This window comes from Rhodovibrio sodomensis (assembly GCF_016583645.1).
Taxonomy (GTDB): Bacteria; Pseudomonadota; Alphaproteobacteria; order Kiloniellales; family Rhodovibrionaceae; genus Rhodovibrio; species Rhodovibrio sodomensis.
This window is the reverse complement of record NZ_NRRL01000020.1, coordinates 1-56398: the sequence shown is the minus strand read 5'-3', so window position 1 is coordinate 56398 and position 56398 is coordinate 1. Positions and strand designations below refer to the sequence as shown.

Sequence of the window (56398 nt, the reverse complement as noted above, 5' to 3'; positions counted from 1 at the left end):
TCCCGACCCCGCCCGTCCCGACCCCGCCTGTCCTGACCCCGCACGACGGCGAGTTTGCCCGGCTGTTCCCGGACCTGCACGGCGACAAGCTGACCCGCGCGCGCACGGCTGCGCAGCGGACCGGTGCGGTGGTGCTGCTGAAGGGCGCGGACACGGTGATCGCCGCGCCCGACGGCCGCGCGGCGATCAACGCCAACGCGCCGCCGGACCTCGCCACCGCCGGGGCGGGCGATGTCCTGGCCGGGCTGGTCGCCGGTGCCCTGGCCCAAGGCCTGCCCGGGTTCGAGGCCGCCTGCGCCGCCGCCTGGCTGCACGGGGCCGCCGCCCGGCAGTTCGGCCCCGGCCTGATCGCCGACGACCTGCCCGACCGCGTGCCCGCCGCGCTTGCGGAATTGAGGCGTAACAGCAGTGGGTTAAGCGGCTGAGCCCGGGTCGCTACACGGACTTTGGATCAGCGCCGAGCGGCTCGACCGGTCCGCTCACCGCTCCTGACCGAAGCGCGCGCGGACCTCGTCCCAGGTGAGCGGCGCGAGGTCGGTGTGTTCGACCGAGACGCAGACGTGGGCGCCGCCCGGGACCGCGCGGCTGTGGGTGTGGCCGTGCACGTTGCGCGCGTATTTGGGGCCTAGCTGTGCGGGTACGTGGCTCAGCAGCGTGCCGGCGCCGAAGTTGACCGCGCCGTGGACCTCGGCGACCGCGTCGAACGCGAGGCCGTCGCCGCCGAGCCAGCGGCGGTCGTGATCGCCCATGACCAGGTGTATCCGCCCCTTAAGCGCGCCCAGCGCGGCGCGTGCCGCCGCCGGCGACCAGGCGAAGTCGCCCAGCACCCAGATTCTGTCGTGCGGGCCGACGCGGGCGTTCCACCGGGCGACCAGGGCGGCGTCGTGCGCCGCAATGTCGGAATACGGGCGATTGGCGGCCTCGTAGCGCAGGATGTTCGCGTGCCCGAAGTGGGGGTCCGCGATCAGGAAGGTTTCAGGCATTGCTGGATCGACCTGGTTAACGGCTTGGGCCCCGGCGATGTCCCAAGATGCCCGGATAAGCCATTCGACGTAGGGCACTTTCTTCGGCTTGCACGAGGGATGCGTGTTAACGGGCTCTTAAACCGTGCCGTGCACGCTGGCGTTTCGGGCAACCCGCTCAAATGCGGTGCAATTGCCCGTGGTTCCACGCCGACATGAAGGAAGAACGCCATGCTGGCAGATCGTCTCGACATCTTCTCTCGGCGGCAGCGGACCCGCATCGAGGCCGGCTCGACCTACCTGCGCCGCGCGCCCGATCAGACGGTGGAAACCGCCGAGGTGCGCTCGGTGGCCAAGGACGAGATGGGCATCGACCACGTCCGCTTCCACATCAAGATCGCGCGCGGACACACCAAGTTCGTGGACGAGGAGCGGATCCTGTCGCTCACCAGCTTCGTCGAGCGGTTCCGCGAGCGCGCCGAGGCTTAGACCCGCCGGCGCCGGCCGATCGGCGGAGCTGTGCTCAGCGCCGGACGGCCGGGACTTCAACCGCGGTCCATGGTGGTTGGGAACCGCGGCTCGTTGTCGGCCGAGTGGTCGACATTCTATCGAAATTTCAGACAAATAAGCCCCCGCTGTCGATCGGCCGCCTGGGCCCCGGACGGGCGGAGGCGGCCCGTCTCGCGTGTCTTGCCTCGGCGCGGCTGTGCGGCAAGACTGGCCGCCAGCAAACGCCGGACCGGGCGATCGCAGCAGCGGGGAGGACGATCATGGCTGAAGGCGGCAAGGCGCTGAGCGCGGACGGCGATCGCGAGCACACCACGGCGGCGCGCCGCCGGGTGCTCGGCCAGCTGGAGCGCAAGGTGCTCTGGCTGTCGGCCTGGACGATCCACAACGCCAACCTGCTGCGCGACAACCCGGACGGCCTAAAGGTCGGCGGGCACCAGGCGTCCTGCGCCTCCCTGACCACGCTGATGACCGCGCTCTACTTCGACGTGCTGCGGCCGGAGGACCGGGTCGCGGTCAAGCCGCACGCGAGCCCGGTGTTCCACGCCATCCAGTACCTGCTGGGCCAGCAGGACGTGCAGGCGCTGAAGGACTTCCGCGGGTTCGGCGGGGCGCAGTCCTATCCCTCCCGGACCAAGGACAAGGACGACGTCGACATCTCCACCGGGTCGGTCGGCCTGGGGGTCGCGATGACCGCGTTCGCCGGGCTGGTGCAGGACTATGTTTCGCTCAAGGGCATGATGGGCGAGCGTCCGCGCGGGCGCATGGTGGCGCTGGTCGGTGACGCCGAACTGGACGAAGGCAACATCTACGAGTGCCTGCTGGAGGGCTGGAAGCACGACGTCCGCAACGTCTGGTGGATCATCGACTACAACCGCCAGAGCCTGGACAGCGTCGTCGCCGACCGCCTGTTCGGTCAGATCGACCAGCTGTTCCGCACGATGGGCTGGGACGTCATCACCTTGAAGTACGGCCGCAAGCTGCAGGCCGCGTTCGAGCAGCCGGGCGGCGCGGCTCTGCGGCAATGGATCGACGACTGCCCGAACTCGCTCTATTCCGCGCTCGTGTTCAAGGGCGGGGCCGCCTGGCGCGCGCAGCTCAAGGGCGACATCGGCCAGGTTGCCGGCGTGCCCGAGCTGCTGGCGCAGTACGACGATGCCCAACTGCACGCGCTGATGACCAACCTGGCTGGCCACGATCTCGACGTGGTGCTGGAGACGCTGCACGGCCTGGACGGCGACGACCGGCCGAAATGCATCGTCGCCTACACGATCAAGGGCCAGGGGCTCCCGTTCGCCGGGCACAAGGACAACCACGCCGGGATCATGAACGCCCAGCAGATGGCGGACTTCCAGTATGCCAACGCGGTGCCGGCGGGCCATGAGTGGGACCGCTTCGCCGGCCTGGACTCCGGCGACGACGAGCTACGGGCGTTGCTCGACGATGTGCCGTTCGCCCGCACCGGCCGGCGCCGCTACCAGGCGCCAAAGGTGCCGATCCCGGACCGCCTGCCGCTGCCGGAGGGCGCGCGGATGTCGACCCAGGAAGGCTTCGGCAAGATCCTGGGCGAGATGGCCCGCGCCGAGACGGGCGAAACCGGCGGCGAGCTCGCCGAGCGGCTGGTGACGACCTCTCCGGACGTCACCGTGTCGACCAACCTCGCCGGCTGGGTGAACCGGCGGGGCATCTGGTCGCGCCATCGGCGCGCCGACACCTTCAAGGAGCAGAAGGTCGTCTCCGCCCACCAGTGGGGCATGAGCCCGGAGGGCCAGCACCTCGAACTGGGCATCGCGGAAAACAACCTGTTCACCCTGCTCGCCGCGCTCGGCCTGTCGCACAGCCTGTTCGGCGCGCGCCTGCTGCCGGTCGCGACGCTCTACGACCCGTTCATCCTGCGCGGGCTCGATGCGCTCAACTATGCCTGCTACCAGGACGCGCGCTTCATGCTGGTGGCGACGCCGTCCGGCATCTCGCTGGCGCCGGAGGGCGGGGCGCACCAGTCGCTCGGCACGCCCCTGATCGGGATGAGCCAGGACGGCCTGGCCGCCTTCGAGCCGTCGTTCGTCGACGAGCTGGAAGCGATCATGCGCTGGGGCTTCGACTACCTGCAGCGCGACGGCACCGGCGAGGCTGACAGCGACTGGCTGCGCGACGTCGAGGGCGGCAGCGTCTACCTGCGCCTGACCACCCGGTCGATCGCGCAGCCCGAGCGCACGCTGACGGCCGAGCAGGAAAACCAGGTCATCCAAGGCGGCTATTGGCGCCACCCGCCGGCCGACGGCGGCGAGCTCGCGATCGTCTACACCGGCGCGACCGCCCCGCAGGCGGAAGCCGCGTTCGAGGCGATCCGCGAAGAGGTGCCGGGCGCCGGCCTGCTGGCGGTGACCAGCGCCGACCGATTGAACGCCGGCTGGACGGCCGCGGAGAAGGCGCGCCAGACCGGCGGCGCGCACGCGCCCAGCTGGGTCGAGCGGCTGCTCAGCCCGCTCGCCCGCGACGCCGCGCTGGTGACCGTGCTCGACGGCCACCCGGCCACGCTCGCCTGGCTGGGCGCGGTGCGCGGCCACCGGGTGCAGGCGCTGGGCGTCGAGCACTTCGGCCAGTCGGGCACGCTCTCCGACCTTTACGCCAGCTACCGGATCGACGCGGACGCCATCCTGGACGCCTGCGCCACCGCGCTCGTGGAGCGCCGGCAGGGCACCCCACGGTAGGCCGGCGCCGCTAAACTGATTCCCCTCCTCTAGTGGGAGGAGGGGCTAGGGGAGGAGGGTGCCGCGCCGCCGGAACGCCGCGGGTAACCTCCTCTCCCCGGCCCTCTCCTCCCAGTGGAGGAGAGGGCGTGAGCCTGCGTGGAGGTCGAGCGGGATAGCCCCAAACCGGCCTTTAACGCGGTCGCCCGCGTGGCTAGGTTAGGGGGCGGTTGCGTCCCCTGCGGCGATGGTCTAAACGATCCGGCCTGCACGGGCGCGCCTTTTGCCGCGGGCGTGGCGGAACTGGTAGACGCGCTAGGTTTAGGTCCTAGTGGGTGGAAACCCGTGGGGGTTCAAGTCCCTCCGCCCGCACCACGGCGGCGAATGCTGCATCGCCCGGCGCAGGTCCCGGCAGGTCGGGACGTGCGTTCCAGAGACATCCCCCGCGCCGCCACGCCGCGCGTCGCCGCGCGCGCGGGCCGGCGCGACAGCCATCACCGAGCCCAACCGATAGGAAGGGACCGAGCGGTCCATGCAGGTCACCGAAGAACAGAACGAAGGCCTCCAGCGCGAGTTCGTCATTACCCTGGAAGCCAGCGAGATCGACGAGAAGGTTCAGAGCCGGCTGCGCGAGATCGGCAAGAACCAGAAGATCCCGGGCTTCCGGCCGGGCAAGGCGCCGATGAGCATCCTCAAGCAGCGCTTCGGCCAGGCGGTGATGGGCGAGGTGCTGGAACGCGCCGTGGGCGACTCCTCGCAGCAGGTAATCCAGGAACGCGGCCTGCGCCCCGCCGGCCAGCCGGACATCTCGGTCGAGTCCTTCGACCAGGGCCAGGACTTGGTGTACCGGATGAAGCTGGAGCTGCTGCCGGACATCGAGCCGATGGACTTCAGCCAGATCCAGGTGACCACGCACAAGATCGAGGTCCCGGACCACGAAGTCGACGAGGCGCTGGACCGGCTGGCCTCGCAGCAAAAGGAGAGCAAGCCGGTCGAGGAACCGCGCCCGGCGCGCAACGGCGACATCCTGGTGGTCGACTTCTCCGGCGAGGTCGACGGCGAGAAGTTCCCGGGCATGGAAGCCGAGGACCATCACCTCGAGCTCGGCTCGAACCGGTTCGTCGAGGGCTTCGAGGAGCAGCTGGTCGGCGCCCAGCCGGGCGAGGAAAAGACCGTCGAGGTCACCTTCCCGGACTCCTACATGAACAGCCAGCTGTCCGGTAAGACCGCGCAGTTCCACGTCAAGGTGAAGGAGCTGCGCGAGGCCGAGCCGGTCGAGATCAACGACGAGCTGGCGCAGAAGTTCGGCGAGGAAGACCTGAACTCGCTGAAGGAGCGGGTGCGCGACCAGATCCGTCAGGACTACGAGCGCCTGACCCGCCAGCGCACCAAGCGCGAACTGCTCGACCAGCTGGCCGACGGCCACAGCTTCGACGTGCCGGCCTCCATGGTCGACAGCGAGTTCAACGCGATCTGGCAGCAGATCGAGCAGGACCGCCAGAACGGCCAGCTCGACGCCGAGGACGCGGACAAGTCCGAGGAGCAGCTGCAGGAGGAGTACAAGTCAATCGCCGAGCGCCGCGTGCGCCTGGGCCTGCTGCTCTCCGAGGTCGGCCGCAACCAGCAGATCGACGTCACCCAGGAAGAGCTCAACAAGGCGCTGATCGAAGAGGTCCAGCGCTACCCTGGCCGCGAGCGCGAGGTGTTCGAGCACTACCAGAACAACCAGGACGCCCTGCAGAACCTGCGCGCGCCGATCTACGAGGATAAGGTCATCGACTACATCCTCGAGCTCGCCAACACCCAGGACCGGAAGGTCACGACCGACCAGCTGCGCGCGGAGCTGGAGGCCGAGCAAGCCGGCCAGAGCGCCGAGAGCGCGGACGAGAGCAAGTCCAGGTCCGGCGGCAAGAGCAAGTCCGGCGGCGCCAAGAGCGCCGGCGCGAAGAGCTCGGGCGGCGAGAGCGCGAGCAAGAGTGCCGACGAGGGATCGAAATCCGAGTCCAACAGCGCCAGTTCGACCAAGAGTGGCGCCAAGACGTCCGGGAGCAAGTCCGGCGGTTCCAAGTCCGGCGGTGGCAAGGCCGATACCAGCAAGTCCGAGACCAGCAGCAAGTCCGCCGGCTCGCAGGCGGCGTCGGGCGGCTCCAGCACCGCCTAGAGCAAAATCGATGAAGGTCGAGCCGACCTTCATCGTGAGTTTTGCTCTAACTGCTTGAAGAGAGAGCAAGATTCAGCTGAAAGGTGGCTTCGCCTTTCAGCATCTTGCTCTAGCGGCTTGAGACAGCGGGTCTAGACGGGCCCGCCGGAAGGCACAGCAACCGATCCGCACGCCGGGGCCAACGATCCGGCGTGCCCGAAACACCAGGGTTAAGACACCGATGAGCGCGAACGACGCGGAGATGAACACCCTCGTTCCCATGGTGGTCGAGCAGACCAACCGGGGCGAGCGTTCCTACGACATCTTCTCCCGCCTTCTGAAAGAGCGGATCATCTTCCTGACCGGGCCGATCAACGACAGCGTTGCGAGCCTGGTCTGCGCCCAGCTGCTGTTCCTGGAAAGCGAGAACCCGAACAAGGACATCAGCTTCTACATCAACTCGCCGGGCGGCGTGGTGTCCTCGGGCCTGGCGATCTACGACACCATGCAGTACATCCGCCCGGACGTCTCCACGGTCTGCATCGGGCAGGCCGCCTCCGCGGGCTCGCTGCTCCTGATGGCGGGCGCCAAGGAGAAGCGGTTCGCCCTGCCCAACGCCAAGATCATGGTCCACCAGCCTTCCGGCGGCTTCCAGGGCCAGGCGACGGACATCGAGATCCACGCCCGCGAGATCCTGGAGACCCGCCGGCGGCTGAACGAGATCTACGCCCACCACACCGGGCAGCCGCTGAAGACGATCGAGGAGGCGATGGAGCGCGACAAGTTCATGAGCGCCGAGGACTCCAAGGAGTTCGGCCTGATCGACGTCGTCGTCTCCGAGCGTCCGGCCGCGACGGGCGGCGACAAGAAGTCGTAACCCCGCCGCCGCTTCGACCGGGACGGTCCGAAAGCCCCTCTTCCGCCGGTCGGGAGCGGGGCTTTCTTGCATCCCTCCCATCGCTCGCGGGCCGGTTGAACAGGCGCCCCGGCGGCCCCAGTGTCCGGCCAACAAGCCGGGACGCCGGAACAGCCCGCAAGCGGGCCGTGACGAGCTTCGCGCGTTCAGGTTTCTTTGACACAAATCGCCCAGACTGACCTGGAATTCGGGGCGCTGTGGCCGACGCGCGGGCGGTCCTGGCCAGAGGCGGTCCGGCTTTTTGCGTTGTACGGCCGCCCGCGGCTTCGCTAACATACCGAGGTTAGACTCGGTTAACGTGGCGTGGGTATGAGCAAATCTAGCGGCGGCGACTCCAAGAACACCCTGTACTGCTCCTTTTGCGGCAAGAGCCAGCACGAGGTCCGCAAGCTGATCGCGGGCCCGACGGTGTTCATCTGCGACGAATGTGTCGAGCTGTGCATGGACATCATCCGCGAGGAGAACAAGACCACCCTGGTCAAGTCGCGCGATGGGGTCCCCACGCCGCGGGACATCAACAACGTCCTCGAGGATTACGTGATCGGCCAGCGCCACGCCAAGCGCGTGCTGTCGGTCGCGGTGCACAACCATTACAAGCGCCTCGCTCACGCGGCGAAGTCGAACGACGTCGAACTGTCCAAGTCGAACATCCTGCTGCTCGGGCCGACCGGCTGCGGCAAGACGCTGCTGGCGCAGACGCTGGCGCGGATCCTCGATGTGCCGTTCACGATGGCCGACGCGACCACCCTGACCGAGGCCGGCTACGTCGGCGAAGACGTCGAGAACATCATCCTCAAACTGTTGCAGGCCGCCGATTACAACGTCGAGCGGGCGCAGCGCGGGATCGTCTACATCGACGAGGTCGACAAGGTTTCCCGCAAGTCGGACAACCCGTCGATCACCCGCGACGTATCCGGCGAGGGCGTGCAGCAGGCGCTGTTGAAGATCATGGAGGGCACGGTTGCGTCCGTGCCGCCGCAGGGCGGGCGCAAGCATCCCCAGCAGGAGTTCCTGCAGGTCGACACGACCAACATCCTGTTCATCTGCGGCGGCGCCTTCGCCGGGCTGGAGAAGATCATCGCCGGCCGGCATCAGGGGTCCTCGGTCGGCTTCGGCGCCGACGTGCGCGCGCCGGAGGAGCGGCAGACCGGGGAGATCCTGCGCTCCGTGGAGCCGGAAGACCTGCTCAAGTTCGGTCTGATCCCCGAGTTCGTCGGCCGCGTGCCGGTCCTGGCCACGCTCGACGACCTCGACGAGGACGCGCTGATCGACATCCTGACCAAGCCGAAGAACGCGCTGGTCAAGCAGTACCAGCGGCTATTCGAGATGGAGGACGTCCGCCTTGAGTTCACCGACGACGCGCTGAAGGCGATCGCGGAGAAGGCGATCGCCCGCAAGACCGGCGCGCGCGGCCTGCGCTCGATCATGGAGGGCATCCTGCTGGAGCCGATGTACGAGCTGCCGGGCCTGGAGTCGGTCGAGGAGATGGTGATCAACCGGGAGGTCGTGGAAGGCCGGGCCAAGCCGCTCTATATCTATACCGATCGCCGCGAGGATCTGGGCAGCAGCGCCTAGAGCAAGATCGATGAAGGTCGGGTCGACCTTCATCGTGAATCTTGCTCTAACTGCTTGAAGAGAGAGCAAGAGTCAGCTGAAAGGCGGCTTCACCTTTCAGCCTCTTGCCCTAACAGGCGCGCCGGGACCGCCCGCGGCGGTCGGCCTCTTGCGCCGGCCGGGCGCTGAACACAGCGTCTCCCGTCGGGCCTCAAGTCAGGGCAGGGGGCGAGCGATCGCCCGGGCTGCGGCCCCGCCCGACACTGCCGCCGGTTGGCCACGCTCGCCGCCGGCACGACCGCACGCCCGGGCCAACGCGGCTGCCCGGCGTCCCGGCCCGATCTTGGTGCCGTGACCGGACCAAGAGGGTCGAATGTCTCAGTCTTCCGTCTCCCCGTCTCATCAAGCCCATCCCGTCCTGCCGTTGCGGGACATCGTCGTCTTTCCGCACATGATCGTGCCGCTGTTCGTCGGCCGGCCGAAGTCGGTTGCCGCCCTGCGCGAGGCGATGCGCGCCGACAAGCAGGTCCTGCTGCTGACCCAGCGCGACAGCGCGCTCGACGATCCGGGCCCCGACGACATCCACGCCGTGGGCTGCATCGCGACCGTGCTGCAGCTGCTCGACCTGCCGGACGGCACGGTCAAGGTGCTGGTCGAGGGCGCGACCCGCGTGCGGGTCACCGGCTACAGCGAGACCGTGCGCTGGCTGGCCGCCGAGACGGAGACGTTCGCCGACGCGCCGAGCGATCCCAAGGAGCTCGCGACCCTATCCCGCGCCGCGCTCGGCCGGTTCGAGCAGTACATCAAGCTGAACAAGAAGATCCCGCCGGAGGTCATGGTCTCCCTCAACCAGGTCGACGGCGCGGCCCGGCTGGCGGACAGCCTGGCCGCGCACCTGGACCTGGCGTTGAGCGACAAGCAGGCGCTGCTGGAGACGCCGTCGGTCGCCCAGCGGCTGGAGACGATCTATGGCCACATGGAAGGCGAGATCGGCGTGCTGGAGGTCGAAAAGCGTATCCGCGGCCGGGTGAAGCGGCAGATGGAGCGCACCCAGCGCGAGTACTTCCTGAACGAGCAGATGAAGGCGATCCAGCGCGAACTGGGCGAGGACGGCGCCGGCGGCGACGAGGCGAGCCAGTTCGCCGAGCGGCTGCACAAGGCCAAGATGCCGCGCGAGGCGCGCCAGAAGGCCGAGGCGGAACTGAAGAAGTTCCGCAACATGTCGCCGACCTCGGCCGAAGCGGGGATCTTGCGCAGCTACCTCGGCTGGTTGCTCGACCTGCCGTGGGCGCAGCGCAGCCCGCTCAAGACCGACCTCGCGGGCGCGCAGGCGGCGCTCGACGCCGACCATTACGGCCTGGACAAGGTGAAGGACCGGATCGTCGAGTACCTCGCCGTGCAGCAGCGCGTCGGTAAGATCAAGGGACCGATCCTGTGCCTGGTCGGCCCGCCCGGGGTCGGCAAGACCTCGCTCGGCCAGTCGATCGCGCGGGCGACCAACCGCAAGTTCGTGCGCATCAGCCTGGGCGGGGTGCGCGACGAGGCGGAGATGCGCGGCCACCGGCGCACCTACGTGGGCGCGATGCCGGGCAAGATCATCCAGGGCATGAAGCGCGCCGGCACGGTCAACCCGCTGATCATGCTGGACGAGATCGATAAGCTGGGCGCCGACCACCGGGGCGACCCGGCCGCCGCCCTGCTGGAGGTCCTGGACCCGGCGCAGAACGGCGCCTTCAGCGACCACTACCTGGACCTGACCTACGATCTGTCGGAGGTGATGTTCATCGCCACGGCGAACACGCTCGCCATGCCGCGGCCGCTGCTGGACCGCATGGAGGTGATCCGTCTGCCGGGCTACACCGAGGAGGACAAGGCGGCGATCGCCAAGCGCTACCTGATCCCCAAGCAGGCGCGCGAAAACGGCCTGAACGACGCGCAGTGGCGGGTTTCCGACGGCGCGCTGACCGACCTGATCCGCGGCTACACGCGCGAGGCCGGCGTGCGCAACCTGCAGCGCGAGCTCGGCGGGCTGGCGCGCAAGGCGGTGCGCGAGCTCGAGGAAGGTACGGCGGACGGCCTGACCGTCACCCGCCGCAACCTGGCGAAATACGCCGGCGTGCCGCGCTTCCGGCGCGCGGAGCTGGACTCCGAAGACCGCATCGGCACGGTGACCGGGCTGGCCTGGACCCAGGTCGGCGGCGAACTGCTGACGGTCGAGGCCGTGGCCGTGCCCGGTAGCGGCAAGGTCACCGCGACCGGCAAGCTGGGGTCGGTGATGAAGGAATCGATCACCGCCGCCGACAGCTACGTAAAGGCCCGCGCCGAGGCGCTGGGGCTTGACACCGCCCTGATCGCCCGGCGGAACGTCCACGTCCATCTGCCCGAAGGCGCGGTGCCGAAGGACGGGCCGTCCGCCGGCCTGGCGATGATCACGGCGATCGTCTCCTGCCTGAGCGGCGTGCCGGTGCGTCGGGACGTGGCGATGACCGGCGAGATGACGCTGCGCGGGCGCGTGCTGCCGATCGGCGGCTTGAAGGAAAAGCTGTTGGCCGCGCAGCGCGCCGGCATCCGCATGGTCCTGATCCCGCAGGACAATGCCGCCGAGCTCGCGGAGATGCCGGAGGCGCTGAAACGCGGTCTGACGATCCGGCCGGTGGCCCGCGTCGAGGAGGTGCTGGAGCACGCGCTCGCCGGGCCGCTGCGTCCGGCGGCGACGGCGGATTCCGAGTCGCTCGACCCGCTGCCCGCGCCGGCGGAACCCGGCGCGGCGCCCGGAACCATCCGCCATTAACGCAAGCGAACCAGAAAATCGGGGTGATTAGGCCGTGACACCGGCCGAATCCCTCGGAATCCTGCCCTTTCCCACATTGACCGGTCGCTCAGGGCCGCTATACACTCCGGCGTACTCGTAAGCGTGCTTCTTCAACAGATGCCGGTACTTTACCCAATAGACTGGGGGGTTTGACGTGAACAAAAACGAGTTGATCGACGCTGTCGCCAAGAGGTCGGGGCTGTCGAAGGCCGATACGTCAAAGGCCGTTGACGGTGTATTCGAAGAGATCACCAACTCGCTCAAACAGGGGGATGAGGTTCGGCTGGTCGGCTTCGGCACCTTCTCCGTGGCGACCCGCGCCGCGTCGGAAGGCCGCAATCCGCGCACCGGCGAGCGCATCCAGATCCCGCAGACCAATCAGCCGAAATTCAAGGCTGGCAAGGGTCTCAAGGACGCGCTGAACTGACCCGCGCGGCGCCCTTGCCCGAGTGAGATCCGGCCGCCGCGGGTTCGCCCTTCGGCGGCCGGTTCGCGTTAGGTCGGTTCGCGGTAGGTCTGTTCGCGGTAGATCGGGGCGATCCGGCCGATCGCGGTGGGCGGTTAGCTCAGCGGAAGAGCGTCTGGTTTACACCCAGAAGGTCGCTGGTTCGACCCCAGCACCGCCCACCAATACTCACCGTATCCGAGCTAAAGTCGACGGTATTGGGCCGGGCCTTCGGCCGCGGCGGCACGGGGCGTTCTCACCGGCCGGCAACGTCCGACTGCGTCGCAGACTCTTTCGCACGGCCGCTCCGATACCCCTTAGCGATCCCTCGAGACGCTTACTTGGTCAAGCTCCGCAGGGTGAAGTTATCGGTTTCTCAATAAGATAACCAGCTTCATGCCGAACGGCGCCCGGTTGAGGGGCATCTCGAGGCATCCTTCACGGATGGCGCCGCGTTGCGTGCAAAGTCTCTGGGTGGGACCGAGAATCGCCCGTGCAGCGCGCGCGTGCCAGCGCGTCCGCGTTACGCCGACGACCGCAGCGGCCGCTGGCCCCGTCCCCTGGAAGCCCGATGTCCATCCTGCTCGATATCATTATCCCGGTGTTCGGCCTGGTCGGCGTGGGCTACGCCGCCGTCCGGATGGCGGTGTTCGATCCCGGCTACGTGCGCGGGCTGAGCACCTTCGCCTTCACCTTCGCGATCCCGGCCCTGCTGTTCCGGTCGATGGCGCAGATGGACATGGCGGGCGCGGTGGCCTGGCCGTTCCTGCTGTCGTACTACATCGCCGCGGTGGCGATGTTCGGGGTCGGGACGCTCGTCAGCCGCCTCGTGTTTCAGCGGACCCTGGCCGAGTCCGGCATCGGCGGGCTGTGCAGCAGCTACTCCAACGCCGTGCTGCTGGGCATCCCGCTGCTGCTGACCGCGTTCGGCGAGCGCGCCAGCCTGCCGGCCTTCCTGATGGTCGCGTTCCACTCCGCCCTGATGTTTCCGCTGGTCACGCTGGTCGTTGAAGTCGGCCGCGGGCAGGGCGAACGGCTGCGGGCGATTCCGATCGCCACGGCGCGCGGGCTGGTCCGGAACCCGATTCTCTGGGGACTCGGTCTCGGGCTGCTGTGGAACGCGAGCGGCTGGCCGCTGCCGCAGACGCTGGAGTCGCTGCTGAACACGCTGGGCCAGGCGGCGGTGCCGGTCGCGCTGTTCGCCATGGGCGCTTCGCTGGTCGGCTACCGCACCGGGCGGCTGCCGCTGGAGCCGCTGGCGCTGAGCGCGCTCAAGCTGCTCGCCATGCCAGGCCTGGTGTTCGTGCTGGGGAGCTACGTCTTCGCCCTCGACCCGCTGTGGCTGGAGGTTGCGGTGGTGATGGCCGCCCTGCCGGCCGGGGTGAATGTCTACGTGCTGGGCCAGCAATACAACGCGAACGGGGAGGGCGCGGCTGCGACCGTGCTGCTCTCGACCACGCTGTCGCTGATCAGCGTCTCGACGCTGCTGTTCCTGTTCGAAGTCCGCTGACCCCGGGGGCCGGCGAAGCCGCATTTCGAAGCTGGACAGGTGGCCGGCATCCGACGAGCTTCAAGCCTGCCGAGCGGATGGCTAACTGCCTCGGACGGCGGCAAGAATCGGTGTTCACGATCGGGCGGGACCGGGCCGGCTGGAAGGCCATTGCGACGCCTTTTCATTCGCTTGACACATCGGGAACCGTCCAGTACACGACGGCTACCCCAGCGATGGGCTCGCGGGGGTGTAGCTCAGTAGGTTAGAGCGCTGGCCTGTCACGCCAGAGGTCGCGGGTTCGAGTCCCGTCACTCCCGCCATTTCCCTTTATCGTACCTCCATGGAAACGCCGGTAGCTTTGCGCAGTGAGCCGGTGCGTCCCCGTCCCGCGCGGTGGGCGCCTGCGGCGATCCACCGCGCGGGACGGGCCCCGTCGGCGTCCCCACTTTCCGGGCCCGAACCATGGCGCTATGTCAGTGGATCAGGCGGGATCGGGTCGGCGCGCGGCGTCGCGCCGGCTCCGGCGACAGGCCGCGGCGAAAAAATCGCCGTGGTGCCGGGGTCGCGATGCCTGACGCGGCGGGCCGTTCGTGATAAGACGCGCGGCATTGCGCACATGAGGCCGGGCTGGCAAACCTCGCCCGGTGATGACGCGGGCGGACCCGCGCGCGGACGATAACGAAGACGATAACGCACAAGCGCCGGCAATCAGCCACGGGCCAACGGGCTAACGGGCCGGCGTACGGCAAAACGGCGAGGATCGTTGGCATGGAAAGCCTGCTGATCGAGTATCTCCCGATCTTGATCTTTTTCGGCATCGCCATCGGTCTGGCGCTCGCCATGGTGGGCGCGAGCTACGTCGTCGCCCGCCAGAGCCCGGACCCGGAAAAGGACTCCGCGTACGAGTGCGGCTTCGAGGCGTTCGACGACGCCCGCAGCCGGTTCGACGTGCGCTTCTATCTGGTCTCGATCCTGTTCATCATTTTCGACCTAGAGGTTGCCTTCCTGTTCCCCTGGGCGGTGTCGCTCAGCGAGATCGGGGTGTTCGGCTTCTGGTCGATGGTGGTGTTCCTCGGCATCCTGACCATCGGCTTCATCTACGAGTGGAAGAAAGGGGCGCTGGAATGGGAGTGAACCCGTCTCTCGCACGCGAGGGCGGCCCGCAGGCCCTCCAGCCGGGCGGCCGCGACGTCGCGGACCTCGACAAGAGCAAGCTGCTCGACAACCTCGGGCACGAGCTGCAGGACAAGGGCTTCCTGGTGGCGCAGCTGGACAAGCTGTCCGCCTGGGCGCGCTCCGGCTCGATGTGGCCGATGACCTTCGGGCTGGCCTGCTGCGCCATCGAAATGATGCACGCCGGCGCGAGCCGCTATGACCTGGACCGGTTCGGCTCGGTGTTCATGGCGAGCCCGCGGCAGGCGGACGTGATGATCGTCGCCGGCACGGTCTGCAACAAGATGGCGCCGGCCCTGCGCAAGGTGTACGACCAGATGGCGGAGCCGCGCTACGTGATCTCCATGGGCTCCTGCGCCAACGGCGGCGGCTACTACCACTACTCCTACTCGGTGGTGCGGGGCTGCGACCGGATCATCCCGGTGGACATCTACGTGCCCGGCTGCCCGCCGACGGCGGAGGCGCTGCTCTACGGCGTGCTGCAGCTGCAGAAGAAAATCCGGCGCGAGGGGCAGCTCGACCGGACCATGGCGTAACCCGCCGGTTCCCGCGCCCGCTTCCCGTCAGCCCGCGCGTCGCTGTCCGCGCCGGGGGGCCGGTTTCCGGTCCTGGCGCGGGCACGGCTGCGGCGCGCCCAACGAGGACGACATGGCCGATACGCAAGCGCTCACAGACCTGGGCGAATACATCGCCAGCGCCTTGATGGACGAGGTGACCGAGACCTCGGTGGCGAACCAGCAGCTCACCGTCTGGGTCACCCGGCCGTCGATCGTGAAGGTGCTGTCCTTCCTGCGCGACGACCAGAACTGCCACTTCCGGCTGCTGATGGACATCACCGCGATCGACCATCCCGAGCGGCAGGAACGCTTCGAGGTGGTGTATTCGCTGCTCTCGCTGAAGCACAACCAGCGCGTCCGGGTGAAGCTGCCCGCGGGCGAGGAGACGCCGGTCGACAGCGTCACCGAGGTGTATTCCAACGCCGGTTGGTGCGAGCGCGAGGTCTGGGATCTGTACGGCGTGTTTTTCGCCAACCACCCGGACCTGCGCCGGATCCTGACCGACTACGGCTTCGAGGGGCATCCGCTGCGCAAGGACTTCCCGCTGACCGGGTTTGTCGAGGTGCGCTACGACGAGGACGAGAAGCGCGTGGTCTACGAGCCGGTCAAGTTGACCCAGGAATTCCGCAACTTCGACTTCATGAGCCCGTGGGAAGGCATGCTGCACCTGCCGGGCGACGAGAAGGCCGAAGGCCACGGTGAGGAGAACGAGGGCTGATGGCCGAGTCCCAGATCAAGCCGCTGACGCTCAACTTCGGGCCCCAGCACCCGGCCGCGCACGGCGTGCTGCGCATGGTGCTGGAGATGGACGGCGAGGTGATCGAGCGGGTCGATCCGCACATCGGCCTGCTGCACCGCGGCACCGAGAAGCTGATCGAGTATAAGACCTACCTGCAGGCGGTGCACTACTTCGACCGCCTGGACTACGTCTCGCCGATGGCCCAGGAGCACGCCTACGCGCTCGCGGTCGAGGACCTGCTGGGCCTGGAAATCCCGCGCCGGGGCAAGTTCGTGCGCGTGCTCTACGCCGAGATCACGCGGATCCTGAACCATCTGCTGAACATCTCGACCTATGCCCTCGACGTTGGGGCGATCACGCCGTTCCTATGGTTCTTCGAGGAACGCGAGAAGCTGCTCGAGTTCTACGAGCGCGCGTCGGGCGCGCGCATGCACGCCGGCTACTTCCGCCCCGGCGGTGTCGCGCGCGACATCCCGCCCGGGCTGGTCGACGACATCTACGAGTTCTGCAAGTACTTCGAGAAGGTGCTGGACGACGTTGAGGATCTGCTGACGGAAAACCGGATCTTCCGCCAGCGCTCCGTCGACATCGGCATCATGAGCCAGGAGGAGGCGCTCGACTGGGGCTTCTCCGGCCCGGCGCTGCGGTCCACCGGCATCCCGTGGGACCTGCGCAAGTCGCAGCCGTACGAGGTGTACGACGAGCTCGACTTCGACGTGCCGGTCGGCAAGAACGGCGACTGCTTCGACCGCTACCTGATCCGGATGGAGGAGATGCGCCAGTCGGTCAGCCTGATGCGCCAGTGCCTGGACAAGATGCCCGAGGGCCCGGTCCGGGCCGACGACCAGAAGGTGGTGCCGCCCAAGCGCGCCGAGATGAAACGGTCGATGGAGGCGCTGATCCACCACTTCAAGCTGTACACCGAAGGCTATCACGTGCCGCCGGGGGAGACCTACCGCGCGGTCGAAGCGCCCAAGGGCGAGTTCGGCGTGTTCCTGGTCGCCGACGGCAGCAACCGCCCGTACAAGTGCCACATCCGCGCGCCCGGCTTCCACTTCCTGCAGGCGATGGACTACATGTGCAACGGCCACATGCTGGCCGACAGCGTCGCCATCCTGGGCTCGCTCGACATCGTGTTCGGAGAGATCGACCGATGAGCCGTGTGACGACGCACCCCAAGGTCACCAGCTTCCGCCCGCCGGAGACCGGCGATTTCGCGTTCACCGAGGCGAGCTGGAAAGAGGCCGAGTTCGCGCTTGCCAAGTACCCCGAGGATCACAAGGCGAGCGCGGTGATGCCGCTGTTGTGGATCGCGCAGCGGCAGAACCAGGGCCACCTGACCCGGGCCGCGATCGAGTACGTGGCGCAGATCCTGGAGATGGCCCCGATCCGCGTGCACGAGATCGCGACCTTCTACACGATGTACAACCTGGAAAAGCCGGGGAAGGTCCAGCTGCAGATCTGCCGCACCACGCCCTGCATGCTGCGCGGCGCCGACGACATCCTGGCCGCGGTCAAGACCAAGCTCGGGATCGACGACGGCGAGGTCACGGAAGACGGCCTGTTCTCGCTGATGGAGGTCGAGTGCCTGGGGGCCTGCTGCAACGCGCCGATGATGCAGGTCAATAACGAGGCGTACTACGAGGATCTCACCCCGGAGATCGTCGAGCGGCTGATCGACGACTGGCGCGCCGGCAAGACGCCGACCCCGGGCTCGCAGCAGGGCCGCGCCGGCTCCGAGCCGGAAGGCGGGCCGACCGTGCTGACGGACGTCCAGGACTACGGCGCGGCGGACGGGCCGTACGCCAACGGCACGTTCGTCCCGGCCGAGGTGCGGCGCGCGCGCGCCGCGGCCGCGCAGGCGGACAACGAGGCGGGCACCTCGTCGGACAAGGGGAGCAGCTAACGCCATGCTGCAGGACAAGGACCGCATCTTCACCAACCTGTACGGCCAGCACGACTGGAAGCTGGCCGGCGCCAAGCGGCGCGGCGTCTGGATGGGTGCCGGCGACATGCTCGCCATGGGCCGGGACACGCTGCTGCAGAAGATCAAGGATTCCGAATTGCGCGGGCGCGGCGGCGCCGGCTTCCCGGCCGGCATGAAGTGGTCGTTCATGCCCAAGAACGATCCGCGGCCGAGCTACCTCGTGGTCAACGCCGACGAATCCGAGCCCGGGACCTGCAAGGACCGGGAGATCATGCGCTACGACCCGCACCGTCTGCTCGAGGGGTGCGTGGTCGCCGGCTTCGCGATGGGGGCCCGGGCGGCCTACATCTACGTCCGCGGCGAGTTCTGGCAGGAAGGCAACCACCTGGAGGAAGCCGTCCAGGAGGCCTACGACGCGGGGCTGATCGGCGACAACGCCTGCGGCTCCGGCTACGCCTTCGATATCTACATCCACCGCGGTGCTGGGGCGTACATCTGCGGTGAGGAGACCGCGCTGCTCGAAAGCCTCGAGGGCAAGAAGGGCATGCCGCGCCTGAAGCCGCCGTTCCCGGCCCAGGTCGGCATCTACGGCTGCCCGACCACGGTCAACAACGTCGAGACGATCGCGGTCGCCCCCGAGATCCTGCGCCGCGGGGTCGATTGGTGGACCGGGTTCGGCCGGCCGAAAAACACCGGCACCAAGATCTTCTGCCTGTCCGGGCACGTGAACAAGCCGTGCAACGTCGAGGAGTCCATGAGCATTCCGCTCAAGGACCTGGTGGAGAAGCACGCCGGCGGCGTGCGCGGCGGCTGGGACAACCTGCAGGCGGTGATCCCGGGCGGCTCCTCGGTACCGCTGATCCCCAAGTCGGTCGCCGACCATCAGTTGATGGACTTCGACGCGCTCAAGGACTCCAAGACGGGCCTGGGGACGGCGGCGGTGATCGTGATCGACAAGTCCGCCGACATCATCGACTCGATCTGCCGGATCGCCCTGTTCTACAAGCATGAGAGCTGCGGCCAGTGCACGCCCTGCCGGGAAGGCACCGGCTGGATGTGGCGGGTGATGACCCGGATGGTCCAGGGCAAGGCCGAGATCGACGAGATCGACAAGCTCTGGGACGTCACCAAGGAGGTCGAGGGCCATACCATCTGCGCCCTGGGCGACGCGGCCGCCTGGCCGATCCAGGGGCTGATCCGCCACTTCCGCCCCGAGTTGGAAGAGCGGATCGTCGAGTACAAGCGCAAGCACGCCAAGCGGGCCACCAGCGTGGCCACCGCCGCGGAGTAAGGACCTGCCATGCCCACCCTGGAGATAGACGGCAAGGAAGTGACGGTTCCGCAGGGCGTGAACGTCCTGCAGGCCTGCGAGATCGCCGGCCATGAGATCCCGCGCTTCTGCTATCACGAGCGCCTGTCGATCGCGGGCAACTGCCGGATGTGCCTGGTCGAGATGGAGCGTTCGCCCAAGCCGATCGCGTCCTGCCACATGCCGGCACAGGACGGCATGAAGGTCTGGACCGACACCGAGATGGTCCGGAAGGCCCGCCGCGGCGTGATGGAGTTCCTGCTGATCAATCACCCGCTGGACTGCCCGATCTGCGACCAGGGCGGCGAGTGCGACCTGCAGGACCAGGCGATGGCTTACGGCTTCGACCGGTCGCGCTACGAGGAGAACAAGCGCGCGGTGCCGGAGAAGGAGATGGGTCCGCTGATCAAGACGATCATGACCCGCTGCATCCACTGCACCCGCTGCATCCGCTTCGCCGCGGAGGTCGCGGGCGTCGAGGAGATCGGCGCGGTCGGCCGCGGCGAGCACATGGAGATCACCACGCTGGAGCAGGCGATCGACAGCGAACTGTCCGGCAACCTGGTCGACATCTGCCCGGTGGGCGCGCTGACCTCGCGCCCCTACGCCTTCTCCGCCCGGCCGTGGGAACTGCGCAAGACGCCGTCGGTCGACGTGATGGACGCGGTCGGCTCCAACATCCGTGTCGACACCCGCGGCCGCGATGTGATGCGCGTGCTGCCGCGCCTGCACGAGGACGTCAACGAGGAGTGGATCGACGACAAGACGCGCCACGCCTGCGACGGCCTGCGCCGGCAGCGGCTCGACCGGCCGTTCGTGCGCAACAAGAAGGGCCGGTTGGAAGAGGCCACCTGGGACGAGGCGTTCACCGCGATCGCCAAGCGCCTGAAGGGCAAGACCGGCGAGCAGGTCGGCGCGATCGCCGGCGACCAGTGCGACGCGGAGAGCATGCTGGCCCTGCGCGACTTCATGGGCACGCTGGGCTCGCCCAACCTGGACTGCCGGCAGGACGGCGCGAAGATCGGCCAGGGCGCGCGCGCCGGGTATCTGTTCAACACCACGATCGCCGGGATCGAGGAGGCCGACGCCTGTCTCCTGGTCGGCACCAATCCGCGGCGCGAGGCGGCGATGCTCAACGCCCGCCTGCGCAAGCGCTTCCTCAAGGGCGGCTTCAAGGTCGGCGTGGTCGGCGAGCAGATGGACCTGACCTACCAGACCGAGTACCTGGGCGCCGGGCCGGAGACGCTTCAGCAGGTCGCCGACGGCAAGCATCCGTTCGCGGAGACGCTGAAGAACGCCGAGAAGCCGATGATCGTGCTGGGCCAGGGCGCGCTGGCCCGCGAGGATGGCGCGGCCGTGCTCGCGCTGGGCCGGCAGATCGCCGAGAGCTTCGGCATGGTCCAGGAGGCGTGGAACGGCTTCAACGTGCTGCACACCGCGGCCGCGCGGGTCGCCGGGCTCGACCTCGGCCTGCTGCCGGGCACGGGCGGCCGCGACGTCGAGGGCATCCTGCAGGGCGCCGAGACGGGCGAGATCGACACGGTCTACCTGCTGGCCGCCGACGAGTTCGACACCAGCCGGCTGGACAACGCGTTCGTCGTCTACCAGGGCCACCACGGCGACGCCGGCGCGCACGCCGCCGACGTGATCCTGCCGGGCGCGGCCTACACCGAGAAGAACGGCACCTACGTCAACACCGAAGGGCGCGTGCAGCTGGGCCGGCTGGCCGGCTTCCCGCCGGGCGAGGCCCGGGACGACTGGTCGATCCTGCGCGCGCTGTCGGCGTACACCGGGCAGGCGCTGCCGTACGACAACTTGGGGCAGGTGAGGCAGAAGCTGATCGAGACGGCGGATACCTTCGCCCGGATCGACCAGCTGGCGCCGGCCGAGTGGGAGGCGTTCGGCACGCGCGGCAAGCTCGGCGGCGAGCCGTTCCGGTCGCCGGTCGCGAACTTCTACATGACCGACCCGATCAGCCGGAACTCCGAGACGATGGCGCGCTGCACGGAAGCGTTCATCCTGCCGAAACGCGAAGCGACGGGCACTCATGGCTGACTTGTGGACAGGCTACCTCTGGCCGGCGATCTTTATCGTTCTGCAGATCGTCGCGATCCTGGTGCCGCTGCTGATCGCGGTGGCCTACCTGACCTACGCGGAGCGTAAGGTGATCGCCGGCATGCAGCTGCGCCGCGGGCCCAACGTGGTCGGCCCGTTCGGGCTGCTGCAGCCGCTGGCCGACGGCATCAAGCTGCTGTTCAAGGAGACCATCCTGCCGGCCGGCTCGAACCGGATCGTGTTCGTGCTGGCGCCGATGGTGACGTTCGTGCTGGCGCTGGTGGCCTGGGCGGTGATCCCGTTCGGCCCGAACCAGGTGATCGCCGACATCAACGTCGGCGTGCTCTACCTGTTCGCGATCTCGTCGCTTGGCGTCTACGGCATCATAATGGCTGGCTGGGCGTCGAACTCGAAGTACCCGTTCCTGGGCGCGTGTCGCTCGGCCGCGCAGATGGTGTCCTACGAAGTCTCGATGGGCTTCGTCATCGTTTCTGTCGTGCTGTGCGCGGGGACGCTGAACCTCACGGGCATCGTGGAGGCGCAGCAGAACCTCTGGTTCGCGATTCCGCTGCTGCCGATGTTCGTGATCTTCTTCATCTCCATCCTGGCGGAGACGAACCGCACGCCCTTCGACCTGCCGGAGGGCGAGTCGGAGCTCGTCGCCGGGTACTTCGTCGAGTACTCCTCGATGACCTTCGCCCTGTTCTTCCTGGGCGAATACGCGAACATGATCCTCTTGTCGGCGATCACGGCCGTGCTGTTCCTGGGCGGCTGGATGCCGCCGCTGTGGATTCCGCCGTTCACCTGGGTTCCGGGCGAGATTTGGCTGGCGCTGAAGATCGCCGCCGTCTTGTTCGTGTTCATCTGGGTGCGCGCGACGCTGCCGCGCTACCGCTACGATCAGCTGATGCGCCTGGGCTGGAAAGTGTTCCTGCCGGTGTCGCTCGGCTGGGTCGTGCTGACCGCCGGCGTGCTGGTCACCTTCGACCTGCTGCCGCAGTAACCCGGGCTGCGCCGCGCCCGCCGGTCGGCGACCGGACGGGGCGGCGAGACGCCCCTTGCACGGGCGGGCCGCCTGACTATGGTGGGCGCCGCCGCGTCGCCCGACCGGAGCCGCGCTGTGAGACAGCGGGGCCGCCGCGGGCGAGGCCAACTGACGAGGTTGAAGACGCCATGGCAACCCTCGACCGGTTCGCGCGATCCTGGCTCCTGTGGGAGCTGATCTCGGGCCTGAGCAAGACCGTCGGGTACATGTTCAAGCCCAAGGTCACGCTGAACTATCCCTACGAGAAGGGCGTGATCAGCCCGCGCTTCCGCGGCGAGCACGCGTTGCGCCGGTACCCCAACGGCGAGGAGCGCTGCATCGCCTGCAAGCTGTGCGAGGCGATCTGCCCGGCGCTCGCGATCACCATCGAGGCCGAGCCGCGCGAGGACGGCAGTCGCCGGACGACGCGCTACGACATCGACATGACCAAGTGCATCTACTGCGGTCTGTGCGAGGAAGCCTGCCCGGTGGATGCGATCGTCGAGGGGCCGAACTTCGAGTTCGCCGCGGAAACCCGCGAGGAGCTGTTTTACAACAAGGAGAAACTGCTCCAGAACGGCGACCGCTGGGAACAGGAGATCGCCCAGCGCCTGACGCTGGACGCGCCCTACCGTTGACCCGCCAGGGTCGCTGACCGCCGCGCCGGCCCACCTCACGGGCCGGCGCAGACGTATCGGGGGCATGTGGTTCGAGGCCAGGGTCCCCGAGCTCGACGCGTCCGGGGGAGCAGAGACGCGCCGGGCGCCCGGGGAACTGTCCGCGGCCGGCGCCGACCCGCCCACAGCGCGTGACGCGGACGGGCCGCACGCGCTAGAAGACACCGCCACCGGCGGAGGCCGTCCGGCCTTCGTCTCCAAGACACGGGTTCAGAGATACGCTCATGGTCGTTCAGGCGCTCTGCTTCTATCTCTTCTCGGCGGTCGCCATCGCGTCCGCGGTGATGGTGATCTCGTCGCGCAACCCGGTGCATTCGGTGCTGTTCCTGATCCTTGCGTTCTTCAACGCGGCCGGGCTGTTCGTGCTGATGGGGGCCGAGTTCCTGGGGATGATCCTGGTCGTTGTCTACCTGGGCGCGGTCACGGTGCTGTTCCTGTTCGTCGTGATGATGCTGAACATCAACGTCGCCGAGATGCGCCAGGGCTTCCTGCAGTACCTGCCGATCGGCGCCACCGTGGGCCTGATCCTGCTGGTCGAGCTGTTCATGGTGCTGGGCGGCTGGGCGATCTCGCCGGAGGCCGCGCAGGTCGCGCAGGTACCGACGCCGCCGCCCGAGCAGGTCTCCAACACCGCCGCGCTGGGGAACGTGCTTTACACCAAGTACGTCTACCTGTTTCAGGCGTCCGGCATCGTGCTGCTGGTCGCGATGATCGGCGCGATCGTGCTGACCCTGCGTACGCGTACGGGCGTACGCCGGCAGAACCTGCGCGAGCAGTCGTTCCGCACGCGCGACGAGTCGGTCGAAGTCAAGAAGGTGCAGTCGGGGAGCGGCGTCTAATGCTGGAGATCGGCCTGTCGCATTACCTCAGCGTGGCGGCGATCCTGTTCACGCTGGGCATCTTCGGGATCTTCCTGAACCGCAAGAACGTGATCGTCATCCTGATGTCGATCGAGCTGATGCTGCTGGCGGTGAACATCAATCTGGTCGCCTTCTCGACCCACCTGAACGACCTGGTCGGCCAGGTGTTCGCGATGTTCGTGCTGACCGTCGCGGCGGCCGAGGCGGCGATCGGTTTGGCGATCCTGGTGATCTACTTCCGCAACCGCGGCTCGATCGCGGTGGAAGACATCAACATGATGAAGGGCTAGGCCAGCCATGGAGGTCGTCGCCGTCTTCCTGCCGCTGATCGGGGCTATCCTGGCCGGTCTGTTCGCCCGTCAGCTGGGCGACCGGGGGGCCCAGATCGCGACCATCGCGCCCATGCTCCTGTCGGCGTTGTTGAGCGTGATCGTGTTCTTCGACGTCGCGGTCGCCGGCAACGCGCGCACGACGGAGCTGTTCACCTGGATCGATTCCGGCAGCTTCGAGCTCAGCTGGGCGCTGCGCATGGACACGCTGAGCGCGGTCATGCTGGCGGTCGTCACCGTGGTCTCGGCGATGGTGCACGTCTACTCCGTCGGCTACATGGAGCACGACCCCTCCAAGCCGCGCTTCTTCGCCTATCTGTCGCTGTTCACCTTCTTCATGCTGATGCTGGCGACGGCGGACAATTTCGTGCAGCTGTTCTTCGGCTGGGAAGGCGTCGGCGTCGCTTCCTACCTGCTGATCGGCTTCTGGTACGACCGGCCCAGCGCCAACGCCGCCGCGATCAAGGCGTTCCTGGTCAACCGCGTGGGCGACGTCGGCTTCGCGCTCGGCATCGCCGCGGTGTTCTTCCTGACCGGGGCCGCGACCTTCGACGGCGCGTTCGCCGCCGCCCCGGAGGTTGCGGACAGCTCGATCAGCTTCCTCGGCATGCAGGCGAGCGCGCTCGACGTCGTCGGCATCCTGCTGTTCATCGGCGCGATGGGGAAATCCGCCCAACTCGGCCTGCACACCTGGCTACCCGACGCGATGGAGGGCCCGACGCCGGTTTCCGCGCTGATCCACGCCGCCACCATGGTCACCGCGGGCATCTTCATGCTGTGCCGCGTCTCTCCGATCCTGGAGTACGCGCCGGTGGCGATGAGCGTGATCACGGTGGTTGGCGGCGCGACCGCGTTCTTCGCCGCGACCGTCGGGATGGCGCAGAACGACATCAAGCGGGTGATCGCCTATTCCACCTGCTCGCAGCTCGGCTACATGATGTTCGCGATCGGCGTCTCGGCCTACGGGGCGGCGATCTTCCATCTGATGACGCACGCCTTCTTCAAGGCGCTGCTGTTCCTCGGCGCGGGGTCGGTGATCCACGCCATGCACGAGGAGCAGGACATGCGGAAGATGGGCGGCATCTGGCGCACCATCCCCTACACCTATGCGATGATGTGGATCGGCAGCCTGGCGCTGGCCGGTCTGCCGCCGTTCGCCGGCTTCTTCTCCAAGGACATCGTCCTGGAGGCCGCCTGGGCGGCCGACGGCGGGGGCGGGCAGTTCGCCTTCTGGATGGGCATCCTGGCCGCCTTCATGACTGCGTTCTATTCCTGGCGCCTGCTGTTCATGACCTTCCACGGGCAGAGCCGGGCGCCCAAGAAGGTGCTGGACCACGCGCACGAGAGCCCGTGGGTCATGCTGGGCCCGCTGGTCGTGCTCTCGATCGGCGCGGTGCTGGCCGGCTGGATCGGCTACGACGCCTTCGTCGGCGACAGCCGCCTGGCGTTCTGGGGGCAGAGCATCGTCCAGAGCGACCACGACGTGATCCACGCGGCGCACAACGTGCCGCTGTGGGTCAAGCTGCTGCCGCTGGTCATGGCCGTGTCGGGCATCGGGCTCGCCTACCTGATGTACATGGCCCGGCCGGAACTGCCCGGCCGCGTGGTCGGCGCGATCAAGCCGGTCTGGCGGTTCGTCTACAACAAGTGGTACTTCGACGAGCTGTACGCCTTCCTGTTCGTCCGGCCGGCGGGCGCGCTCGGCACCTTTCTGTGGAAGGGCGGCGACGGTGCGGTGATTGACGGCTACGGGCCGGACGGCCTCTCCGCGCTGACCGGCCGGCTGTCCCGGCGGACCAGCCGGCTGCAGACCGGCTATCTCTACCACTACGCGTTCGTCATGCTCGCGGGCGTGGTGGTGTTCGTCACCTGGTACCTCGTCACGCAGATCGGATAAGCGCGATGCACGGCTGGCCACTGCTCTCGCTCGTCACGTTCCTGCCGCTGGTGGGCGCGGGCTTCATCCTGATGATCCGCGGCGAACCGGACGTGGTCGCGCGCAACGCCCGCTACGTGGCGCTCTGGACCTCGCTGATCACGTTCGTCCTGTCGCTGTTCATCTGGTTCGGGTTCGACCGCGGCACGGCGGCCTTCCAGTTCGTCGAGGAGGCGCCCTGGATCCCGCAGTTCGGGATCACCTACCACATGGGCGTGGACGGCATCTCGATGATGTTCGTCCTGCTGGCGACGCTGCTGACGCCGATCTGCGTGCTCGCGTCCTGGGACGCGATCCAGCACCGCGTGAAGGAATACATGATCGCGTTCCTGGTGCTGGAAACGCTGATGGTCGGGATGTTCTGCGCCCTCGACCTGGTGCTCTTCTACATGTTCTTCGAGGGCGTGCTGATCCCGATGTTCCTGATCATCGGCGTCTGGGGCGGCCAGCGGCGCGTCTATTCGGCGTTCAAGTTCTTCCTGTTCACGCTCGCCGGCTCGGTATTGATGCTGCTGGCGATCCTGGCGATCTACTTTGAGACCGGCACCACCGACATCCCGACCCTGCTGGCTGGCGCCGGCATTCCGCCGGAGATGCAGTTCTGGCTGTGGCTCGCCTTTTTCGCCTCGTTCGCGGTCAAGGTGCCGATGTGGCCGGTGCACACCTGGCTGCCCGACGCCCACGTCGAGGCGCCGACCGCCGGCTCGGTGATCCTGGCGGGCGTGCTGTTGAAGATGGGGGCCTACGGCTTCCTGCGCTTCTCCGTGCCGATGCTGCCGGAGGCGACGGCGCTGTTCGCGCCGCTGATCTTCGCGCTGTCGGTGGTGGCGATCATCTACACGTCCCTGGTCGCGCTGGCCCAGGAGGACATGAAGAAGCTGATCGCCTACTCCTCGGTCGCGCACATGGGCTACGTCACCGCCGGCATCTTCACCCTGACGCAGCAGGGCATGGAGGGCGCGATCTTCCAGATGCTTTCGCACGGTATCGTCTCGGCCGCGCTGTTCCTGATCGTGGGCGTGATCTACGACCGCATCCACACGCGCCGGATCGACGCCTATGGCGGGCTGGTGCATCGGATGCCGAACTACGCGCTGTTGTTCATGCTGTTCATGCTGGCGAGCGTCGGCCTGCCGGGCACCAGCGGCTTCGTCGGCGAGTTCCTGGTGATCGTCGGCGCGTTCCAGGTGAACACCTGGGTGGCGCTGCTGGTGGCGACCGGCATGGTGCTGGGCGCGGCCTACATGCTGGTGCTCTACCGCCGGGTCGTGTTCGGCAAGCTCACCAAAGAGAGCCTGATGAAGATCAAGGACCTGACCTGGCGCGAGCAGGCGGTGTTCGCCCCGCTGGTCGTGCTGGTGCTGTGGATGGGCATCTACCCGGTCAGCTTCCTGGACGTGATGAGCGCCAGCGTGGACAACCTGATCACCAACTACCAACAGGCCCTGGCGGACGCCGACACGCCCAGCCTGGCCACCCTGTGGTCAAGCAAATGACGGTCCGCATCGCGGCGAGAGGCACGACGCGCATATGACCTACGATCTGGCCACGATCGCCCCGGAGCTGTTCCTGCTGGTCAGCGCGATGGCGCTTTTGATGCTGGGCGCGTTCCGGCAGGGCAACCCGACCGGCCTGGTGCTGTCGCTCGCCACCGTGGCGACCGTGATCACCTTCGTCCTGGTCTGGCTGCAGCCGACCGCGCGCGAACTGGCGTTCGGCGGGCTGTTCGTGCGCGACGGCTTCGGCAACTTCATGAAGGGGCTGATCCTGGTCGGCTCGTCGGTCAGCCTGATCATGGCGTGGCGGTTCATCGAGCGGGAGAACATGTCCCGCTTCGAGTTCCCGGTGCTGATGCTGTTCGCCACCGTCGGCATGATGATGATGGTGTCGGCGAACGACCTGATCAGCCTGTACATCGGGTTGGAACTGCAGAGCCTGAGCCTCTACGTGATCGCCGCGTTCCGGCGCGACACGCTGCGCTCGACCGAGTCTGGCCTGAAGTACTTCGTGCTCGGCGCGCTGTCCTCCGGCATGCTGCTGTACGGCAGTTCGCTGGTCTACGGCTTCGCCGGCACCACCAACTTCAACACCCTGGCGGAGATCCTGCAGCAGGCCGCACAGGCGGGCGAGGCGCCGTCGATCGGGCTGATCGTGGGCGTGGTGTTCGTCATGGCGGGCTTGGCGTTCAAGGTCGGCGGCGTCCCGTTCCACATGTGGACCCCGGACGTCTACGAGGGCGCGCCCACGCCGGTCACCGCGTTCTTCGCGAGCGCCCCCAAGATCGCCGCGATGGCGCTGTTCGCGCGGGTGCTGATGGGGCCGTTCGCCGAACTGGTGGCGCAGTGGCAGCAGGTCGTGGTCGCGATCTCGCTGCTCTCCATGGTGCTGGGCGCGCTGGCAGCGATCAGCCAGACCAACATCAAGCGGCTGATGGCCTACTCCTCGATCGGCCACGTCGGCTACGCGCTGATCGGGCTCGCCGCCGGGACCGAGGCCGGCGTGCGCGGTCTCGCGGTCTACATGGCGATCTACCTGTTCATGAACCTCGGCACCTTCGCGGTGATCCTGTGCATGCGCCAGAAGGACCGGATGGTGGAGAACATCGACGACCTGCGCGGGCTGTCGCGGACGCATCCGTTGATGGCGCTGGCGATGGGCATCTTCATGTTCTCGATGGCGGGCATTCCGCCGCTCGCCGGCTTCTTCTCCAAGCTGTACGTCTTCCTGGCCGCGATCGAGGCGCAGCTGTACACGCTCGCGGTGGTCGGCGTGCTCTCGAGTGTGGTGGGCGCGTTCTACTACCTGCGGATCGTCAAGCTGATGTACTTCGACGAGCCGGCGGAAAGCTTCGACCAGCCGTTCGGCCGTGAGATGAGCCTGATCATGGGCGCGGCCGGCGCGATCACCCTGCTGTTCTTCGTCTTTCCGTCGCCGATCGTCTCCGGCGCCGAAGCGGCGGCGGCATCCCTGCTGGCCGCCGCTGGATGACGCATCCGGCGCGCACGCTCGACCTGCCGCCGGCCTACCGGCTGCGCGCCCACGACGCGCTGCCGAGCACGAACGACGAAGCGCGCCGGTTGGTGCGCGCTCAGGATGCCGGCCACGGCACGCTGGTCTGGGCGCAGGAACAGACCGCCGGGCGCGGCCGGCGCGGGCGCAGCTGGACCAGCCCGCGCGGCAACCTCTACGTGACCGCCGTCCTGCGGCCGAACTGCGGCATCGGGGAGGCGGCGCAGCTTGGCTTCGCCGCGGCGCTGGCGCTGGTCGATGTGCTGGGCGACCTGATGCCGCAGCAGACGCAGGTGCGACTGAAGTGGCCGAACGACGTGCTGGTGAACGGCCGCAAGGTCGCCGGGATCCTGCTGGAAACGGTGGTCGACAGCGACGGTACGTTTCAGGCGCTGCTCTTGGGTCTGGGCGTCAACATCGCCGAGGCACCGAGCGACACGGCGTTTCCGGCGACCGCCTTGCAGTGGGAGCGCGCCGGCCGCGCGATCCGGCCCGAAGAGCTGCTGGCGCCCTGGGCGGAGCACTTCCTGGTCTGGACGAACCGCTGGGAACAGGACGGCTTCGCGCCGCTGCGCCGCCGGTGGCTGACCCACGCCCACCGGCCGGGTCAGCGGTTGCGCGTGCGCCTGCCCAACCGGGAGGTGCACGGCAGCTTTCACGACATGGACGATCGCGGCGGCCTGCTGATCGACACGAACCGCGGGCGCGAGCGCCTGAGCGTGGGCGACGTCTTCTTCGCCGAGCCGGGCGCGGCGCCCGGATCGGGGCAGGGGTAGCGCGGCCATGCTGCTGGTGATCGATTCCGGCAACACCAACGCCGTCTTCGCGGTCTACGACGGCGCCCAGATCGTCGGCCGCTGGCGCGCCTCGACCGACGCCCGGCGCACGGCGGACGAGTATGCCGTCTGGCTCAGCCAGCTGATGGCGCTCGACGGGCTGAAGCCGGCGGACGTCACCGCCAGCGTGCTGGCCAACGTGGTGCCGCAGGCAAACTACGCCTTGAAGACTCTGTGCACGCGCTACTTCAACGGCACGCCGCTGGTCGTGGGCGAGCCCGGTGTGATAACGGGGGTGCGGGTAAACCTGGACCGCCCGGATCAGGTCGGCGCCGACCGGCTGGTCAACGCGCTCGCGGCGCACGACAGCTACGGCGGCCCGCTCGCCATCGTCGACTTCGGCACGGCGACCACGATCGACATCGTCGGCGCCGACGGGGCCTACGAGGGCGGGACCATCTCGCCCGGTATCCATGGCTCGATGGACGCGCTCACCAACGCCGCGGCCAAGCTGCCGCGCGTGGCGGTGGAAAAGCCGCCGTCGCCGATCGGCAAGGACACGGTCACGGCGATGCGCTCCGGCGTGTTCTGGGGCTACGTCGGCCTGATCGAGGGACTGCTCGCGCGCATCGAACGGCACTACGGCCAGTCCCTGACGGTCATCGCGACCGGCGGGCTGGCCCCGCTGTTCGAGGCGGAGACGGCAGCGATCCATCACGTCGACCGGGATCTCACGTTGCGTGGCCTTAAAATGGTCCACGACCTCAATCGCGGCGCGGCGCAACCGCGCGCGGACACCTGAACCCAAGAAAGGCTTGGCCCAAACATGGATGCGGAATCGGCGCCGGGCGCCGACGAACTACTTTTCTGCCCGCTCGGCGGTACCGGCGAAGTCGGTCTGAACCTCTACCTGTACGGCCACGCCGGCCAGTGGATGATGGTCGACTGCGGTATCTCCTTCGCCGACGAGACGACGCCGGGCGTTGACCTGCTCTTGCCGGACGTACGCTGGATCGCCGAGCGGAAAGACAACCTGGCCGGCATCGTGATCACCCACGCCCACGAGGACCACGTCGGGGCCTTGCCCTACCTGTGGCGCCGGCTGGGCGCGCCGGTCTACGGGACGCCGTTCACCTGCGCCGTGCTGCGCCGCAAGCTGTCTGAGCACGGGCTCGAGGGCGAGGTCCCGATCCACGAGATCCCGGTCGGCGGGCAGGCGACGGTCGGGCCGTTCGACCTGGAATTCATCACGGTCACCCACTCGATCCTGGAGCCGAGCTCGATCCTGATCCGCACGCCGGTCGGCAACATGCTGCACACCGGCGACTGGAAGCTGGATCCGGATCCGCTGGTCGGCGCCAACTTCGACCAGCAGCGCCTGGAGCGGCTGAAGGACGACAACATCCTGGCGCTGATCGGGGATTCCACGAACGCCATGGCGCCCGGCCACTCCGGCTCGGAGATGGACGTGCGGACCGCGCTCAAGGAGCTGGTCGGGTCGCTCGACAACCGGGTGGTGATGACCTGCTTCGCCACCAACGTGGCGCGCCTGCAAACCGCCGCGGAAGTGGCGATCGCCACGGGCCGAAGCCTGTGCCTGGTCGGCCGGTCGATGCACAACATGGTGCGCGCGGCCCAGGACTGCGGCTATCTGCGCGATCTGCCGGAGATCGTCTCCGAACGCGACCTGGAGCGTATCCCGCGCGATCACGTTCTGCTGCTGATGACCGGCAGCCAGGGGGAAAGCCGCTCCGCCCTGTCGCGCACCGCCCGCGCGGAGCATCCCAACGTGGTGCTGGAGGCGGGCGACCACGTGATCTTCTCCTCGCGCGTGATCCCGGGCAACGAGAAGGCGATCCATACCCTGCAGAACCGCCTGGTCCAGCGCGGCATCGAGGTGCTGACGGAGGAGGACCACTTCGTCCACGTCTCCGGCCACCCCTGCCGGGACGAGCTGACCCAGATGTACCAGTGGGTGCGCCCGAAGATCGCGGTGCCGATGCACGGCGAGCCGCGCCATCTGCTGTCCCACGCGCGTCTCGCCGACAGCTTGCAGGTGCCGCATTCGATCGTTCCCTCCGACGGCTCGGTGATCCGGCTGGCGCCCGGAGACGCGCCGGAGATCATCGACCACGTGCCGGTCGGGCGGATGGCGCTGGACGGCACCAAGATCCTGCCGACCGACAGCGGCAGCATCCGCGAGCGGCGCAAGATGGGCTTCGCCGGCGTCGCCGTGCTGACCCTGGTGGTCGACGCCGACGGGCAGTTGGAGGACGACCCGCAGCTCTCCGCGTTCGGTCTGTTCGGCGAGGCGGAAGAGGACGACGAGGCGATCGACGCCGCGATCGACGCGGTCGAGGCCGCGGTGCAGAAGCTGCGCGTCGCCGACCGCCGGCGCGACGAGATCGTCCAGGAGACCGCCCGGCTCGCCCTGCGCCGCTTCCTGCAGCGCGAAACCGGACGCAAGCCGCACACCGAGGTGCACTTGGTGCGTCTGGAGTAGGGCGCCCTCGGGAGGGCAGGGCGCGGCGGCGGGTCCCCCTTTTCGCAAGGGGAGGGTCTTGCACAGCTCGCCCGGTGCCCGTATGGGATCCTTCGACACGGCCGCCTTCGGCGTCCTACTCAGGATGAAGAGTAAGGTTCGTCCAGAACTTAAAGGGCACTTCATCTATGCTGAGCAGCCAGCCGCAGGCTGGCGTGTCGAAGCACACCACACGGCCCTTGCTGCCCGTAGGCAAAACCCGCTTCCAGTTACGCGGGAACCTGCCGGCGCACCCTTGCACTGCGGCGATAGGCCCTTGGGATCGGCGGCGGAGCTGCGGTAAACCGGGCGTGGCAATCGTCCGCCTGACAGGAGAGACACCGCCATGATCGGTCGCCTGAACCACGTCGCCATCGCCGTGCCCAACCTGGAAGCCGCCAGCGCGCAGTACCGCGACGCGCTGCTGGCCAAGGTATCCGATCCCGTTGACGAGCCGGATCACGGCGTCACGGTGGTGTTCGTCGAGCTGGACAACACCAAGATCGAGCTGCTGCAGCCGATGGGCGAGGACAGCCCGATCGCGAAGTTCCTGGAAAAGCACCCCCAGGGCGGCATCCACCACGTCTGCTACGAGGTCGACGATATCCAGGCCGCGTCCCGGCACCTGCAGGCGCAGGGCGCGCGCATCCTGGGCGACGGCGAGCCCAGGATCGGCGCACACAAGAAGCCGGTGCTGTTCCTGCACCCGAAGGACTTCAACGGCACGCTGGTCGAGTTGGAGCAGGCCTGAAGACCGCTTGACCGGCTTGCGCGAAGGGGTATCTCACCGGCCATGAATGTCTTTACCGGCGTCCTGGTCTACGTGCTGATCTGGTGGGTCGTCCTGTTCATGGTGCTGCCCTGGGGCGTCCGTCCCCCGGAGGACCCGGAGACAGGCCATGCGCCGAGCGCGCCCGAACGGCCGATGTTGTGGCGCAAGGCCCTCGCCACCTCCGTGATCGCGGCGATCCTGTGGCTTGGCGCCTATTACCTGATCACGAGCGAACTGCTGCAGTTCCGCGGCGCCATTCAGAAAAGCTGAACACCGGGGGCGCCTCGTGCACTACTGCGACTACGCCCCGCACGATCCCCTGCACGCGCCCTATCACGACCGCGAGCACGGCTTCCCAGCGCGCGACGAAGCCGTGCTGTTCGAGCGCCTGCTCCTGGAGATCAACCAGGCCGGCCTGTCGTGGGCGACGGTATTGCGCAAGCGCGACACCCTGCGCGCGGCTTACGCCGGGTTCGAGGTCGACCGGGTGGCGGCGTTCACGGACGCGGACCGGCAGCGGCTGATGGCCGATCCCGGCGTCATCCGCAACGCCCGCAAGGTCGACGCGGCGATCGCCAATGCCCGCGCCGTGCAGGGCCTGCGGGCCGGGTCGGGCGGGTTCGCCGCGTTCCTGGACGCCCAGCACCCACGGCCCAAGGCCGACTGGGTCAAGCTGCTGAAGCGCCATTTCATCCACGTCGGCGGGGAGATCGCCGGCGAGTTCCTGATGTCGCTCGGCTACCTGCCGGGCGCACACCGGCCGGACTGTCCGGTCCATGCCCGCGTGCTGGCGGCGGACCCGCCGTGGCGGCACGCCCGCGCCGGCACGTTCGACTGACTCACACGAGAGCAAAATCCATGAAGGTCGGGTCGACCTTCATCGTGGATCGTGCTCTAACTGCTTGAGGAGAGAGCAAGATTCAGCTGAAAGGTGGATTCACCTTTCAGCATCTTGCTCGAGGTACCGGCCCTGAAAGCGAACGAGCCTCCGGCGCCGTTCATGGCGCGGAGGCTCGTCGTCATGGCCGTGCCGTGTGCGCGGGCCCGAACGCGGCTATCTGCCGCCGGGCGTCTCCTCCCCAGACTTGGACCGTGTCTGGATATTCTTGTTTTCGTTCCCGGCACGGCGCAGGGCCGGAGCGTACAGCAAACCGGTTCGATCTCCAACTGCCGGCATTGGGGGGGGTGCCTGAAATCCACCAAGGCTTTCAGTGGGTTTCACCGTAGCACGTGCTGAAGGCCGGACGGGCGAACGCGAACGTGCGTTACCATCCCGCCCGGCCGGTGGATCGTTAGAGGTCGAGTAGCGCGAAACGCAGGACGAACAGCGCCGCGATCAGCAGCACCGCCGGCGACACCTCGGAGAAGCGCCCGGCCAGGAGCTTGGTCGCCGCATAGGCCAGGAAGCCGAGCCCGATGCCGTCGGCGATCGAGTAGGTCAGCGGCATCGCCAGCGCGGTGACCACGGCGGGCGCGTACTCGGTCGCGTCCTCCCAGTCGATCTCGGACAGGCCGCGCGCCATCAGGCAGGCGACGAACAGGAGTGCCGGCGCGGTCGCGTAGGACGGAATCGACTCCGCCAGCGGCGACAGGAACAGCGCGAGCAGGAACAGGACCGCGACCACCACGGCCGTCAGCCCGGTGCGGCCGCCGGCCTTAATGCCAGCCGCGCTCTCGATGTAGCTCGTGGTGGTCGAGGTGCCCATCACCGAGCCCACGATGGTCGCGCTGGAGTCGGCGACCAGCGCGCGGTTCAGCTTCTCCAGCTTGCCGTCGGGTGTCAGCAGCCCGGCGCGGTGGGCGAGCCCGACCAGCGTGCCGCTGGAATCGAAGAAGTCGACGAACAGAAAGGCGAAGATGATCGTCAGGATGCCGGCCTGCAGGGCGCCAGCAAGGTCCATCTGCAGGAACGTCGGCGCCGGGTTCGGCGGCAGATCCACGATCCCCTTGAACTCGGAGAAGCCGAGCAGGATGCCCACGATCGCGATGATCAGGATGCCCAGCAGGACCGCACCCGGCACGCCGCGGCGGTCGAGCGCGATCATGATCACGAAGCCGAGCGCGGCCAACAGCGGCTCCGGCTGGGTGACGTCGCCGAGCGTGACCAGCGTGGCGTCGGAGTTCACCACGATGCCCGCGTTGGTCAGCGCGATCACCCCCAGGAAGAAGCCGATGCCGGCCGAGATCGCCATTTTCAGCGTGCGCGGGATGGCGTTCACGATCCACTCGCGCACCGGCAGCACCGACAGGATCAGGAACAGGATGCCGGAGATGAAGACCGCGCCGAGCGCGACCTGCCAGCTCAGCCCCATGCCCAGCACGACGGCGTAGGTGAAGTAGGCGTTGAGGCCCATGCCCGGCGCGAGCGCGATCGGGTAGTTGGCGTAGAAGCCCATCACCAGCGAGCCGAACGCCGCGGCCACGCAGGTCGCGACGAACACCGCGCCGAAGTCCATCCCGGTTTCCGAGATGATGCCCGGGTTCACGACGATAATGTAGGCCATCGTCAGGAACGTGGTCGCGCCGGCCAGCACCTCCCGTTGCACGGTGGTGCCCATCTCATCGAGTTTGAATATTTGGTTCAGCATGCCGCCCCCCTGATGCATGGCGGTGCGCCGGGCATGTCGGACGCCCGCCGGTGGCTGTTGTCGTCAACGTCGAAAACGCCCCCGTTCCACCGGCCACGCCCTCCCCGGGATGCGGCCGGCGCGCGGCACGGCCGCGTCACCGCGCCAAGACCGGTATCGATGCCTTTATGGCTTGTTTAACCGATCTACGCCATGCTGGGTCCCGTCATGACCCGAAACGCACGCCAATACCCGACCGCCACCACTCGCGGCCTTGCAGCCGGCGTGGCGCTGCTCGCAGCCCTGTTCGCGTTGCCCGTGCGTGGCGAGGTCGAGGTCGACGGGACACTGGTTAAGATTACAAAGGCGGACTGCCTGCGGCTTGTCAAGCACCGCCCGGAGCCCGGGGTCGCCTACCAGCCGGGCGTCGATGTTGACGGCGATCCGGTCGCGGACGCCGACCTGTACGACCGGCCGCGGATCGAGCTGCCGGAACGCTTCCAGATCCCGATCGAGGTCGATCTGCCCGCGCGTTACGGGCTGCCGCCGGACGACAGCTTCAAGGGCGACGTCCAGATCGGCACGGTCGAGGTCGATGTCGACAGCGGCCGGGCGACCTTTAACGGCCAGCCGCTGACCAGCAGGGCCGAGGCGGCGCTGCGCATCCGCTGCCAGGGCGTGCTGTCCGACCGAGAGGATACCGCGGGCGAGTAGTCCGGCCGACATGCCGATCGGCGGCCAGGTCGGCCGAAATCGCGGCGCGCGCGGACAAGCCGGTGTCGCTCGCGGCGCCGCCCGCGTCTCGCCCACGCTCGTACTGTCGCCGGTGAGTACGATCACGTCCGCGCGCAGCGGTGCCGTCAGCCGGCGCCCGCGGCGGCGGTGGAAGGGCGCCCATGACCGACAAGCTCACCCGTCTTCTGGCGCAGCGCGGCACCCTGCTGGCTGACGGCGCGACCGGCACCAACCTGTTCGCGCTGGGCCTGCAGACCGGCGATTCGCCCGAACTGTGGAACGCCCAGCATCCCGACCGGGTGAAGCAGCACTACCGCAGCTTCGTCGACGCCGGTTCCGACATCATCCTGACCAACACCTTCGGCGGCACCGCGCGCCGGCTGATGCTGCACGGCGGGCAGGACCGGGTGCGCGAGCTGAACCGCCGGGCCGCCGAACTGGCGCACGCGGCGGTGGCTGAAAGCGGCCGGGAGGTCGTGGTCGCGGGCTCGATGGGCCCGACCGGCGACATCTTCCAGCCGCTGGGCTCGCTCGCCTACGAGGACGGCGTGGCCGCCTTCGCCGAGCAGGCGCGCGGCCTCGCCGAGGGCGGCGTGGACCTGCTCTGGATCGAGACGATCTCCAGCGTCGACGAGCTGAAGGCGGCGGTGGCGGGCGCCTCGGTCGCCGGGCTGCCGATCACGACCACGCTGTCGTTCGACACCAACGGCCGCACCATGATGGGCGTGACGCCGGACCAGCTCTCGACCCTGGTCCAGACGCTCGACCCCAGGCCGACCGCCTACGGCGCCAACTGCGGGGTCGGCGCCAGCGAACTGATCGTGGCGCTCAAGAACATGGGCGAGGTGGCGGCCAGCCGCGACGTGCTGATCGCCAAGTCGAACTGCGGCATTCCGCAGTGGTCGGGCGACCAGATCGTCTACTCCGGCACGCCGGAGCTGATGGCCGACTACACGCGCCTGGCGATCGACTGCGGCGCCCGGATCGTCGGCGGCTGCTGCGGCACCACGCCGGAGCACATCCGCACGATGCGCGAAGCCATGGACACCCACGCCCGCCGCCCCGCGCCCGACATCGAGACCATCGTCGCCCAACTGGGCGAAATCTCCACCGGCGCGCAGGACCAGGCGCAGCGCGGCCCCCTCGGCGACTTGCCGGAGAGCGAGGCCGCCTCCGCCAGCGGCAAGCGCCGCCGCGGCCGCCGGCGCGCGACCGGCGCGGCACCTGATTTCTAGGACACGACGCTGAAGGGTGGCACCACCTCTCAGCCAGATGTCTTGTACCAAGCAGGAATTCAGCGCCAATCTGGGCCTTTAGGGCAAGATGCTGAAAGGTGGAAAAAGCTTTCAGCTGAATGTAGCTCTAGACGGATCAACGCTGGGCTCGGGCCCTGCGAGGGCGCGGGCTGGCCGAACTTCTGCTTGATGCGGCGCCGCACCCGTCGCAACATATCCAGCGGAGCCGCGATTGCCCGGTTCCAGGCTGCGCCGCTTGCAGGAACATGGGCCTATCCGCGGCGGACTTCTCGAGGAAAAGCGGGAACTCCGCGCGGCGCGTTGCACACCGTAGCAGCGTAGCACCGGAGGACCGTCGCGTGCCCGAGATCGACAAGATCGGCGAACTCAACCAGACCTGGGGCATTTGCGGCTTCGCCAGCGCTCTCTACGCCCTGTACCAGGACACCGGCGACCGTAGCCGCCGGTCCCAGCTTGCCCGACGGGTGGAGACCGATACCAACCTGCTGGCCGAGATCAAGACGTTCCTGGTCACCCTGCACGCTGAAAACCAGACCGGGCTGCTCAACCAGATCGAGCAGTTCACGCGCAGCTTCCCGGGCTTTGGCCAATTCACCGTCAACGGCTATATCGCGAAGGTGAACAGCATCGGCGCGGCCGGGATCGGGCCGGTCGGCGACCTGAAGGCGGACGCGAAGTTCTCGATCGCGCTGCCCCCCGATGCGGTCGCGTTTTATCTCAAGCGGATGTGCGACTTCCCGAGGGCCCGGGTCGAGCCGCACATCGGCTCGCGCAAGAGCCGTCTGGTTGTCGGGGTGCGCAAGCGCGGCGGCAAGACAACGCCGTACGGCGGCTTGGTGCACTGGATGTACCAGTCGGGCGGCACCGTCTACTCCTGGGGGCGACAGTTCTCCAGCATCGCCAAGGCCGACCGGGATTACGTGGTCTGCTCCGAGGTCTCGCCCTACGGCTGAGCGACTTGCCGCCGCGCGACGTTCCGGGCGGGCCGCCTACTCCCCCGGCCGGGACTTCGCGATCGTCTTGGACAGCAGGATCACCGGCAGGATGCCCACCGCGACGATCGTGAGCGCGGGGGTGGAGGCTTCGGCCAGGCGTTCGTCGGCGGCGAGGTTGTAGGCCTGGACCGCCAGGGTGTCGAAATCGAACGGCCGCATCACCAGGGTCGCCGGCAGTTCCTTCATCACGTCGACGAACACCACCAGCCCGGCCGTCAGCATCGACGCCCACATCATCGGGGCGTGCACCCGGATCAGGGTGCACACCGGACCGTGGCCCAGTGTGCGCGCGGCGTCGTCCATGCTCGGCCGGATCCGGCCCAGGCTCGCCTCCATCGTGTTCAGGCTGACCGCCAGGAAGCGCACCAGGTAGGCGAACACGAGGGCTGCCATCGAGCCGGTCAGCAGCAGGCCGGTGGAGATCCCGAAGGTCTGGCGCATCCACAGGTCGAGCGCGTTGTCGAAGTTAGCGAACGGGATCAGCACGCCGATCGCGATCACCGTGCCGGGGATCGCGTAGCCCATCGACGCGACCCGGTTGGCGAGGTAGACGGCCCGGTTCGGCTGCAGGCGGACCGAATAGGTCATGATCATCGCCAGCGTGACCGCCAGGACGGCCGTCACGCTGGCGAGCGAGAAGGAGTTGAACGCGAGTTCGAGGAAGCGGGCGCCGAACTGGTCGTCGCCGCGCGAGATCGACATTTCGAGCAGGATCGCACCCGGCAGCAGGAAGCCGATCAGGATCGGGGTAAAGCACGCCAGCCAGGCGCCGAGCGCCTTGATCCCGGCGAGTTCGTAGCCGGGCAGGTTCTGATAGGTCGCGCTCGCGTTGTGATAGCGCGCGCGCCCGCGGCTGGTCCGCTCCACCAGCAGGACGACGAACACGAAGCACAGCAGCACCGCGGCCAGCTGGCTGGCCGCCACCCGGTCGCCGAACGCGGTCCAGGCGCGCACGATGCCGGTGGTGAAGGTCTGGACGCCGAAGTAGGAGACGGTGCCGAAGTCCGCCAGCGTCTCCATCAGCGCCAGCGACGTGCCGGCGATGATCGACGGGCGCGCCAGCGGCAGCGCCACCCGGAAGAACGAGCTCCAGCGCCCGCAGCCGAGCGTCCGGCTGACCTCCAGCGCGCACACCGATTGCTCCAGGAAGCAGGCGCGCGCCAGCAGGTAGACGTAGGGGTAGAGCACGAACGACAGCATCGCGATCGCGCCCGACAGCGAGCGGATCTCCGGGAACCAATACGCCCGCGGACCCCAGCCCATGACGTCGCGCAGCATCGTCTGCACCGGACCGGTGAACTGCAGGAAGTCGGTGTAGGTGTAGGCCATGACGTAGGCCGGCACGGCGAGCGGCAGGATGAGCGCCCATTCGAACACCCGGCGGCCCGGAAACCGGCACATCGTCACCAGCCAGGCCGTGCCCGCGCCGATCGTCGGCACGATCAGCCCAACACCGACGACCAGCCACAGCGTGTTGCGGATGTAGCGCGGCAGCACCGTGTCCGCGAGGTGGCCCCAGACGTCCGACTCCGGTCCGCCGATCAGACTGGCCGCGATCGTCAGGATCGGAATCGACAGCAAAAGGGCAATCAGGACGGCCAGCCAGGCGAGCGGCCCCGGCCGGCGGGCAAAGTGCCAGACCGGGCGCGCCTGCGCGCCGGCGGTCGCGGGCGACGGTGCCAGCCCGCCGCCCAGCCCGGTGCCGCCGGTGACCGACTGCTCGGCGAGGCCGGAGGCGCTCTGCGCCAGGCGCTCGCCGGTGCCGGGGTCGCCCGCACTGTCGCCGGGCGCGCGCCTGGGAGCGCCGCTGGCAGGGTAGGGGGTGTCGGTCATCGCGGCTGGTCTTGCGGAGGCCCGTCCGGTTGTCGGTGTCGTTTCCGGCGCGCCGAGCTTAGCGCGGCGGTCGTGAAAATGCGATGCGTTCTTAACAATCGCGGTGGGCCAGAAATGGCAAGCCGGCAGGGCCGGAACAAGATGTCGTGCCGGCCACGGCCGCCCGGGCGAGGCGATATGACGCGCCGGCACGCCGCATCGAGTTTTCAGCCCCCGCCGACGTCTGACGGCGGGGTCGAGCGTCCAGGCGAGGCAGGTGGAACCACCGGCCGCGCGAATAATGTTGCGAGTAACCGCCTTTTAAACAATTTCGGTCCACCCTCCGGCTCGAAATGACGCGTGCGCGGACAACGAAGCGCGCCAAACGACAGCCGTGGGGCAGACATGGACGATCTCCTAGGCGAATTCCTGACCGAGACTAACGAGGGTCTGCAGGTTCTGGACACCGAACTGGTCAAGCTGGAGCAGGATCCCTCGCCGGGTCTGCTGGATAACATCTTTCGGGTGATGCACACGATTAAGGGGACCTGCGGGTTCCTCGGCCTGCCGCGCCTGGAAGCGGTGGCGCACTCCGGCGAGACGGTGCTGGGCAAGATCCGCGACGGCGACCTGGTGGTCACCGCCACGCGCGTGTCGCTGATCCTGGAATGCCTGGACCGCATCCGGGAGATCCTGAGCGCCCTGGAGGAAAACGAGGCGGAGCCGGAAGGCGACGACAGCGCGTTGATCGCCAAGCTGGATGCGGTCTCGGAGATGGCGGACTACCCGGACGCGCCGGTCCCGGACGACGCGGTCGCTCCGGACCCCCAGGCCACCGACGCGGCCCCCGCGGCCGACGCGGAGCCCGAGCCGGCGGCCGAGCCGGTCGACGAGCTGGAAGAGATTTTCCGCAACGCCCCGGGTCCCGAGGATCTGCCGGACAGCGCCAAGCCGAAGGATGCTGGCGCGCCCGCGCCGGCCGCGGACGCCGGGAAGGCCGCCGCGTCCGAGCCCGCCGCGCCCGAGCTGGAGAGCGCCCCTGCGCCGAACGCCGGGGCGAAGGCCGACCCGCCGGCGGAGAGCAAGCCGGCCGACGCCAAGGCCGCCGACGCCAAGGCGGGCGACGGCAAGGCTGCCGGCAAGCCGGCGGAGCGCGAGGCCCCGCGCGAGTCCCAGGTCGCCAGTCAGTCGATCCGCGTGTCGGTCGACCTCTTGGAAAACCTGATGACCACCGTCTCGGAGCTGGTGCTGAACCGCAACCAGCTGCTGCAGATTCTGCGCAGCCAGCAGGAGAGCGAGTTCTCCGCGCCGCTGCAGCGTCTGAACCACGTCGTGTCGGAGCTGCAGGAAGGCGTCATGAAGACGCGCATGCAGCCGATCGGCAATGCCTGGTCGAAGCTGCCGCGAATCGTGCGCGACCTGTCGCAGGAGCTCGACAAGAAGATCGAGCTCAAGATGAAGGGCGAGGAGACCGAGCTCGACCGCCAGGTGCTGGAGCTGATCAAGGATCCGCTGACCCACATGGTCCGCAACTCCGCGGACCACGGCATCGAGACGACGGCCGACCGGGCGAAGAGCGGCAAGTCCGAGATCGGCACGATCGCGCTCAACGCCTACCACGAGGGTGGGCACATCATCATCGAGATCGGCGACGACGGCCGCGGCCTGAACGTCGAGAAGATCAAGCAAAAGGCGCTCAAGAACCAGATCACGACCGAGGCCGAGGTCAACCAGCTGACCGAACAGCAGGTCCAGCAGTTCATCTTCAAGGCCGGCTTCTCGACCGCCGACGCGGTCACGGCCGTGTCCGGCCGCGGCGTCGGCATGGACGTGGTGCGCACCAACATCGAGAAGATCGGCGGCACCATCGAGCTGTCCTCCAAGGAGGGCCTGGGCTCGAAGTTCACGGTCAAGATCCCGCTGACCCTGGCGATCGTCTCCGCGCTGATCGTGGAGTGCGCGGGCGAGCGCTTCGCCATTCCGCAGCTCGCGGTGCTGGAGCTGGTGCGTGCCAAGGGCGGCAGCGAAAACCAGATTGAGCGGATCAAGGAAACGCCGGTGCTGCGCCTGCGCGACCGGCTGCTGCCGCTCGTCAACCTGCGCGAGCTGTTGAAGCTGCAGGGCCACGGCAACAATGCCGGCACCGACGAGGCCGGCGAGGGCGACACCGACGGCTTCATCGTGGTCGCCCAGGTCGGGACCTACTCGTTCGGCATCATCGTCGACCGCGTGTTCGACACCGAGGAGATCGTGGTCAAGCCGGTCGCCCGGATCCTGCGCGACATCCCGCTGTTCTCCGGCAACACCATCCTGGGCGACGGTCGGGTGGTGATGATCCTGGATCCCAACGGCATCGCGTCGGCCTCCGGCGAGCTCACGCTGGTCGAGGGCGAGGATACGCTGGAAGACGCCCGTAAGCAGCGCGGCGACACCGAGGAAGAGGTCTCCATGCTGGTGTTCAACGCCGCCGGCAAGTCGCCCAAGGCGGTACCGCTGGCCCTGGTCGCGCGGCTGGAGGAGATCCCGGTCGACACCATCGAGGACTCCAACGGCCAGCGCGTGGTGCAGTACCGCGGCCAACTGATGCCGCTGATCACCATGCCGGGCGGCGAGATCGCCGACAGCGGCAACCAGCCGGTGCTGGTGTTCACCGACCGCGACCGTTCGATGGGCCTGGTGGTCGACGAGATCGTCGACATCGTCGAGGAGCGGATGAACATCGAGCTTCACGGCGACCGGCCGGGCTACCTGGGCAGTGCGGTGATCGCCGGCAAGGCGACCGATATCATCGACGCCGGCTATTACCTGACCCAGGCGTTCAGCGACTGGTTCGAGGCCGAGGGCGTGCGCGACGCGGGCGAGGGCGACGGCAAGCGCGTCCTGCTGGTCGACGACAGCCCGTTCTTCCGCAACCTCCTGGCCCCGCTGCTCGACATCGCCGGCTACGACGTCACCACCGCGGAAAGCGCGGACGCCGCGCTCGAGCTGTGCAACAGCGGGCACGAGTTCGACGTCATCGTCTCCGACATCGAGATGCCGGGCATGAACGGCTACGAGTTCGCCGCCGCGCTCCGCGAGCAGGGCAAGTGGGCCGACACCCCGCTGGTCGCGCTATCCTCGCATGCCACGCCGAGCGACCTGGAGCGCGGCCGGCGGGCCGGGTTCCGCGACTACGTCGCCAAGTTCGACCGCGAGACCCTGCTGGACTCCCTGAACCAGACGCTCGCCCACGGCGAAGAGCCGTTGCGCGGCGCGGCATGAGGACCTGACGACCATGGCGAACAAGACCAACGCGAAAGCCCGCACCAAGGGCAAGGATACCGCCAAGGCGGACGGCAAGGCCGACGGCCAGAACGGCAAGGCCGCCCGCCCCAGCGGCGACGCCACCGATTACGTCACCTTCGTGATCGCCGGGCAGCTGTTCGGCATCCCGGTCCTGAAGGTGCAGGACGTGCTGGCGGCCTGCGAGGTCACGCGCATCCCGCTGGCCCCGCCGGAGATCGCCGGCGCGCTGAACCTGCGCGGGCGGATCGTCACCGCGCTGGACGTCCGGCTGCGGCTGGGCCTGCCGCAGGCCAATGGCGCCGCGGAGCGGATGTCGATCGTGGTCGAACAGTCGGGCGAGCTGTACAGCCTGATGGTCGACGAGGTGGGTGAAGTGCTGTCGCTCGACCCGAAGGGCTTCCAGCGCAACCCGCCGACCCTGGACGCCCGCTTCCGGGAATACTCCAACGGCATTTTCCGGCTGAAGGAGCGGCTGTTGGTGGTGCTCGATGTCGACGGGCTGCTCGATTACGAGGGGACTAGCAAGGCGGCATGACGCGCCGCGTGCGCTAGAGCAAGAGGCTGCCAGGTGGCACCACCTTTCAGCTGAATCTTGCCTTCACAATAAGGCGCTAGAGCGAACCGCGGCCGACCGGCAGTTCGCTCAGGCATGAAGGCCGGCGAGCGCGAGGCCCGCGCCGATGCCGCTGGTGTTGGGAGTGGACAGGTTCCATGAAGTGCTGCCTGATCGTCGATGATTCCAAGGTCGTGCGCATGGTCGCGCGCAAGATACTCGAAGCGCTTCAGTTCGAGATCCTGGAGGCCGGCGACGGCCAGCAGGCGATGCAAGCCTGCGAGCAGACCATGCCGGACGCGATCCTGCTGGACTGGAACATGCCGGTGATGAACGGCATCGATTTCCTGCGCCAGCTGCGCCAGCACGCCGGCGGCGACCGGCCGGTGGTGATCTTCTGCACCACCGAGAACGACATGGCGCACATCCAGGAAGCCCTGGGGGCCGGCGCCAACGAGTACATCATGAAGCCATTCGACAGCGACATCCTGGAGTCGAAGTTCGCCCAGGTGGGGCTGTTATAGACATGCCCCTGAACACAGCGTCCGGCGGCAGCGCGGCCGGCCGATCGGCAACCCGCGGCCCGGCCGGCGACGGCGACCCGTTCCGCGTCATGGTCGTCGACGACTCCGCCGTCGTGCGCGGCCTGGTCACCCGCTTCCTGCAGGAAGACCCGGACCTCACCGTCGCCGCGTCCTGCGGCAACGGCCAGCGCGCGGTGGAAGAGCTGAAGCGCGCGCCGGTCGACGTGATCGTGCTCGACATCGAAATGCCGGTGATGGACGGCCTGACGGCCCTGCCCAAGCTGCTCGACGTGCAGCCGGGGGTTCAGATCGTCATGGCCTCGACCCTGACGCGCTCCAACGCCGACGTCTCGCTGAAGGCGATGGCGGCGGGCGCGGCGGACTATCTCGCCAAGCCGTCGTCCACCGGCGGCATGCACGGCACCGGCACCTACCAGCAGGAACTGCGCAGCAAGGTCAAAGCGCTGGCCCAGCAGCACCGGCGCACCCGCGGCGGCAAGTCGCTGGGACCGGTCCGCCCGCCGGCGCAAGGCAGCGCCAAGCCGGCGGCCGCGCCGGCGCGCCCGACCGGCGCGGCCGCGGTCGCCGCGCCCGCCGGCGACGGGGAGATCAAGCTGCGGCCGATGCCGACCGTGCGGCCGGAAGCGCTGGCGATCGGGTCGTCCACCGGCGGGCCGCAGGCGCTGTTCAAGTTCCTAAGCGGTCTTGGCCGGATCGCCCAGCCGGTGCTGATCACCCAGCACATGCCGGCGACCTTCACCGCGCTGCTGGCCGACCACATCGGCCGGCAGACCAAGCTGACCTGTTCGGAAGGACGGGACGGCGATCCACTGGTCGGCGGCCACGTCTACATCGCCCCCGGCGGCAAGCACATGACGGTGGAAAAGGACGCGGGCGGCAAGGTCCGAATCAAGCTGGACGACGGCCCGCCGGAGAACTTCTGCAAGCCGTCGGTGGATCCCATGCTGCGCAGCCTGTCGCGGGTATACGGCGGGCGGCTGCTGACCGTGATCCTGACCGGCATGGGCAGCGACGGGCTCAAGGGCTCGGAGGTCACCGTCAAGGCCGGCGCCCACGTGCTGGCCCAGGACGAGGCGACGTCGGTCGTGTGGGGGATGCCCCGGGCGGTGGCGAAGGCGGGTCTGTGCTCGGCCGTGCTGCCGCTCGAGGAACTCGCGACCGCGGTCCAAAAACTGATCGTGAGGAACGCGGCATGACCCCCGACGACTTTCAGAAACTGGCGACGCTGTTGAAAAGCCAGTCCGGGCTCGTCCTTGGCCCCGACAAGTCGTATCTGGCGGAAAGCCGGCTGACGCCGGTGGCCCGCAACTGGGGGTTCCCGGACGCCAAGGCCCTGATCCGCGCGCTGGTGCGCCGCGAGGGCAAGGGCGGCGACTCCAAGCTGCTGCTCGAGGTGGTCGAGGCGATGACCACCAACGAGTCCTTCTTCTTCCGCGATCAGCGCCCGTTCGACCAGCTGCGCGACGTGATCCTGCCCTCGCTGCTGACATCCCGCGGCACCAACAAGCGCCTGCGCATCTGGTCGGCCGCCTGCTCCAGCGGGCAGGAGCCGTACTCGATCGCGATGATCCTGAACGACATGCAGCACAAGCTGCGCGACTGGCGCATCGAGATCATCGCGACCGACCTGTCGCGGCCGATCCTGCACCGCGCGACCGAGGGCCGCTACACCCAGTTCGAGGTGCAGCGCGGCCTGCCGGTCACCCTGCTCGCCAAGTACTTCACCCAGGACGGCGACCAGTGGCGGATCAGCGAGCAGCTGCGCCGCATGGTCACCTTCAAGGTGCACAACCTGCTGGACGGACCGGGCACACTGGGGCGCTTCGATATCGTTTATTGCCGCAACGTGCTGATCTATTTCGATCAGGCGACCAAGGGCAAGGTGCTGGAAGGCATCGCCGCCAACCTGGCGGACGACGGCTTCCTGACCCTGGGCGGGGCGGAGACCGTGCTGGGCGTGACCGACAAGTTCAAGATGGTCGACGGCCAGCGCGGCCTGTACGCCCGCGCCGACGGCACCGCCACCGCCCTGAAGGGGGCGCCCGGCGCCGCCGGCCAGACCGGCCGGGTGGGCGCGGCGTAACCCCGGCTATCGCTGGGGGCTGTCGGGTGGGGTCGCCGTGCCTGCGGCACGCCCCCAGGCGGCTTGGCGCCAAACCGGCGGGTTGCCGGGCGAACCCGCCCACCCGCTGCCCGGAACACGCAAATGAAAAGGGCGGACGCCGATGACCGGCGTCCGCCCTAACCATGTTCGCTAACCCTGAGGCGTGAGCTCGGCTTACGCCTTCACCTTCTCGCCGGCCATCTCGGCATCGCGCAGCATGTAGCCGCGGCCCCAGACGGTTTCGATGTAGTTCTCGCCGCCGGTGGCGTTGGCGAGCTTCTTGCGCAGCTTGCAGACGAACACGTCGATGATCTTCAGCTCCGGCTCGTCCATCCCGCCGTAGAGATGGTTCAGGAACATCTCCTTGGTCAGGGTGGTGCCCTTGCGGAGCGAGAGCAGCTCCAGGATGCCGTATTCCTTGCCGGTCAGGTGCAGCGGTTGGCCTTCGACCTCGACCGTGCGGGCATCCAGATTCACCGCGATCTTGCCGGTGCGGATGATGCTCTCGCTGTGGCCCTTGGAGCGGCGCACGATCGCCTGGATCCGGGCCACCAGCTCGCGCTTGTCGAACGGCTTGGTCAGATAGTCGTCGGCGCCGAAGCCCAGGCCCTTCAACTTGTCGTCCAGACCCGACAAACCGGACAGGATCAGGATCGGCGTATCGATCTTGGCGGCGCGCATCCGGCGCAGCACCTCGTAGCCGTCGATGTCGGGCAGCATCAGGTCGAGGATGATGATGTCGTAATCGTACAGCTTGCCGATCTCCAGCCCATCCTCCCCCATATCGGTGGTATCGCAGATGTAGCCTTCCGACTTGAGCATCGTTTCGATGCTCTGCGCCATGGCGCTGTCGTCTTCTACGAGGAGGACGCGCATCTGGTTGGGTCTCCGGAGTGTCGCGGTGTCTTCAGGGTATCGTTGTTAACCAATATGGGAAAGCTTCATTAACGAGCGGTAAACGGGCGCGCTTTACGGATGTTTAAAACCGCGGGGCTGATACTCCCTCCTGCTGACCTGCCCTACCTGTTCCCGCCAGCCAAGCGAGCGCCGCATCCGTGACCAGCCCGACCGCCTTGAAAACCTTCCTGGACGACCTCGAGCGGCTGCCGTCGGAACGGCTGTACGGCCGGGTGGCGAGTGTGCTCGGCATGCTCGTGGAAGTCACCGGTCTGGAGGGCGTGTTGTCGGTCGGCGGGCGCTGCGACGTTTTGGCGCGGGGCGGCCGGCGGGTCCCGTGCGAGGTCGTCGGCTTCCGCGACAAGCGGGCGCTGCTGCTGCCGTTCGGCTCGGTCGAGGGGATCGCGCTCGGCTGCAAGGCGGAACTGGCGGTGGCGCAGCCGCGGGTGCGTCCGGACCCGGCATGGCTGGGCCGCGTGGTCAACGCGCTGGGCCAGCCGATCGACGGCAAGGGGCCGCTGCCCCAGGGCCGCGAAGCCTATCCCCTGCGCGCCGCGCCGCCGCCGGCGCACTCGCGCAAGCGGGTCGGCGATAAGATCGACCTTGGCGTGCGCGCGCTCAACACCTTCCAGACCTGCTGCCGCGGCCAGCGCATGGGCATCTTCGCCGGCTCCGGCGTGGGCAAGTCGGTGCTGCTGTCGATGCTGGCGCGCTATACCGCCAGCGACGTCAATGTGATCGGCCTGATCGGCGAGCGCGGGCGCGAGGTGCAGGAGTGGCTGGAGGACGAACTGGGTCCCGAAGGTTTGGCGCGCTCGATCGTCGTGGTCGCGACCAGCGACGAACCGCCGCCGATGCGTCGGCAGGCGGTCTACCTGACCATGGCGCTCGCCGAATATTTCCGCGACCACGGCAGCGACGTGCTCTGCCTGATCGATTCGATCACCCGCTTCGCCATGGCGCTGCGCGAGATCGGCCTCGCGGCGGGCGAGCCGCCGGCCGCCAAGGGCTATACGCCCAGCGTGTTCGGCGAACTGCCGCAGGTGCTGGAGCGCGCCGGGCCGGGGGTGGACCGCGGCTCGATCACCGGGCTGTTCACCGTGCTGGTGGAGGGCGACGACCACAACGAGCCGATCGCGGACGCGGTGCGCGGCATCCTGGACGGGCACATCGTGCTCGACCGCAAGATCGCCGAGCGCGGACGCTATCCCGCGATCAACACGCTGCGGTCGATCTCGCGCACCATGCCCGGCTGCAACAGCCAGGCCGAGACCGAGCTGGTAACCCGCGCGCGGCGGCTGCTCGGCACCTACGAAGACATGGGCGAGCTGATCCGGATCGGGGCCTACAAGCACGGCTCCGACGCCAAGGTCGACGAGGCGATCAAGTACGTCCCCGACATCGAGGCGTTCCTGACCCAGGACAAGCAGGAGCGCGCCGACCTGGAAAGCGGCTACGCGGCGCTCGCGCGCGTGCTCGGGGTCGATTGGACGGCAGCCGGGCCAACGGCCGCGGGCGCGGGACAGGGCCCCGCCGCCGGGGCGCGGGAGGAGGACGCCCCGGGCGAACCGGCGCGGCCGACCACGGCGGCCGGCAAGCCGATCCCGCCAAAGAACGATCTGCGCCGGGCGCGCCGGCAGCAGAAGGCGGCCGCCCAGGCCGGCGCGGCCAGCGGTGACGGGGCATGAGCGCGCTCGACAACCTGGTCCGGATCAGCCGCTGGCACCTGGACGAGGCGCGGCAGAGGCTGGGCGACCTGGAGCGGCTGGAAGCGCGCCTGCAGGACGACATCGGCCGGCTCGACGCCAACCTGAAAGCCGAGCAGACAGCCGCCCGGGAAACCGAGATCGCCCGCGCGGCCTACCCGGCCTACGCGGAGGCGCAGAAGCTCCGGCGCCAGCGCCTGGAACGCTCGATCGACGACGTTCGAGGGCAAATCGCCGAAGCCCGCGAGGCCGTCGCGGAGGCGTACCGGGAAGCCAAGAAATACGAACTCGCCCGCGACAACGAACGCGCCCGCGCCCAGGCCAAGCGCGACCGCGCCGAGGCCGCCCAAATGGACGAAATGGGCCTGCAGCTGCACCGCCGGAAGCAGGGCGCGGGCGGCAACGGCGGGTAGGCTGGCGTGGAACACCGCTGTGCGGTTTTCAGAGCCGCGGCGTGGCGCTGCCGATCGCTGCCGCTACTGCCAGGCGTGCTTTACGCACGCAAACCGGTGTGCTCATCCGTCGCGTCGATCTCGATGAAGTGCCAACTGCCGCTCGCCTCGAAGCGTAGGTCGCCGTAGAGGCCGTGCGCGGCGACCTGCTCGTCGAAGATCCGCGTGACCTCGCGTTCGATGCCGGCTGGAAGCGGGGTGCGGCTTCGCAGAACCGCGTCCAGACGCTCCGGGCGCGCCAGCCCGTCCAGCTGCAACTCGCCCAGCTCGGAGAGCGTGAGTTCGACGACGAACCGGCCGGGCGGGCGACGGTCGGGCGGGGCGGTCGCATCGTCGCCGTCGTGCTTGCGCAGAAAGAAGCGGATCTGCTGGACGTCGCCGTCGCCGATCACCGGCAGGGCGAACAGACGCCAGTCGCCGCCGGCGTCCTGGGCGAGACGGCTGAGCTGACCGAAGTCGGCCTTGAGCCGGCCGGCGAGGTCGCCGCGCCCGGCACGTTCCAGCGTGCGCAGCGGCTCCGCGCCCAGCCAGCGGCCGATGTCGCCGCCCTTGAATGCACTCATCAGGAATAACAGGCCGGCGCCCAGCGTCGGGCCCGCGCGCGGCACCGCCTGCGCGATCGGGTTGCCGGGCGCGCTCAGGAGCTGCGGCAGGTCGACGTGCGCGGCCGGCACGCCGGGGCGCTGCACAGCCGCCATCGCGTCCTGCAGCGCCGGCCAGGCACGGCTCAAGGCCGGGGCGGCCAGCGGCGCGCCGGGCGCGCCCGCGGTTGCGGGCGAGCGGTTCGGTCGCGCGACTTCAAGCGTCATCAGGGTGCCGGCCGGCGGCGGTGTGGCCAGCGGCAATCGCAGCGTGCCCAGCGGGGTGCGCAGCAGTACCCCGCCACCGCCGTCGGGCGCGACCACGCGGCCCGAGACGATCATCGGCCGGGCGATGCCGTCCCCGCCCGAGACCCGGCTGGCCGACCCCGAGGCCGGACCGTCGGGCGCCTGCACGCGCAGCAACCGGACATCCAGCGTGTCGCCGGCCCGCAGGCGCGGCAGGCTGGTGCCGTTGCCGTCGACCGTGGGCGCGCTGGCGGGTGTCGCGGCCAGGCTCGCGCGCAGCGGCGTGCCGCTGGATAGCCGGTCGCCGCTTCCGCTGGCGGGTGCGGTCGTCTGACCCGGCAGCGCGGGCGGGCCCGCGGACCTGGCGAACGCCGGGGACGCCGGCGCGGCCGGCTGTCCAGCGGTCTGCGGGGTCCCGGCCTGCGCCGGCCGGACGGACAGGATGTACGCCTGCATCTGCGCGCCCGCCGGGCGGAGCTGCAGCGTGACCGTGGATCCGATCGGCGGATTGGTCTGGGTCGCCAGGGTCAGCATGCCGTTGGCGGTGCGCAGCATCAGGTGACCCTGCGCGTCCCGCCCGGCGGAGACTGCCGTGATGATCGTGCCCGAGACGGCCGCGCGCAGGCCCGCCGGGGCTTCCCGGACCGCGCTCGCCTGGGTGGCCGGACCGGCGGTCGCGCTCGTGTTCGGCAGGCCGGTCGGGCGCGGCGGTTCGATTGTCACGGGCGCGCGCCTTCGCCCACTAGCCCAGCAGCTGCTGGGCGAGCCGGGTCACGTCGACCGCGGCCTGGCAGTTCGGGGAGCGGGTGAGCAGCGGCTTCTGCGCCCGGATCGCCTCGCGCACCCGGGTGTCGCGCCGGATCACGCCGGCCAGCGGCGGATTGAACCCGAGAAAGCTCTCGCACGCCTTGCGCAGGGTGGTGTGCGTCCGCTCCCCCTCGCGCTGGCTGGCGGCCATGTTGACCACGACCCGGAGGTCCGCGTCGGGGCGATGCTGGCGGATCACCTTGATATAGGCATACGCGTCGGTCAGCGCGGTCGGCTCGTCGGTCGTGACCACCAGGCTGACCCCGGCATAGCTGGCCAAGGTTCGCACGGTGGCGTCGATCCCCGCGCCCAGGTCCATGACCACCCGATCGTAGGTCCCCGCCAGACGGACGACGCTGCGGCCCAGGCCGTCCAGCTGGCCGGCCGACAGGGCGGCCAGCCCGCCGGACCCGGACCGGCCGGCGGCGACATGGAAACCGGTCGCCTCGACCGGCAGCAACACGTCGTCGAGCGATTCCTGCCCGGCGAGCGCCCGGCTCAGGTCCGCCGCCGGGTTCAGGCCGAGCTGCACGTCGACGTTGGCGAGCCCGAGGTCGCCATCGAACAGCAGGGCCTTCTGCCCGGCGGTGCTCAGCGCCTGCGTCAGCGTGATGGCGAGCCAGGTCTTGCCCACACCCCCCTTGCCGGAGGCGACGGCGATCACGTTCAACGGGGCTGGCATGCGGGCGGCACCTTCAGGCGGGCGTCGGCGGGCCGGGATAGCGGCGGCCGTCGGCTTCGGGGCAAGTGGCGTGGGCATTGAGCGCGGGTTGGGGGTCTTGCGCGGGTCGTCGGGGGAACCGGAAACAGGCGCGGCCGGGGTGCGCGCGCGTGGGCCGCCGGGGTCCGGCGACACCGGGGCGGTCATCGCTGGCCTCCGGTGCCGGTCAGGGCGCCTTCGCCGGCGCGGGAGCCGGCGCGGGAGCCGGCGCTGGAGCCGGCGCTGGAGAAGGCGTGGGTCCGCATCCCGCTGCCGGGATCGGCCCCAGGGTCGGTGCCGGCGGCGGTTCCGGGATCGGTGTTGGGGGCGTGTTCGGGATCGGCGCCCGGATCGGCGCCCGGCGGTGGGCCGGCGTCGTCGTCCGGGTCGGCTGGTAGTACCAGCCGGGCCATTTGCATCGGGTTAAGAGCGCGCAGGCCGCCGCCGATCGCGGCCGAAACGCCCGCGCCCATCAGGCTCAGGCGGCCGGCATGCGCGGCGCTCAACAGCCCGCCCAGGCGGCGGGTGGCGTCCAGCTTGGTGGTGATCAGGTGGCGGGCGCCGACCTCGGCATAGGTGATCGCGACCTCCGCGCTTTCCAGCGGATCGCCGCCGGCTGGGAGCACCAGCACGCCGTCGGCCCCGGCCGCGTAAATCCAGTCGCGCGTCTCGCGCAGGGCGTCGACGTCGTAGGGGGAGGCGCCCAGCGTGTCGATGATCACCAGGTGATCCTCGGCACAGCCGCCGACCGCGTGGGCCAGGCTGTCGGCGTCGCGCGCCTGGCGCAGTTCCGCGCCCAGGGCGTCGGCGAACGCCTGCACCTGCGCCAGGCCGCCGGCCTTGCCCAGGTCCATCGTGATCAGGGTCGCCGGGTTGCCGCGCACCCGCGCCAGCGCGGCCAGCTTGGCTGCGGTGGCGGTCTTGCCGGCGCCCGGCGGGCCGATCAGCAGCAGCGGCTTGGCGGTCGGGCCGGCGGGCGGGGCGCCGAAGCTGAACACCGCATCCAGCCCACCGGCCAGGGCCAGGTGGGGGGTGTCCGCCTCGACCGCGCCGGCGGCCGCCATCAGCCGGTCCGTCAAACCGATCGGCAGGCCGTGGTAATCGAACGCGGCGGACAGGGCGTTGAAAGCGTCCAGGCCGCCTTCGCCGGTGAACGCCCCGGTGCTCTCGCCGTTTTGCTCCAGCGCGGCGACGACGCGTACCCCGCCGTTCTCCAGGTTCTGCTGTTCCAGGATCACGGCCTCCGGGCCCAGGCGTTCGCGCACCCGCGCCATGGCGTCGGGCAGGGACTTGGCGGTGAAGGTCTTCAGGCGCATGCGGGCGGTGTCCGGGTCTGGATGGACGAAGCGTCGGGGCGCCGGCTATCGGGCGCGGTTGATGGGGCGCGGGCCGGCCGTGGCATCAGATCTGCCCCAGCGTCTTGATGCGGGCCTTGGGGTGGATCTCGTTCTGCGACAGGACCGCCGTCTGCGGCCGGAAGCGCTCGACGATCGAGCGGACATAGGCGCGGATGCCGGGACTGGTCAGCAGCACCGGCAGCTCGCCCATCATCGCCTGGCGCTCGAAGGTCTGGCGAACCTGGTTGATGAACTCCTGCAGCTGCGAGGGCGCCATCGACAGCTGCTTGTCCTCGCCGTCGCCGACCAGGGACTCGGCGAACGCCTGCTCCCACTGCGGGGTCAGGGTGACGATCGGGATGTAGCCCGCCTCGCCGGTGTGCTCGTTGCAGATCTGCCGGCCCAGGCGGCTGCGCACGTGTTCGGTGATCGCGGTGATGTTGCGGGTGTAGCCGCAGGCCTCCGAGATCGCTTCCAGGATGGTCGGCAGGTCGCGGATCGACACCCGCTCGGTCAGCAGGTTCTGCAGCACCCGCTGCACGTTACCCAGCGTGATCTGGCTGGGGATCAGGTCGGCGACCAGTTTCTGGTGGTCTTTGGCCAGCTCGTCGAGCAGCTTCTGCGTCTCCGCGTAGGACAGCAGTTCGGCCATGTTGTCCTTGATGATCTCGGTCAGGTGCGTGGTGATCACGGTCGGCGGATCGACCACGGTGTAGCCGCGGAACAGCGCCTCCTCGCGCTGGCTCTCGCTGACCCACATCGCCGGCAGGCCGAAGGTCGGCTCGGTCGTCGCCTCGCCGGTCAGCGGGATCTTCTCGCCGCGCGGGTCCATCACCAGCAGCATGTTCGGGCGCAGGTCGCCGCGGCCGGCCTCGATCTCCTTGATCCGCAGGACGTAGGTGTTGGCGGGCAGCTGCAGGTTGTCCTGGATGCGCACGCTGGGCAGGACGAAGCCCATCTCCTGGGCCAGCTGACGGCGCAGCGACTTGATCTGGTCGGTCAGGCGCGCCCCGCCTTCCTTGTTGATCAGCGCCAACAGACCGTAGCCGAGCTCCAGGCGCGCCTCGTCGATCGCCAGCGTGTCGCCGATCGGCTGCTCCTTCGGCTGCGCGGCCTCCTGGGTCTCGGCGGCCTGGCTCGCCTGCTGCTGCACCTCGGCGACCCGCTGGCGCTTGAACGCGTGGTAGGCGAGAGCGCCGGTCACGGCCGACAGGATCATGAACGGCAGGACCGGCATGCCCGGCAGCAGCGCCAGGCAGAAGGTCAGGAAGGACGCCAGCGCCATCGCCCGCGGGTAGTGGCTGAGCTGGCCGAACAGCGCCTTGTCGGTGGAGCCCTTGTCGGCGGACTTGGACACCAGCAGGCCGGCCGCGACCGAGACGATCAGCGCCGGGATCTGGCTGACCAGGCCGTCGCCCACGGTCAGCAGGGTGTAGCTCTGCGCCGCCTGCGCGAACGTCAGGTCCATCTGGGCGACGCCGATGATGATGCCGCCGATGACGTTGATGAAGGTGATCATCAGGCCGGCGATCGCGTCGCCGCGGACGAACTTCGCGGCACCGTCCATCGAGCCGAAGAAGTTGCTCTCGTCCTCGATCTCCTTGCGGCGGTGTTTGGCCTCCTGCTCGTCGATCAGCCCGGATGACAGGTCGGCGTCGATCGCCATCTGCTTGCCGGGCATGGAATCCAGGCTGAACCGGGCGGTTACCTCGGCGATCCGGCCCGAGCCCTTGGTGATCACGATGAAGTTCACGATGATCAGGATGGCGAAGACGATGATGCCGATGACGAAGTTGCCCGACATCACGAAGCCGCCGAACGCCTGGATCACCTGACCGGCGGCGTCGGTGCCCTCATGCCCGTTGGCCAGGATCAGCCGGGTCGAGGCGAGGTTGAGCGACAAGCGCAGCATGGTCGCGATCAGCAGCACCGTCGGGAAGGTGCTGAATTCCAGCGCCCGGTTGATGAACAGCACGGTCATCAGCACCAGCACCGACAGCGTCATCGACAGCGCCAGCGCGATGTCGAGCAGCCACGCCGGCATCGGCATGATCAGGACCACCAGGATCGCCACCACGCCCAGCGCGAGCGCCGTGTCGCCGCGCTTCAGCGCCTGACCCAGCCGGCGCGGATCGAGCCATCCGCCGATCCCGCCCGCCGCCTGGTTCTGCCCGCCCGAGGTTTCCGCCATGTCGTGTTCTAGATCCCGCCAGCTTGGTTAACGGGCGCGCCCGCGCGGCGCGGGCCGCTTCCGGGTGCGCCCAGGACGCCCGTCGTGTTACGCGTGCGCGCGATCGCTCGCGCTCGGCGCCGGCACCTGGACGCCCTCGTCCATGTAGGCACGCAGCTTGTTGCGCAGGGTGCGGATGGAAATGCCCAGGATGTTGGCGGCGTGGGTGCGGTTGCCGAGCGTGTGCTCCAGCGTGTCCAGGATCAGCTCGCGCTCGACCTCCGCCACGGTCCGGCCGACCAGGCCGGCGGTCGCGTGCCCGTTGGGGTCGGCCGGCGCCGCGGGTGGCGTGGCGGCCGGCCGCGGCTGGCGCTGGGCGTAGGCGCCGTAAGCCGCGGCATGGGCGTACTGTTGGCTCTGCCCGGGGAAGCTGCCGGCGGCGGCGTCGGGCTGCGGCTGGGCCGAATG

48 protein-coding genes and 3 tRNA genes are annotated in these 56398 nt (G+C 68.7%); 42 read left to right on the top strand and 9 right to left on the bottom strand.

Translation table 11 applies throughout. The features are described from left to right. On the top strand, positions 1-425 hold a 425-nt coding region (locus tag CKO28_RS09900), incomplete at its 5' end, for an ADP-dependent NAD(P)H-hydrate dehydratase (RefSeq protein WP_274610941.1). Positions 426-479: 54 nt separating this feature from the next. Here CKO28_RS09900 and CKO28_RS09895 read toward each other — a convergent pair. Further along, a complete protein-coding gene (locus CKO28_RS09895) occupies positions 480-983 on the bottom strand; it encodes a hypothetical protein (protein WP_200340606.1) in 504 nt (167 codons plus the stop codon). A 210-nt stretch (positions 984-1193) separates the two neighbouring features. Between CKO28_RS09895 and CKO28_RS09890 the strand changes: the two genes are divergently transcribed. The 31 genes from CKO28_RS09890 (at position 1194) to CKO28_RS09740 (ending at position 34020) form a co-directional block, all read left to right on the top strand. Further along, on the top strand, positions 1194-1451 hold the full coding sequence (locus tag CKO28_RS09890; RefSeq protein ID WP_200340604.1) for a hypothetical protein: 258 nt from the start codon (positions 1194-1196) through the stop codon (positions 1449-1451). Between the two features lie 281 nt (positions 1452-1732). Next, on the top strand, positions 1733-4180 hold the full coding sequence (locus CKO28_RS09885) for a thiamine pyrophosphate-binding protein (RefSeq protein WP_200340602.1): 2448 nt from the start codon (positions 1733-1735) through the stop codon (positions 4178-4180). A 267-nt stretch (positions 4181-4447) separates the two neighbouring features. Then, positions 4448-4534, top strand: a tRNA-Leu gene (locus CKO28_RS09880). Between the two features lie 157 nt (positions 4535-4691). Further along, complete coding sequence (gene tig / locus CKO28_RS09875; protein ID WP_200340600.1) at positions 4692-6320, top strand: trigger factor; 1629 nt, start codon at positions 4692-4694, stop codon at positions 6318-6320. Positions 6321-6540: 220 nt separating this feature from the next. Beyond that, entirely contained in the window at positions 6541-7176 is a 636-nt protein-coding gene (gene clpP / locus CKO28_RS09870; protein WP_200340598.1) for an ATP-dependent Clp endopeptidase proteolytic subunit ClpP, read from the top strand. 348 nt (positions 7177-7524) lie between these two features. After that, a complete protein-coding gene (gene clpX, locus CKO28_RS09865; protein ID WP_200340596.1) occupies positions 7525-8790 on the top strand; it encodes an ATP-dependent Clp protease ATP-binding subunit ClpX in 1266 nt (421 codons plus the stop codon). Positions 8791-9142: 352 nt separating this feature from the next. Next, on the top strand, positions 9143-11560 hold the full coding sequence (lon, locus tag CKO28_RS09860; RefSeq protein ID WP_200340594.1) for an endopeptidase La: 2418 nt from the start codon (positions 9143-9145) through the stop codon (positions 11558-11560). A gap of 175 nt (positions 11561-11735) precedes the next feature. Continuing rightward, positions 11736-12008 carry an HU family DNA-binding protein gene (locus tag CKO28_RS09855; RefSeq protein WP_200340592.1) on the top strand — a complete coding sequence of 91 codons (273 nt, stop codon included), beginning with the start codon at positions 11736-11738 and terminating at the stop codon, positions 12006-12008. A 128-nt stretch (positions 12009-12136) separates the two neighbouring features. Then, positions 12137-12211: transfer RNA gene (locus CKO28_RS09850), tRNA-Val, on the top strand. A gap of 386 nt (positions 12212-12597) precedes the next feature. Next, positions 12598-13536: an AEC family transporter gene (locus CKO28_RS09845; protein WP_200340591.1), complete on the top strand. Its 939-nt coding sequence runs from the start codon at positions 12598-12600 to the stop codon at positions 13534-13536. A gap of 225 nt (positions 13537-13761) precedes the next feature. Further along, positions 13762-13838, top strand: a tRNA-Asp gene (locus tag CKO28_RS09840). A gap of 448 nt (positions 13839-14286) precedes the next feature. Then, a complete protein-coding gene (locus tag CKO28_RS09835; RefSeq protein WP_200340589.1) occupies positions 14287-14652 on the top strand; it encodes an NADH-quinone oxidoreductase subunit A in 366 nt (121 codons plus the stop codon). Beyond that, positions 14643-15227 carry a NuoB/complex I 20 kDa subunit family protein gene (locus CKO28_RS09830; protein WP_200340587.1) on the top strand — a complete coding sequence of 195 codons (585 nt, stop codon included), beginning with the start codon at positions 14643-14645 and terminating at the stop codon, positions 15225-15227. The genes CKO28_RS09835 and CKO28_RS09830 overlap by 10 nt, the downstream gene beginning before the upstream one ends. A 112-nt stretch (positions 15228-15339) precedes the next feature. Beyond that, positions 15340-15966 (top strand): NADH-quinone oxidoreductase subunit C, encoded by a 627-nt coding sequence (locus CKO28_RS09825; RefSeq protein ID WP_200340585.1) that lies wholly within the window; start codon positions 15340-15342, stop codon positions 15964-15966. Beyond that, the gene (locus CKO28_RS09820; RefSeq protein WP_200340583.1) at positions 15966-17144 is read left to right on the top strand and encodes an NADH-quinone oxidoreductase subunit D; all 1179 of its coding nucleotides are present in this window, start codon (positions 15966-15968) and stop codon (positions 17142-17144) included. Before CKO28_RS09825 ends, CKO28_RS09820 begins: the two co-directional genes overlap by 1 nt. Continuing rightward, a complete protein-coding gene (gene nuoE / locus CKO28_RS09815) occupies positions 17141-17893 on the top strand; it encodes an NADH-quinone oxidoreductase subunit NuoE (protein ID WP_200340581.1) in 753 nt (250 codons plus the stop codon). The genes CKO28_RS09820 and nuoE overlap by 4 nt, the downstream gene beginning before the upstream one ends. A gap of 4 nt (positions 17894-17897) precedes the next feature. Next, a complete protein-coding gene (nuoF, locus tag CKO28_RS09810) occupies positions 17898-19205 on the top strand; it encodes an NADH-quinone oxidoreductase subunit NuoF (protein WP_200340579.1) in 1308 nt (435 codons plus the stop codon). 9 nt (positions 19206-19214) lie between these two features. After that, positions 19215-21278 carry an NADH-quinone oxidoreductase subunit NuoG gene (gene nuoG, locus CKO28_RS09805; RefSeq protein ID WP_200340577.1) on the top strand — a complete coding sequence of 688 codons (2064 nt, stop codon included), beginning with the start codon at positions 19215-19217 and terminating at the stop codon, positions 21276-21278. After that, a complete protein-coding gene (gene nuoH, locus CKO28_RS09800; RefSeq protein ID WP_200340575.1) occupies positions 21271-22281 on the top strand; it encodes an NADH-quinone oxidoreductase subunit NuoH in 1011 nt (336 codons plus the stop codon). Before nuoG ends, nuoH begins: the two co-directional genes overlap by 8 nt. 170 nt (positions 22282-22451) lie before the next feature. Continuing rightward, entirely contained in the window at positions 22452-22940 is a 489-nt protein-coding gene (gene nuoI / locus CKO28_RS09795) for an NADH-quinone oxidoreductase subunit NuoI (RefSeq protein WP_200340573.1), read from the top strand. 263 nt (positions 22941-23203) lie between these two features. Beyond that, the gene (locus CKO28_RS09790; RefSeq protein WP_200340571.1) at positions 23204-23818 is read left to right on the top strand and encodes an NADH-quinone oxidoreductase subunit J; all 615 of its coding nucleotides are present in this window, start codon (positions 23204-23206) and stop codon (positions 23816-23818) included. 2 nt (positions 23819-23820) lie between these two features. Further along, positions 23821-24129 (top strand): NADH-quinone oxidoreductase subunit NuoK, encoded by a 309-nt coding sequence (nuoK, locus tag CKO28_RS09785; RefSeq protein ID WP_027289097.1) that lies wholly within the window; start codon positions 23821-23823, stop codon positions 24127-24129. Between the two features lie 7 nt (positions 24130-24136). After that, entirely contained in the window at positions 24137-26065 is a 1929-nt protein-coding gene (nuoL, locus tag CKO28_RS09780) for an NADH-quinone oxidoreductase subunit L (protein ID WP_200340569.1), read from the top strand. A 5-nt stretch (positions 26066-26070) separates the two neighbouring features. After that, on the top strand, positions 26071-27600 hold the full coding sequence (locus tag CKO28_RS09775) for an NADH-quinone oxidoreductase subunit M (protein ID WP_200340567.1): 1530 nt from the start codon (positions 26071-26073) through the stop codon (positions 27598-27600). 34 nt (positions 27601-27634) lie between these two features. Continuing rightward, on the top strand, positions 27635-29092 hold the full coding sequence (gene nuoN, locus CKO28_RS09770; RefSeq protein ID WP_200340565.1) for an NADH-quinone oxidoreductase subunit NuoN: 1458 nt from the start codon (positions 27635-27637) through the stop codon (positions 29090-29092). Continuing rightward, positions 29089-29889: a biotin--[acetyl-CoA-carboxylase] ligase gene (locus tag CKO28_RS09765; protein WP_200340563.1), complete on the top strand. Its 801-nt coding sequence runs from the start codon at positions 29089-29091 to the stop codon at positions 29887-29889. Before nuoN ends, CKO28_RS09765 begins: the two co-directional genes overlap by 4 nt. A 7-nt stretch (positions 29890-29896) precedes the next feature. Beyond that, positions 29897-30691, top strand: coding sequence for a type III pantothenate kinase (locus CKO28_RS09760; protein ID WP_200340561.1), 795 nt, complete (start codon positions 29897-29899; stop codon positions 30689-30691). A 24-nt stretch (positions 30692-30715) separates the two neighbouring features. Next, positions 30716-32392, top strand: a complete 1677-nt coding sequence (locus CKO28_RS09755) for a ribonuclease J (RefSeq protein WP_200340559.1) — start codon at positions 30716-30718, stop codon at positions 32390-32392. A gap of 364 nt (positions 32393-32756) precedes the next feature. Further along, positions 32757-33161 (top strand): methylmalonyl-CoA epimerase, encoded by a 405-nt coding sequence (gene mce / locus CKO28_RS09750; RefSeq protein WP_200340557.1) that lies wholly within the window; start codon positions 32757-32759, stop codon positions 33159-33161. A gap of 42 nt (positions 33162-33203) precedes the next feature. After that, the gene (locus CKO28_RS09745) at positions 33204-33452 is read left to right on the top strand and encodes a DUF1467 family protein (protein ID WP_200340555.1); all 249 of its coding nucleotides are present in this window, start codon (positions 33204-33206) and stop codon (positions 33450-33452) included. Between the two features lie 16 nt (positions 33453-33468). After that, positions 33469-34020 carry a DNA-3-methyladenine glycosylase I gene (locus tag CKO28_RS09740; protein WP_200340553.1) on the top strand — a complete coding sequence of 184 codons (552 nt, stop codon included), beginning with the start codon at positions 33469-33471 and terminating at the stop codon, positions 34018-34020. Between the two features lie 454 nt (positions 34021-34474). On the opposite strand, the gene CKO28_RS09735 is transcribed toward CKO28_RS09740, so the two are convergent. After that, positions 34475-35770, bottom strand: a complete 1296-nt coding sequence (locus CKO28_RS09735; protein WP_200340551.1) for an NCS2 family permease — start codon at positions 35768-35770, stop codon at positions 34475-34477. 207 nt (positions 35771-35977) lie between these two features. Here CKO28_RS09735 and CKO28_RS09730 point away from each other — a divergent pair, with 207 nt between their 5' ends. The 3 genes from CKO28_RS09730 to CKO28_RS09720 all read left to right on the top strand — a co-directional run bounded on the left by CKO28_RS09730 (position 35978) and on the right by CKO28_RS09720 (position 38693). Then, on the top strand, positions 35978-36463 hold the full coding sequence (locus CKO28_RS09730; RefSeq protein ID WP_207168787.1) for a hypothetical protein: 486 nt from the start codon (positions 35978-35980) through the stop codon (positions 36461-36463). A 182-nt stretch (positions 36464-36645) separates the two neighbouring features. Continuing rightward, positions 36646-37719, top strand: a complete 1074-nt coding sequence (gene bmt, locus CKO28_RS09725; RefSeq protein WP_200340547.1) for a betaine--homocysteine S-methyltransferase — start codon at positions 36646-36648, stop codon at positions 37717-37719. A gap of 359 nt (positions 37720-38078) precedes the next feature. Next, entirely contained in the window at positions 38079-38693 is a 615-nt protein-coding gene (locus CKO28_RS09720) for a hypothetical protein (protein ID WP_200340546.1), read from the top strand. A 36-nt stretch (positions 38694-38729) separates the two neighbouring features. On the opposite strand, the gene CKO28_RS09715 is transcribed toward CKO28_RS09720, so the two are convergent. Further along, positions 38730-40568: an ABC transporter permease gene (locus tag CKO28_RS09715; protein ID WP_200340544.1), complete on the bottom strand. Its 1839-nt coding sequence runs from the start codon at positions 40566-40568 to the stop codon at positions 38730-38732. A gap of 384 nt (positions 40569-40952) precedes the next feature. Between CKO28_RS09715 and CKO28_RS09710 the strand changes: the two genes are divergently transcribed. The 5 genes from CKO28_RS09710 (at position 40953) to CKO28_RS09690 (ending at position 47013) form a co-directional block, all read left to right on the top strand. Continuing rightward, positions 40953-43808: a hybrid sensor histidine kinase/response regulator gene (locus CKO28_RS09710; RefSeq protein WP_200340542.1), complete on the top strand. Its 2856-nt coding sequence runs from the start codon at positions 40953-40955 to the stop codon at positions 43806-43808. 13 nt (positions 43809-43821) lie between these two features. Beyond that, a complete protein-coding gene (locus CKO28_RS09705; protein ID WP_200340540.1) occupies positions 43822-44367 on the top strand; it encodes a chemotaxis protein CheW in 546 nt (181 codons plus the stop codon). A 176-nt stretch (positions 44368-44543) separates the two neighbouring features. Next, on the top strand, positions 44544-44909 hold the full coding sequence (locus tag CKO28_RS09700; RefSeq protein ID WP_200340538.1) for a response regulator: 366 nt from the start codon (positions 44544-44546) through the stop codon (positions 44907-44909). A 2-nt stretch (positions 44910-44911) separates the two neighbouring features. Continuing rightward, positions 44912-46126 carry a protein-glutamate methylesterase/protein-glutamine glutaminase gene (locus tag CKO28_RS09695; protein WP_242480465.1) on the top strand — a complete coding sequence of 405 codons (1215 nt, stop codon included), beginning with the start codon at positions 44912-44914 and terminating at the stop codon, positions 46124-46126. Beyond that, on the top strand, positions 46123-47013 hold the full coding sequence (locus CKO28_RS09690; protein ID WP_200340536.1) for a CheR family methyltransferase: 891 nt from the start codon (positions 46123-46125) through the stop codon (positions 47011-47013). Before CKO28_RS09695 ends, CKO28_RS09690 begins: the two co-directional genes overlap by 4 nt. A gap of 195 nt (positions 47014-47208) precedes the next feature. Here the strand turns inward: CKO28_RS09690 and ctrA are convergent, their stop codons facing one another. Further along, entirely contained in the window at positions 47209-47910 is a 702-nt protein-coding gene (gene ctrA / locus CKO28_RS09685; RefSeq protein ID WP_200340534.1) for a response regulator transcription factor CtrA, read from the bottom strand. Positions 47911-48089: 179 nt separating this feature from the next. Between ctrA and fliI the strand changes: the two genes are divergently transcribed. Together fliI and CKO28_RS09675 are read left to right on the top strand one after the other, a co-directional pair. Further along, positions 48090-49619, top strand: a complete 1530-nt coding sequence (gene fliI, locus CKO28_RS09680; protein WP_437127621.1) for a flagellar protein export ATPase FliI — start codon at positions 48090-48092, stop codon at positions 49617-49619. Then, positions 49616-50050: a flagellar FliJ family protein gene (locus CKO28_RS09675; RefSeq protein ID WP_200340532.1), complete on the top strand. Its 435-nt coding sequence runs from the start codon at positions 49616-49618 to the stop codon at positions 50048-50050. The genes fliI and CKO28_RS09675 overlap by 4 nt, the downstream gene beginning before the upstream one ends. Before the next feature lie 80 nt (positions 50051-50130). On the opposite strand, the gene CKO28_RS09670 is transcribed toward CKO28_RS09675, so the two are convergent. From CKO28_RS09670 to CKO28_RS09650, 5 genes are all read right to left on the bottom strand, one after another. Further along, entirely contained in the window at positions 50131-51639 is a 1509-nt protein-coding gene (locus tag CKO28_RS09670) for a hypothetical protein (RefSeq protein WP_200340530.1), read from the bottom strand. A gap of 19 nt (positions 51640-51658) precedes the next feature. Beyond that, complete coding sequence (locus tag CKO28_RS09665; protein WP_242480464.1) at positions 51659-52405, bottom strand: MinD/ParA family protein; 747 nt, start codon at positions 52403-52405, stop codon at positions 51659-51661. 182 nt (positions 52406-52587) lie between these two features. Next, positions 52588-53739, bottom strand: coding sequence for a flagellar biosynthesis protein FlhF (locus CKO28_RS09660; protein ID WP_200340528.1), 1152 nt, complete (start codon positions 53737-53739; stop codon positions 52588-52590). An 85-nt stretch (positions 53740-53824) separates the two neighbouring features. Further along, on the bottom strand, positions 53825-55951 hold the full coding sequence (gene flhA / locus CKO28_RS09655) for a flagellar biosynthesis protein FlhA (RefSeq protein WP_200340526.1): 2127 nt from the start codon (positions 55949-55951) through the stop codon (positions 53825-53827). An 87-nt stretch (positions 55952-56038) separates the two neighbouring features. Then, on the bottom strand, positions 56039-56398 hold a 360-nt coding region (locus tag CKO28_RS09650), incomplete at its 5' end, for a helix-turn-helix domain-containing protein (protein WP_200340524.1).

What these genes read in the sequence shown, in the direction of transcription:
- CKO28_RS09895 (WP_200340606.1), bottom strand. Translation starts at nt 983, where the DNA reads ATGCCTGAAACCTTCCTGATCGCGGACCCCCACTTCGGGCACGCGAAC.
- CKO28_RS09835 (WP_200340589.1), top strand. Translation starts at nt 14,287, where the DNA reads ATGGAAAGCCTGCTGATCGAGTATCTCCCGATCTTGATCTTTTTCGGC.
- clpX (WP_200340596.1), top strand. Translation starts at nt 7,525, where the DNA reads ATGAGCAAATCTAGCGGCGGCGACTCCAAGAACACCCTGTACTGCTCC.
- ctrA (WP_200340534.1), bottom strand. Translation starts at nt 47,910, where the DNA reads ATGCGCGTCCTCCTCGTAGAAGACGACAGCGCCATGGCGCAGAGCATC.
- bmt (WP_200340547.1), top strand. Translation starts at nt 36,646, where the DNA reads ATGACCGACAAGCTCACCCGTCTTCTGGCGCAGCGCGGCACCCTGCTG.
- CKO28_RS09745 (WP_200340555.1), top strand. Translation starts at nt 33,204, where the DNA reads ATGAATGTCTTTACCGGCGTCCTGGTCTACGTGCTGATCTGGTGGGTC.
- CKO28_RS09700 (WP_200340538.1), top strand. Translation starts at nt 44,544, where the DNA reads ATGAAGTGCTGCCTGATCGTCGATGATTCCAAGGTCGTGCGCATGGTC.
- CKO28_RS09760 (WP_200340561.1), top strand. Translation starts at nt 29,897, where the DNA reads ATGCTGCTGGTGATCGATTCCGGCAACACCAACGCCGTCTTCGCGGTC.
- CKO28_RS09790 (WP_200340571.1), top strand. Translation starts at nt 23,204, where the DNA reads ATGGTCGTTCAGGCGCTCTGCTTCTATCTCTTCTCGGCGGTCGCCATC.
- nuoI (WP_200340573.1), top strand. Translation starts at nt 22,452, where the DNA reads ATGGCAACCCTCGACCGGTTCGCGCGATCCTGGCTCCTGTGGGAGCTG.
- nuoE (WP_200340581.1), top strand. Translation starts at nt 17,141, where the DNA reads ATGAGCCGTGTGACGACGCACCCCAAGGTCACCAGCTTCCGCCCGCCG.
- clpP (WP_200340598.1), top strand. Translation starts at nt 6,541, where the DNA reads ATGAGCGCGAACGACGCGGAGATGAACACCCTCGTTCCCATGGTGGTC.
- CKO28_RS09735 (WP_200340551.1), bottom strand. Translation starts at nt 35,770, where the DNA reads ATGCTGAACCAAATATTCAAACTCGATGAGATGGGCACCACCGTGCAA.
- CKO28_RS09710 (WP_200340542.1), top strand. Translation starts at nt 40,953, where the DNA reads ATGGACGATCTCCTAGGCGAATTCCTGACCGAGACTAACGAGGGTCTG.
- CKO28_RS09765 (WP_200340563.1), top strand. Translation starts at nt 29,089, where the DNA reads ATGACGCATCCGGCGCGCACGCTCGACCTGCCGCCGGCCTACCGGCTG.
- tig (WP_200340600.1), top strand. Translation starts at nt 4,692, where the DNA reads ATGCAGGTCACCGAAGAACAGAACGAAGGCCTCCAGCGCGAGTTCGTC.
- nuoN (WP_200340565.1), top strand. Translation starts at nt 27,635, where the DNA reads ATGACCTACGATCTGGCCACGATCGCCCCGGAGCTGTTCCTGCTGGTC.
- CKO28_RS09885 (WP_200340602.1), top strand. Translation starts at nt 1,733, where the DNA reads ATGGCTGAAGGCGGCAAGGCGCTGAGCGCGGACGGCGATCGCGAGCAC.
- CKO28_RS09665 (WP_242480464.1), bottom strand. Translation starts at nt 52,405, where the DNA reads ATGCCAGCCCCGTTGAACGTGATCGCCGTCGCCTCCGGCAAGGGGGGT.
- CKO28_RS09775 (WP_200340567.1), top strand. Translation starts at nt 26,071, where the DNA reads ATGCACGGCTGGCCACTGCTCTCGCTCGTCACGTTCCTGCCGCTGGTG.
- nuoH (WP_200340575.1), top strand. Translation starts at nt 21,271, where the DNA reads ATGGCTGACTTGTGGACAGGCTACCTCTGGCCGGCGATCTTTATCGTT.
- CKO28_RS09675 (WP_200340532.1), top strand. Translation starts at nt 49,616, where the DNA reads ATGAGCGCGCTCGACAACCTGGTCCGGATCAGCCGCTGGCACCTGGAC.
- CKO28_RS09705 (WP_200340540.1), top strand. Translation starts at nt 43,822, where the DNA reads ATGGCGAACAAGACCAACGCGAAAGCCCGCACCAAGGGCAAGGATACC.
- nuoG (WP_200340577.1), top strand. Translation starts at nt 19,215, where the DNA reads ATGCCCACCCTGGAGATAGACGGCAAGGAAGTGACGGTTCCGCAGGGC.
- CKO28_RS09715 (WP_200340544.1), bottom strand. Translation starts at nt 40,568, where the DNA reads ATGACCGACACCCCCTACCCTGCCAGCGGCGCTCCCAGGCGCGCGCCC.
- CKO28_RS09755 (WP_200340559.1), top strand. Translation starts at nt 30,716, where the DNA reads ATGGATGCGGAATCGGCGCCGGGCGCCGACGAACTACTTTTCTGCCCG.
- CKO28_RS09695 (WP_242480465.1), top strand. Translation starts at nt 44,912, where the DNA reads ATGCCCCTGAACACAGCGTCCGGCGGCAGCGCGGCCGGCCGATCGGCA.
- mce (WP_200340557.1), top strand. Translation starts at nt 32,757, where the DNA reads ATGATCGGTCGCCTGAACCACGTCGCCATCGCCGTGCCCAACCTGGAA.
- CKO28_RS09660 (WP_200340528.1), bottom strand. Translation starts at nt 53,739, where the DNA reads ATGCGCCTGAAGACCTTCACCGCCAAGTCCCTGCCCGACGCCATGGCG.
- CKO28_RS09690 (WP_200340536.1), top strand. Translation starts at nt 46,123, where the DNA reads ATGACCCCCGACGACTTTCAGAAACTGGCGACGCTGTTGAAAAGCCAG.
- CKO28_RS09820 (WP_200340583.1), top strand. Translation starts at nt 15,966, where the DNA reads ATGGCCGAGTCCCAGATCAAGCCGCTGACGCTCAACTTCGGGCCCCAG.
- flhA (WP_200340526.1), bottom strand. Translation starts at nt 55,951, where the DNA reads ATGGCGGAAACCTCGGGCGGGCAGAACCAGGCGGCGGGCGGGATCGGC.
- CKO28_RS09890 (WP_200340604.1), top strand. Translation starts at nt 1,194, where the DNA reads ATGCTGGCAGATCGTCTCGACATCTTCTCTCGGCGGCAGCGGACCCGC.
- nuoL (WP_200340569.1), top strand. Translation starts at nt 24,137, where the DNA reads ATGGAGGTCGTCGCCGTCTTCCTGCCGCTGATCGGGGCTATCCTGGCC.
- CKO28_RS09825 (WP_200340585.1), top strand. Translation starts at nt 15,340, where the DNA reads ATGGCCGATACGCAAGCGCTCACAGACCTGGGCGAATACATCGCCAGC.
- nuoF (WP_200340579.1), top strand. Translation starts at nt 17,898, where the DNA reads ATGCTGCAGGACAAGGACCGCATCTTCACCAACCTGTACGGCCAGCAC.
- lon (WP_200340594.1), top strand. Translation starts at nt 9,143, where the DNA reads ATGTCTCAGTCTTCCGTCTCCCCGTCTCATCAAGCCCATCCCGTCCTG.
- CKO28_RS09730 (WP_207168787.1), top strand. Translation starts at nt 35,978, where the DNA reads ATGACCCGAAACGCACGCCAATACCCGACCGCCACCACTCGCGGCCTT.
- CKO28_RS09830 (WP_200340587.1), top strand. Translation starts at nt 14,643, where the DNA reads ATGGGAGTGAACCCGTCTCTCGCACGCGAGGGCGGCCCGCAGGCCCTC.
- CKO28_RS09845 (WP_200340591.1), top strand. Translation starts at nt 12,598, where the DNA reads ATGTCCATCCTGCTCGATATCATTATCCCGGTGTTCGGCCTGGTCGGC.